We start from the raw sequence: 47,789 nt of genomic DNA, 5'->3' as shown, positions 1-47,789 counted from the left end.
CGCGCTGCGTATCGTGCTTTGCCGTGTCAGTGGATGCGCATTATAGGGAGTTCCGCCGAGAGCGCAAGGGATTATTTGAACTTTTTTACCAAGTGGTGATAATTCAAACTATACGTTCAAAAATAATGCAAAAACCCCTAGGAATTGGCTTTCCTAGGGGTTAATAAGTATCAAATAACTATTGCTGGGCAGTAATTACGCCGTCTACCACACCTAATTTAATAGTCGCACCCGGTAAAAGTTTCCCTGAAAGAATCTGTTGAGCTAGTGGGTTTTCAATCTCTTGCTGTATAGCACGCTTCAATGGACGCGCACCATAGATAGGATCGAAACCAACTTCACCTAACAGTTTTAACGCCTCGTCAGAGATTTCAACCGAGTAACCGCGTTCCTCTAACCGTTTATAAAGACGTTGTAACTGAATATCAGCAATTTGTGTAATGTGCTCATGACTCAGTGGATGGAACACGACGACTTCATCGATACGGTTAATAAACTCAGGACGGAAATGATGACTCACCACTTCCATTACCACATCCTTCATTTCCCCATAGTTCAGATCCCCAAACTTGTCTTGAATTAAATCTGAACCTAAGTTTGACGTCATAATGATCACCGTATTACGAAAATCTACGGTACGACCTTGCCCGTCGGTGAGTCGACCATCATCAAGAACCTGTAGCAGTATATTAAAGACATCAGGGTGAGCTTTCTCGACCTCATCGAGTAAGATGACAGAGTAAGGCCGTCTGCGCACAGCTTCTGTTAAGTACCCACCTTCTTCATAACCAACATATCCCGGAGGTGCACCCACCAATCTTGATACAGAATGTTTTTCCATAAATTCAGACATATCGATGCGGACCATTGCCTCATCACTGTCAAAAAGGAAATCGGCAAGGGATTTACAAAGTTCTGTTTTACCGACTCCAGTAGGTCCTAAAAATAAGAATGACCCAACAGGACGATTAGGGTCGGCTAATCCTGCTCGGCTACGACGTATCGCGTTAGCGACTGCATCGACTGCCTCATCTTGGCCTATTACGCGTTGATGTAATGTCTCTTCCATCCGTAGAAGTTTTTCTCTTTCGCCTTCCATCATGCGAGCGACCGGGATACCGGTCCAACGGGCCAGCACATCGGCGATTTCCACATCAGTGACACGGTTACGCAACATCTTCATTTCTTGGTTTTCAGACTGCGTGGCCTGCGCCAGTTGTTTTTCTAGCTCAGGAATTCGGCCATACTGTAATTCAGACATCTGACCGAGATCACCATTACGTCGCGCTTGTTCTAAACTGATTCGCGCCTGTTCAATTTCTGCTTTGATATGTTGGGTACCGGTAAGTGAGGCTTTTTCTGCCTTCCACTCTTCTTCCAACTCTGCATAACTTTGCTCTTTTTGTGTTAGCTCTGCTTCAAGCATCGCTAAGCGCTTAACGCTCGCTTCATCAGTTTCCTTTTTTAATGCCTGCTGCTCTAACTTCAATTGAATAATCCTACGTTCCAACCGATCTAGAGGTTCAGGTTTAGAATCGATCTGCATGCGGATGCTAGAGGCAGCCTCATCGATTAAATCAATGGCTTTATCCGGTAGCTGACGATCAGCAATATAACGATGTGAAAGTTGTGCGGCCGCTACAATAGCTGGATCAGTGATTTGCACATGGTGATGCAATTCGTAACGTTCTTTCAGTCCACGTAAGATAGCAATAGTGTCTTCAACACTAGGTTCTGCCACCAGCACTTTTTGGAATCGACGCTCAAGTGCCGCATCTTTTTCTATATATTGACGGTATTCGTCCAATGTCGTCGCACCGACACAATGTAACTCACCGCGGGCTAAGGCAGGCTTAAGCATATTCCCGGCATCCATTGCACCATCGGCTTTACCTGCTCCAACCATGGTATGGATTTCGTCGATAAAGAGAATGACATTACCATCCTGTTTCGATAAATCATTGAGAACCGCTTTAAGACGCTCTTCAAATTCACCCCGAAACTTGGCACCGGCCACCAGCGCTCCCATATCTAAGGCTAAGACACGGCGACCTTTAAGGCCTTCTGGGACTTCGCCATTAATAATACGTTGCGCTAAGCCTTCAACGATCGCAGTTTTACCTACCCCCGGTTCACCGATTAACACCGGGTTATTTTTGGTACGACGTTGAAGCACTTGGATAGTACGTCTAATTTCTTCATCACGACCAATAACGGGGTCGAGTTTACCTGACTCAGCACGTTCGGTCAGATCAATGGTATATTTTTTAAGTGCTTGGCGTTGGTCTTCTGCCCCTTGGTCGTTCACACCCTCTCCTCCACGAAGTTGTTCAATCGCTTTTGTTAATTTCTCACTCGTTATACCGGCAGACTTTAATAACTCACTCACCACGCCGCGTGACTCAAACGCCGCTAAGAGAAATAATTCTGACGAAATATAAGTATCGTTACGCTTTTGTGCCAACTTGTCACACAGGTTTAATACTCGGATTAATTCCGCTGAAGGTTGAACGTCACCTTCATTACCTTCAACTTTTGCGAGCCGAGATAAAGACTGCGATAACTGTGCTTGAAGTTGGTTTATCTCTACGCCACAACTCACGAGTAAAGGACGAATCGCCCCCCCTTCTTGCGCCAGTAATGCAGAAAAGAGGTGAGTGGGTTCAATGAATTGATTATCGTTACCCAATGCTAACGATTGCGCATCAGCAAGGGCTTGTTGAAATTTATTAGTAAGACGATCTAGACGCATAATTCCTCCACAAAGGTCAACATGCTAATGACTATAAGATGGAGGTAATTATGAATTTTTCAAGAGAAGGGAAACTAAAATTGCTGATTTTTTAATCTCAGCAAATTCAGCGTACATCGTTAGTCTTCTAGCCAGATAAGCGTTGCCATACGACCTGTCTTACCATCTCGACGATATGAAAAGAAATGCGCGTCTTCTGAAAACGTACAACGCCGGGATTGACTGATAGCAGTCACCCCTGCACGCTGTAAGCGTAACTCAGCTAGTTGGGCTAAATCGGCCAAAAATTTGTTCCCTTGCGGAATGAAACATTGTGCCGCCTGAGCATCAGACTGAATAAATGCCTCTCTCACCTCAGGGCCGACTTCAAAAGCATTAGGACCAATCGCAGGACCTATCCATGCAATAATCTCTTTTGAGTGATCATCAAAGGTAGCAAGCGTATTTTCGAGGACTCCATCACAAAGGCCTCGCCATCCAGCATGCGCCGCAGCAACCTGAGTGCCTTGACGGTTACAAAATAAAACCGGTAAACAATCGGCGGTCATCACGACACAGACTTTGCCAACAGCACGAGTATAGCTTGCGTCAGCATCAACAATTTCACCATTGGCACCATTAACCTCAACGACCCGGTTACTATGTACTTGGTTGAGCCAATAGGGAGGATGAGGCAGATCTGCAATAGTGATCAGTCTGTTACGATTACTATTCACAGCATCACTATCATCCCCGACATGGGTACCTAAATTAAAACTGTGCCAAGGTGCGTCACTGACACCGCCAATACGCGTTGTAGAGACAGCTCGTACAGATTGAGGCACACTCCAATTAGGGATAATTAATGATGAACTCATAGCCAGTCCATTTGATCACGGTGCAAAGCGGTATCCGCTTTCAATGCATCGATTAACTCAACCATATCGTTCGGCAATGGGGCATGCCATTCCATTTGAATTCCCGTAATCGGGTGATAAAGTCTGAGCATTGTGGCATGCAGCGCTTGGCGATCGAAGCCACGCAGCGCTTGAATAAATTCGTCACTTGATCCCTTAGGTGGACGAGGACGACCACCGTAAAGAGGATCACCCACTAACGAGTGGCCAATATGTGCCATATGAACACGAATTTGGTGCGTTCTTCCTGTCTCCAATCTCAACCTAAGGCGTGTATGGGCTCGGAAATGTTCCATGATACGATAGTGCGTCACTGCCGGTTTACCCATTGGATGAACAGCCATATGCGTACGCTTAGTGGAATGTCGGGATATCGCCTCATCAACGGTTCCCCCAGCAGTCATAGTACCAATCGCTACTGCTTCATATTCCCGCGTCACTTCTCTACGTTGCAGGCAGTCAACTAAATGCGTTTGCGCAGGAACGCTCTTAGCAACCACCATTAATCCTGTGGTATCTTTATCGAGGCGGTGTACAATACCGGCACGCGGAACATCAGCAATAGCCGGATAATGGTAAAGTAGTGCGTTGAGGATGGTTTGATCAGGATTTCCCGCACCAGGATGCACGACAAAATCGCGCGGCTTATTGATCACCAAAATATCATCGTCTTCGTAAACGATATCAAGAGGAATATTTTGCGGCTCCCAGCGCGCTTCTTCTTCGATTTCGGCGCTGATAACTATTTTCTCGCCACCCAAGACTTTTTCTTTGGGTTTATCGGCAACTGACCCATTAATGGTCACTCTGCCCTGTAAAATCCATTCTTTTATACGAGAACGTGAATAATCAGGGAACAATTCAGCCAAAGACTGATCTAAGCGTTGTCCCAATTGTTCTAGGGAGATGGTTGCAGCGAGTTCTACTTGTTGTGCCATATAAGGTTCTTCGTTAACGTTGGGTTTTTCCGGCAAAGCCGTTTAAGATAATGTGCTATCTTAGCTGATAAACAATGGAAGCCACATAAAAATGCTTCCAATAAACTTTTGAGGATAATCAATTCGTCATGATGCGTATGAAATATCTTGTGGCTCTCGCCACGCTTAGCTTAGCTCTGGTTGGATGTTCTGGATCTAAAGATGTCGTTCCCGATAATCCTCCTTCGCAGATTTATGCTACAGCTCAGCAAAAACTGCAAGATGGGAACTTTAGAGGCGCCATCAGCCAGTTAGAAGCACTGGACAACCGTTATCCTTTTGGTCCGTATTCGCAACAGGTACAGCTTGATCTGATCTATGCCTATTACAAGAATGACGATATGCCAATGGCACAAGCAACCATTTCACGCTTTATGCGTTTAAATCCTACCCACCCTAACATCGATTACGTAATGTATATGCAAGGGTTAACGGATATGGCACTTGACCAATCTGCGCTACAGCACTTCTTCGGAATTGATCGTTCGGATCGCGATCCATCAAACGCGCGCCAAGCCTTTAAAGATTTTTCACAATTGGTACAAAGCTATCCGAACAGCCAATATACGCCAGATGCACAAAAACGTTTAGTGGCGCTAAAGGATCGTTTATCAACGTATCAATTATCTGTCGTTAAATTCTACACTAAACGTGGGGCTTATGTCGCGGTTGTTAATCGTGCAAAAGAGATGTTGAGCGATTATCCAGATACAGATGCGACCCGCCAAGCACTTCCTTATATGAAAAATGCTTATCGCCAACTCCAACTGAATACAGAAGCGGATAAAGTGGCCAAGCTAATTGCGGCTAATAAGACTCGATAAGCCACAATCATGCGAAAAAGCCAGTCACTCATCCTGACTGGTTTTTTTATAAATAGAGAAAAGGGATACATTTTCGAGATTCGCTCGATGTTATCTATGAGCCCTGCACAACTATGTGCCAAATTCAGCCCACATCGCTTCATTATATCCCCCACGAAATATCATCATCAGTCACTTTATCGAAGTGTTGAAGCTAACTTATCGCAAATCCAGTGATTGGAGGAGCAATATGCCCTTTTCAAATATTCACTTATCGGGCTTCACACAAAGAATGAATAACGTCATAGCAGCGTGAACGATTTTTCCCAGATGACACGGTAGCTCTAGTTCCTACATAATTGTTTCAACAAAGAAAGGTGAAAAACACTGTGCCTTTTCCTTTTAAGAGCGATTCTAAAATGAAAATCATATGACAATAATGTGATGAAGATCACATTATTGTGCGGTGTAGTCGGTATTCTGAAGGCAGGTACCATGGCAATGACGAAGAGAGGTAAAATGATGATCAACATCACCAGCAAGCAAATGGATATTACCCCAGCAATCCGTAGTCATATTGAAGAGCGCTTTGCCAAGTTAGAAAAATGGCAAGCTCAGCTAATTAATCCCCACGTGGTACTCTCGAAAGAGCCAAAAGAATTTGTTGCCGATGCAACGCTCAACACCCCCAACGGTACACTGGTTGCTAGTGCTAAGCATGATGATATGTATGTTGCCGTTAACGAGCTTATTTCAAAATTAGAACGCCAACTAAATAAGGTTCAACATAAAGCTGAAGCTCGACGAGCAATGGGGAGTGTTAAAGATATCATTCCTGCAGAATCCTAATTTCAAGGCGCACCTTAGGGTGCGCTGTTTTTAGGTTGACGATATGCGCTGCAAACGATACTCTCTAGGTTAACTTCATCGAGAAATTTACTTATGTTACTCAATCTGTTCTTCTTTTCATTTTTTTTTAGCTCCCCCACACCGGGAAGCCGTTTCGACTAGAATGAATGCAAAGACGAACAAAAGGCCTCCCTCTGGGAGGCTTTTTTTTTGAAAAAATAAAAAAGAAAAGGATAGGACATGCAACCATATGCTTCGCTTGACAAACTGCGACACGATATCAGTGATATAGATAGCCGCTTGCTTACCCTACTGGCGAAGCGCCGCGAACTGGCTATCGCCGTTGGCAATTACAAGCTAGAAACCCAGCGTCCGGTAAGAGATGTGACTCGTGAAAAACAACTTATCGAAAAACTGATTGAACAGGGTAAGACGCTCTCTCTCGATAGCCACTACATCACTCGTCTTTTTCAATTAGTTATTGAAGATTCAGTGCTTATTCAACAAGCCCTACTCCAAAAAGCACTCAATGACTCTCAACAACACGCTGTACGCGTAGCTTTTTTAGGGCCCAAAGGCTCATATTCACATCTTGCGGCGCGCAGCTATGCTTCCCGTCACTTTGAACAAATGATCGAGGTAGGATGTAGTAAATTCCAAGATATTGTTGATCAAGTAGAAAAGGGGTTAGCGGAATATGCGGTATTACCGCTGGAAAATACGAGCTCAGGCTCAATCAACGATGTTTATGATCTTCTGCAAAATACCGGATTATACATCGTTGGCGAAATGACATTACCCATCAACCACTGCCTACTGGTTTCACAAGAGACTTCCCTTTCCGCCATAACTACTGTTTATAGCCATCCTCAACCTTTCCAACAATGCAGCCATTACCTCAACCACTATCCTCACTGGCAAATTAAGTATACTGAGAGTACTGCGGCAGCAATGGAAATGGTTGCCAGCTTAAATGATCCGGCTATAGCTGCGCTAGGTAGCGAAGCTGGTGGGCAACTCTATCAACTCCAAGCCATTGATCGGCAATTGGCAAATCAATCGCAAAACATCACACGCTTTATTATCTTGGCTCGTAAACCAATACAAGTTTCCAAACAAGTTCCTGCGAAAACAACACTGTTGATGGCTACAGGTCAACAAGCTGGTGCATTAGTCGATGCATTGCTGATTTTAAGGCAGCATGACATTGTGATGACTAAATTAGAGTCTCGACCCATTCATGGCAACCCTTGGGAAGAGATGTTCTACATTGATGTGCAAGCGAATAGCAATGAGCCTGCAATGCAAGCAGCCCTGCAACAATTAACTGAACTTACTCGATACTTAAAAGTATTAGGATGCTATCCGAGTGAAACGGTCGCGGCTGTAATCGCTTAGTAAAAAGCACCACTTGGTAGAGTGGTGCTAATGTTTCTTTGGCTACTTACGGTTATCGTTCGCGGAACGAAGCAGAGAGCGACTTTCTGCCATAAAAGTACCGGCATAGTCACCGAACCACGTTTGTACAGCTGAAAAACTGTTGATAAACGATGCTTTATCTCCACGTTCTAGCTGCTCAAGCGCTTCACCAAATCGTGTATAATATCGTTTAATCAGCGCAATATTATTCGGTGATGACATAATAATATCAGCATACAATTGGGGATCTTGTGCGAATAATCGTCCAACCATTGCTAACTCTAGTCGGTAAATAGGAGAAGATAAGGCTAGTAGCTGTTTAAGATCAACATTCTCTTCTGAGAGATGTAATCCGTAAGCGAAGGTTGCAAAATGTCTAAGTGCCTGAATAAAAGCCATATTATTATCATGCTCATCTGCACTCACAGCCTGTAAGCGAGCTCCCCACACCGCGATTTGTTGTAAAAACCATTGGTATGCTTCAGGATAACGGCCATCACACCATACCACGACCTGTTTCGCTAAACTGCCGCTATCAGGACCGAACATCGGATGTAATCCCAGTACCGGACCGCTATGTACCGCCATCATCGCCTCTAATGGTGCTTTCTTAACTGAACATAAGTCGACCAAAATGCAGTCTTCAGGTAATGGAGGCAGCTGTCGAATAACTTGTTCTGTAAGATGAATAGGTACGCTGATAATGACCATTCCGGCATCGCTGACGAGTGAAGCGGCATCTTGCCACTCCTCTTTATCAAGAATACGGACTTGATAACCAGAAAGTAGTAACATGCGCTCGAATAAGCGCCCCATTTTGCCTTTGCCACCAACAATCACAATAGGCCGCAGAGTTGGATTCAGCGTCTTAAATCCCTTTTCATTCTCACTCGTGTAAGACTCTCGCATAACACGGCGCAGGATATCTTCAATTAAATCTCCAGGTAACCCAGCGGCTTCCGCTTCAACCCGTCGAGAGGCCAGCATTGAGGCTTCACGCTCTGGCACATAAATAGGGAGACCATGCTGGCTCTTTACCTCTCCCACCTCGGCAACGAGTTTCATCCGTTGTGCAAGTAAAGCCAGCAATGCTTTATCTGTTTCGTCGATTTTATCACGCAGTGCATTTAGTTCTGCAACCATTGATCTTTTTACCCTTCCACTGTACTTGACGCCATAATATCATTCATCGCATAAGCAAGTTTCTTTAATAATTGCTCTGTCGTCGGCCAATTGATACAGGCATCTGTCACTGATACACCGTATTGCATATCGCAGCGCGGCAGATCCGAGGATTGGCTACCTTCAAATAAGTGACTTTCTAGCATAATTCCCGTAATTGAGCGATTACCCGCTTGTAGCTGCTCAAGTACACTTTCTGCTACCACAGTTTGGCGGCGATAATCTTTATTCGAGTTACCGTGGCTACAATCGATCATCAACGAAGGGCGAAGGCCAGCTTTGATCATTTCAGACTCACACTGCGCGATATCTTCAGGGTGGTAGTTGGGTAATTTGCCACCGCGTAAGATAACATGACCATCAGCATTACCTTGTGTCTGGAGTAAACATACTTGGCCTTGCTGATTGATTCCCACAAAACGATGAGGCATGGATGCTGCGCGCATCGCATTGATTGCCGTTCCTAAACTGCCATCCGTACCATTTTTAAAACCGACTGGCATAGAAAGGCCGGATGCCATTTCACGGTGGGTTTGAGACTCGGTTGTCCTTGCACCAATTGCTGACCAACTGAATAGATCACCTAAAAATTGAGGTGAATTAGGATCTAGCGCTTCGGTCGCAAGGGGAATGCCCATGGATACTAAATCAACGAGCAATTGACGTGCGACTTTTAATCCCTGTTCAATATCGAAAGAGCCATCCATATGCGGATCATTAATTAATCCTTTCCAACCTACTGTCGTGCGCGGTTTTTCAAAATAGACACGCATAACTAAATAGAGCGAGTCACTCACTTCTTCCGCTAAGGCTTTATAGCGAGCCGCGTACTCTAAAGCCGCTTGCGGATCATGAATAGAGCAAGGGCCACAAACTACCAATAAACGAGGGTCTTTACCCGCAATAATATTAGCAATCGTTTGACGGGATGCTTTAATTTGCTGTTGTTGGGAGACCGTTAATGGAAACATCTTTTTGAGTTCGGCAGGTGTGATCATTACCGTTTCATCCGTGATATGAATATCGTTTAAGGCATCTTTTTGCATGACATTACCTAGATTAAAATTAGGGGGTCGTGACGACCAATAGCCATACAATAACACAAAGAGTAAACAATACAATCCATTCCAGAATATACCGTAAATTTTAATTTACATAATAGTGAATTACTCTCTTAATAACCTTAATCTGTAAATTAATAATTACAAAAAAAGGGAATGACAATTAAAAACCCGAGATCATCTCGGGTAATTATTAATGATTAAGAATCAGCGAGGTTATGACGCCGGTTGCAACAGCAATTAAGACATAATTACCATCAATATTTGCCCAACGATGCCCAGGAGGAGGAGCTCCTAGTCCACATCCATGCCAATCATTAACCCAATAACGGTCTTGATAATAGCGCTGCGGGTAACGTCCACCAGGCCTGAAATGATGGCCACCATAGACGAAGTCAGGTTGCCCTTGATAATGATGAGGGGGTGGGCGACGATCGAAACCTCGATCATCGCCCCGCCACTGATGATGCTCTTGCCAGTGAGGGCCTGGAGGGCCTGGAAAACCGGGTCCACCAGGTTGGTCATGATAATCATGGGCGTAAACCATGCTCATCGGAGTAAGGGCCAATACAATCAATGCAAACACTTGAGATTTTTTACACATAGCTTCTCATACCCACTAAAAAGAGAAAGGAATTATGCGTAAAACGTTATCGGTAACCATCAAGATTAATCTTGATTGATCGTAATACCGCTTTGCCAGCCGTATTATCAGACCCTTCCTTAATCGCGTAAGGTATTTTGTCCCCAACAAATCCACTTATAGGTGGTTAACGCTTCGAGTCCCATTGGACCTCTAGCGTGCAACTTTTGGGTACTGACCGCCACTTCAGCACCTAACCCAAATTGCCCACCATCGGTGAAACGTGTACTGGCATTGACATAGACGGCAGCAGAATCAACCTGATCGACAAATACTTGGGCATGGTGATAATTTTCAGTCAAAATACCATCAGAATGCTGGGTGCCGTATTCACGAATATGTTCAACCGCTTCAACGAGACTCTCTACAGCTTTGACGTTAAGGTCGAGGGATAGCCATTCATCACGATAAGCAGCGTCAGTGACTGGTGCGTACTCCCTCCCTGAGAAAGCTGGATGAGATAATAGCGCCGAGTCAACATGCAGAGTGATCCCCTCTTGCTCCATACGTGCGATAAAATCAGGTAAAAAGGCCGTAAGCTGTGCTTGGTGAATTAAAAGTGTTTCGAGTGAATTACAAGCACTCGGACGCTGTTTTTTTGCATTCACCACGACATTAATCGCCTGTTCTGTGTTCATCATCTCATCAATATAAAGATGACAAACGCCAATCCCCCCCGTAATAACCGGAATGGTGGACTGTTCACGACAAAGTTTATGTAATCCCGCACCACCCCGAGGAATTAGCATATCCACATACTTATCGAGTTTTAATAATTGACTCACCCACTGACGGTCTGGATCCTCTATTGCTTGCACTGCCTCAATTGGCAATCCTTGCTGTACCAATGCTTGCTGAATCACACTAACGGTTTGTGCATTGGTACGGAAAGTTTCTTTTCCACCCCGCAGAATCGCCGCATTGCCGGTTTTTAAGCACAATGTTGCCACATCAATAGTCACATTAGGGCGGGCTTCATAAATAATCGCGACAACCCCTAATGGTACACGACGGCGTTCTATCTTCAGTCCGCTATCCAGCTGACCGCCGTCAACGACTTGACCAATAGGATCACTCAGTTGGCAGACTTTACGTACATCGTTCGCAATATCAGCCAAACGCTCAACGGTAAGTGTCAGGCGATCGATTAAGGCAGCGGACAGTTGCTGTTCAAGAGCATCAGCGACATCTAACTGATTTGCCTGTAAAATATCAGCCGCTTTTTCATCCAATTTATCGGCAATAGCCATCAACAACTGATTTTTTTGCTGTGCCGTCAATGAGGCGAGTTGGTAAGCAGCCGCTTTCGCTTTCTGCCCCATAAGTTCTAGATTCATTTTGAATTATCCTACGATCATATCATCACGATGTACGGCAACAGCACCATACTCATAGCCTAAAATTTCACTGATTGTTTGGCTATGCTTCCCGGCAATCATCCGTAACGCATCACTGTTGTAACGTGAAACGCCGTGGGCAATATCATTACCTTGATCGTCACGGATGGCAATGACTTCTCCGCGAGAGAAATTACCAATCACCTCGGTAATGCCCTTTGGTAGTAATGAGCTTCCTCGCTCAAGTAATGCAGTCAATGCCCCGGCATCAATGATCGCGGATCCTGCTGGCGGTGCGCCAAAAATCCAATGTTTCCGACTTTCAAGGCGATGCTCTTGAGCATGAAATAATGTGCCCATTTTCTCACCTTCCAACAGTTTATTAATAACAATTGGTTGATCGCCGGGTGCGATAATCACATCGATACCGGCACGACACGCGACTTCTGCAGCCTGTAGTTTTGTCGCCATTCCTCCCGTACCTAATCCCGATACACTGCCGCCGGCCATCATTTTTAAAGCATCATCAATCTGGTAGACGTCGCTAATGAGCGTAGCATTTGGGTCATGGCGAGGATCTGCGGTAAAGAGCCCTTGTTGATCAGTCAAAAGTAAGAGTTTGTCAGCATCGGAGAGAATAGCAGCTAATGCCGAGAGGTTATCGTTATCGCCCACTTTAATTTCTGCCGTAGCCACGGCATCATTTTCATTGATCACAGGAACAATACGTTGCTCCAATAGCGCATGCAACATATCACGAGCATTAAGGAAACGTTCTCTATCTTCCATATCAGCACGGGTGATCAGCATTTGCCCAATGTGGATACCATAAATAGCAAATAGCTGTTCCCACAACTGGATCAATCGACATTGACCCACTGCAGCAAGTAATTGCTTGGACGCAATGGTGGGGGGCAGTTCAGGGTAATTAAGATGCTCACGGCCTGCAGCGATAGCACCCGAAGTCACGACAACAATACGGTGGCCTGCGGCCATCGCTTGAGCGCATTGGCGCACTATCTCAACCATTCTTGCACGATTCAATTGACGAGAACCGCCAGTAAGGACACTGGTTCCTAATTTGACCACTAAGGTCTGACTGCCACGCATATTACTTGCCACCTAGAAATTTAAATAAGTTTACTGTTGTATCAGGACAGCTAGAGCTTGCCAATAGCTATCCTTGTCCATCACACAACTTAATAAATAAAGTGGCAAACTTCGCTGATTAAAACGTCAAAGAGGGTTCAAAATCACTCGCAGGAATAAGAGGTGCATTTAACTCGTTCATTAATGCTTCAAGCCTTGGGAAGAACTTTTGTAAACTGGCTTCCGCTTCATGTCTGTCCGCATCGCGCTTGATTTCTACAGGTACCCATTGGCCGGACTTATCGTAAAGACCAAAATCGAAGCGATAATCAAAGTGTGTTTCTTGAGCATCCAAAACGAGCCACCAGCCCCAAAACTCTCTTTTTTCAGGTGCAGGTTTGATATTGGTACAAACGGCCAAGCAATCAAAGAAAAATCGTTGACCGTGGCATTGATCCTCACGTAAGTAAGGCCCTAACTCATTAAACTTTACGATATAACGGCCTCTGAAGTGGCCTCCTGGCAATACCATCTGACTACACCCCTATCACCGAAATTGGTTATGGACTTCATTTTTAGCAGACTTATCATTGAAATGAAAATGATAAAAAAAACAGCACCAATAAGTGGTGCTGCTGTTTTTTTCAAATCAATTCTTAACTAATGGTGGAATAAAGGTAATTCCCATATCCCAAGGTTGTTCAATCCACGTGTCTTGCGGGATGTCGACGACGTAATCATCGACTAATGGACGGCCTGCAGGCTTAGCAAAAATAGTGACGAAGCGCGCTTTGTGGTACATATCACGGACAACTTTCGCTGTACCCCCTGTATCCACGAGATCATCGATAACAATAAACCCTTCGCCATCACCTTCAGCGCGCTTCAAAATTTTCATTTCACGTTGATGATCATGGTCATAACTTGAGATACATACAGTGTCAACATGGCGGATACCCAGTTCACGCGCCAGTAATGCAGCCGGTACTAAACCGCCACGGCTCACTGCAATGATGCCTTTCCACTGTTCAACTGGCAGTAATTTCTCAGCCAACTGGCGGGCGTGGATTTGCAACATATCCCAAGTAACTACGTATTTTTGACTCATAATAATCAGGCTCCGACCAATCAGATTGGTCTGGTGAATGGACAAACGAAAAAAGTTTGCGCGTGATTATAAGGATAAGATTAGATAAAAACTAGGGCTGACGCGGAGTTTGACTTTTTTTAGGGTTAAATCACTGCTGGATAGCGAACAATGGTATGCTTTCACGACCACTGAACGCCGCTAAACGGCAGAAAATAGTACTTCGCCTTTTACTGTCATAGGAGACTCATTGTGTCTGAACTGTCTCAATTATCCCCACAACCTTTATGGGATTTCTTTGCGAAAATCTGTTCTATTCCACACCCTTCTTACCATGAAGAGGCCTTAGCGACCTTTATTGTTAACTGGGCTTCATCACAACAGCTATGGTGCGAACGAGATACAACCGGAAATATTTTGATCCGTAAACCCGCCACACCGGGTATGGAAAATCGTAAACCCGTTGCATTACAAGCTCACCTAGACATGGTTCCACAAAAGAATAATGCGACTGAGCATGATTTTGCGCGTGATCCGATTCAACCTTGGGTAGATGGTGAATGGCTTAAAGCACGGGGAACCACACTGGGAGCCGATAACGGTATCGGTATGGCCTCGGCCCTTGCAGTGTTGGCCGATGAGAGCGTCGAACATGGTCCACTCGAAGTTTTACTGACCATGACGGAAGAAGCCGGTATGGAAGGTGCTTTCGGGTTACAACCTAACTGGCTACAGGCTGAAATTCTTATCAATACCGATTCGGAAGAAGAAGGCGAAGTCTACATGGGCTGCGCGGGCGGAATTGATTTCTTATCAGAATTACCCATTCAGCGCGAAGCTATACCGGCAAACGCTCATACCTACGAAATCAGTATAAAAGGATTACGAGGCGGACACTCTGGCGCCGATATTCATCTAGGTTTAGGTAATGCAACAAAATTACTGGCCCGTTTCTTCGCAGAATATGGCACGCAGCTTGAACTGAGTCTACTTGATTTTAAAGGTGGCAACTTACGTAATGCTATTCCACGTGAAGCCAGCGCGATAGTCGCCGTTTCTCACGAAAAAGAAGCCTTACTGCAACAAGTGCTGGGCGATTATTTGTCTATTTTACAAAATGAGGTCGCACCGAAAGATAAACAAGTGACCTTAGAGGCAAAACCTGCTGCGTATTCAGGCCTAGCGCTAACAGCAGATAGTCGCGACCGTTTTATAAACCTTCTTAACGTAACGCCTAACGGTGTTATACGTAATTCTGATGTGGCACAAGGGGTCGTTGAAACCTCATTAAACATCGGTATCGTGGTGCTCGAAGATGAACAGGCAAAGATTTTTTGCTTGATTCGTTCATTGATTGATAGCGGTAAAGCGTACGTAGTTTCAATGCTTCATTCACTTGGGGCACTAGCGGGAGCCAAAACCGAAGCCTCTGGTAGCTACCCTGGATGGCAACCCGATGCCAACTCCGCAATTATGGGGTTGACGAGAGAAATCTATCTTAAATTATTTGGAAAAAAACCCTCTATTCAGGTAATTCATGCTGGTCTTGAATGCGGACTATTCCGCAAACCTTATCCCCATTTAGATATGGTATCTATTGGACCCACCATTACCGGCCCTCACTCACCCGATGAACAAGTTCATATTGGTAGCGTAGCGCTCTATTGGCAGTTATTAACGGCATTGTTAAAAGCCATTCCGACAAAATAAGGCCAAAAGCTAGGCGCCTTAGCGCCTAGCTTCACTGCAAGATATACCGAGGTAATCTATGATCTCTCGCCGTGCTCTGTCGTTTGCCTTAATTAGCTTTTTGCCATTATCAAGCCAAGCACTTCCTAATACTCACTTACTCTGGCCTGCAACAAGTGATAACGTTCGTCCAGGACCGGTAGCCTTATACAATAGACATGGTTCAGTGATAGGCGTTAATGCCCCCTTTTTAACTCTCTATACACCAGAACACTTTAATGGCAAGACAGTATTGATTGCCGCAGGAGGCGGATACAGAAGAATAGAGCAAAATAAGGAAGCGATCCCTACTGCGCATTTACTGGCTCAGCATGGCTTTCGCGTTTACGTTCTCACCTATCGTCTCCCAAATGAACACTGGCCTGAAGGTAAAAATGTCGCAATCGATGACGTTCATCAAGCCTTAAAAATTATTATGCCAACGAATCCCCATCTTTCGGTACTCGGCTACTCCGCGGGAGCTCATTTATTAGCTTTAGCCATCAATCGTACACTTATCGCCTCACCTATAACTGAAAACAAGCCTCGGCTTGAGGGAATGGCATTGATTTATCCGATCGTGACGGTAGAGGCGCCTTACAACCATAGTGCAACGCATCGAGTACTCGTTGGCCCTCTAGCTAATCTGCAAGAAGAAAAAAAATGGTCAGTACAGCATTATATTAATGACTGTTCACCGCCACTTTTCGTCATTGAAAGTGATGATGATCCGATTGCTCCACCGATTAATGGCCAGCTTCTGCTTACTGCTGCTAAACAGCATCATGTACCAATAACCTTGATTCGGTATAAAACAGGCGGGCATGGTTTTGGTTTAGGGCGAGTAGGTACTGCCGAATCGGCATGGCCGAAGCATTATTTATCCTGGCTCAACCAACTCTCGGCTCATAGAGCCAAAGGAAGTTGACGTTCAGCATGCGGGTCGACTAAGTGAATATGTAATCCAATTAACCTCACTGAGCGTCCACGGCGACGCTGTTCCCAAAGCTGCAGAGCCGTGTCGATAAAATCTTGTTTAGTTAATTCAGACCACATATGTTCCTGTGTCGTCTGTTGAAAATCAGAAAACTTAAATTTCACACCCTGGCGTGCAATACGCCGATCAGAACGGACTTGTTGCAGCCGACGTTCTAGTTCCTGATAGAGTTTTTCTATCACCACCAGACACTGCGACCAGTGAACTATGTCTTGTTCTAAGGTGGTTTCGACGCCGATAGATTTACGTTGCCGATCGCCATCGACCTCCCGGCTATCGATACCCTGACTTCGTTCCCATAAGCTACGACCAAACTTACCAAATTTTTTTAATAAAAAACTTAATTCTATTTTTTGAACATCCGCACAGGTGTACAAACCAAGATCGGCTAATTTTCGCGAGGAGACTTCACCGACACCTGGGATGTTAGTAAGAGGTAATGTCTGTAAAAAAGAATCAACCCGATGTGGCGGGATAACATATATTCCATCAGGCTTATTGATTTCCGAGGCTATCTTGGCTAGAAACTTGATCGGAGCAACCCCGGCCGAGGCCGTTAGGCCTGTTTCATCGAAAATCGTACGACGAATCTCTTCAGCAATCAGTGTGGCTGACCCCTTGCATCGTTGGCATTCCGTGACATCAAGGTAAGCCTCATCAAGAGAGAGTGGTTCAACTTTTAGCGTATAACGTTTAAATATAAGCTGGATCTGCGCCGAGACCTGCTTATAGGCATCAAATCGACCTGGCAGTAAAATGAGCTGCGGACATAGTTTAAGCGCAGTCGCGGTAGGCATTGCACTTTTGACACCATAGCGACGCGCGGGATAATTGGCTGTACTAATAACGCCCCGCCGCTCTCGACTTCCGCCAATCGCAATCGGTATATCTCGTAAAGCAGGATTGTCTCGCATCTCAACTGCTGCATAAAAACAATCCATATCAACATGAATAATTTTTCGCATCGATACTCTCCTGAACCAATATCCATGCACTGTATAAATAACCAGTTCAGAATGCAAGTTTCAGATTTTCTTGCTATCAATGACGAAAAATATATCGAGTCGAATGTTAACAATATTTTCTCATTTTTTTTAGCAAAAAAAAGCCCTATGAAGGCTTGATTAAACCGAGAACAGTGATAATGTTGCGCGGGTAAACCGATCTACTGCAAGCGCCGTCTAACTGCCTTGCAGACCGTCCTCATGATTGTCATCAAGGTACACCTAGCATGCGTATTTTCGCACTTGTTTTTGCGATATTGTTTTCCTGTAGCGCGTTTTCAGAAAATGTTGTTCCACTCTCGAATGCTCTACAAGCTCCAGTTAGTAACCAGCTAAAAACCGAGCTTCTCGGCTCGCCGGTATTTATTCAAATATTTAAGTCAGAGCGAGTACTCGAACTTTACGCAAAAGTAGGCAATCAATTCCGCTTACTCGACCGTTTTTCTATTTGTAAATTTTCAGGTGGCCTTGGCCCTAAGCGTACGGAAGGGGATTTTAAAAGCCCAGAAGGCTTCTACACCATCGGTGCTTCGCAGCTACATCCAGATAGCCACTATTATCGAGCGATTAACCTCGGTTTTCCTAATCAATATGACCGAGACAATGGCTATCATGGAAACTACCTGATGATTCATGGTGACTGTGTTTCTATTGGTTGTTATGCGATGACTAATAGCGGCATAGCGCAGATTTTCAACTATGTCACCGCCGCCTTCCATAACGGACAATCCCAAATTGAGGTGAACATCTATCCGTTCCGAATGACGGATGACAACATGCGTCTTTATGCGGGGTCACAGTACATCAATTTCTGGAAACAACTCAAACCGGGCTATGATTATTTCGAGAAATACAAACTTCCCCCAACGGTAATAGTGACGAATAATCAATATATCGTTAATGGTCAAAGCAATGGAACGGTTGCCCCAAAAGATAATCTTTTCCGAGCAACGTCACCAAGCGCATCAAAAACGTTTCTGGCCTTCACCCAAACAGAATAGCTTCCACTCACCTGGCATAATTTTATGCCAGGTTTCATTACCGGTCAGCGGCTGTGTTGCCACGACAGTCACCACATCATTTGCCGTTGTCTGCTGAAGAAAATCGACTTCAACGTCTTGATCAATTAAAGTCGCCTTGCCAAAAGGTGCACGACGCGTAATCCAGTGCAGATGTGTAGAACAATAAGCCATCAAATAACGGCCATCTGAGAGAAGCATATTAAAGACGCCAAGCGCTCTGAGCTCATCAGCAAGCTCAGCGATATACCGGAAAACAGGTGTCCAATTTTTAGGAGTATTTGGGAAGCGCTGAGAGAGATTGTGTAAAATCCAACAGAAAGCTCGTTCGCTATCGGTTTCCCCCACAGGACGATACTGCCCGGTATTGAGCGATCGATATCCCTTAAGCTGTCCATTATGAGCATAGGTCCAATGACGTCCCCAAAGCTCACGGGTAAAAGGGTGCGTGTTCTCGAGTGCGACTTTACCGCGATTGGCTTGGCGAATATGAGCAATAACCGAATGAGATTTGATAGGATATTCTTGAACCAAACGGGCAATAGGCGATTCAAAGCTCGGCAAAGGATCTTTGAACGTACGACACCCTTTTCCCTCATAAAAAGTGATCCCCCAACCATCTTTATGGGGGCCAGTCCCGCCACCACGCTGGACTAATCCTGAAAAACTAAAACAAATATCAGTAGGGACATTTGCGCTCATCCCAAGCAGCTCACACATGCAGATAACCTCGATAACAGAGTATCAGTCACTTAACGCCGATACCTATCAATCAATAACATGCTCTGCGTCATGCTGCAACTGGGTAAAGCGCTCTTCAGAAATAACAAAAACAGCTATTCTGAAATCCGCTGCATCTCTTTCTCAATTAACAAAATCAAGATGTGAATAATTTTAATATGAATTTCTTGAATACGATCCGCATAGCCAAAATGCGGCACACGAATTTCAACATCAGCAGTACCTGCCATTTTGCCCCCGTCCTTACCCGTTAAGGTAATTACTTTCATTCCCTTGAGGCGAGCAGCACTGACCGCACGAATAATATTTGCGGAGTTGCCTGAAGTAGAAATACCGAGTAGCACATCACCTGATTGGCCGACTGCTTCAATAAACCTTGAAAAAACATACTCATAACCAAAATCATTGCTGACACAAGATAAATGACTCACATCTGAGATAGCAATAGCCGGATAACCAGGCCGATCTTCGCGATAGCGTCCAGTGAGCTCTTCTGCAAAATGCATCGCATCACAATGAGAACCGCCATTACCACAAGACAATACCTTTCCACCCTGTTTAAAACTTGTAGCGAGTAGCACAGCGGCTTGCTGGATTGCATGAAGGTTGGCGTCTTGGCTGAGGAATTGTTCGAGGGTTTTGGCTGCCTCATTCAACTCATCTCGGATAAGATCTTGGTACATATTAAATCCCTTGTGGAATACGCAAAAATACAGGTGCCAAGTGTAGCCCATTCGTTTTTCAGTGCAATATGACAGCAAAGATTAAGTCATGTTTCTTTGTGCCAGCGCTCCCAAATTCACTAAAAGATAAATGAAAAAAATATATTTAGACATCCAAACGTCTACATTGCCAAATACTTAAGCCATGTTTATAGTGGTGAACATATGTTCTTAAGATGGTATAGAGGCGACGAATGACTGAATCTACACTGGTTTTAGAGAGTAAGCTCCCAACGTTAGGAACCACTATTTTTACTACGATGAGCGCCCTCGCCCAGAAAGTGGGTGCGATTAATCTTTCACAAGGCTTTCCCGATTTTAGTGGCCCGGAATATCTGCAGCAACGCTTAGCTTACCATGTTCAGCAAGGGGCTAACCAATATGCACCAATGTCAGGCATTCCCGCGCTTCGCGAAGCAATTAGTAAAAAAATTAACCGTTGCTACAATAGCCATGTCGATCCTGAAACTGAAATTACCGTGACGGCAGGAGCAACCGAAGCCTTATTTTCTGTGATTACCGCGCTGGTTAGAGCAGGTGACGAAGTCATCTGCTTTGAGCCAAGCTATGACAGCTACGCCCCAGCTGTTGAGCTCGCGGGTGGAACAATGAAGCATGTACGCCTAACACCTCCTGACTTCTCGCCCAACTGGTCAGAATTCTCAGCACTCATCACCGATAAAACCCGCTTAGTGATCCTCAATACGCCACACAACCCTACGGCTAGCGTTTGGCAGAAAAAAGACTTTGAGGCTTTATGGCAAGCCATTGCCGATAAACCAATATTGGTGCTCAGTGATGAAGTTTATGAACATATCTGCTTTGAGCAAGCTGGGCATTATAGCCTCTTACAACATCCTGAACTGCGTGCTAGAGGTATTGCCGTTTCCTCTTTCGGGAAAACCTATCACATGACGGGATGGAAAGTGGGGTATTGTGTTGCCCCTCCGGCATTGACCACAGAAATTCGGAAAATTCACCAGTATCTCACTTTTTCCGTGCACACCCCCTCTCAACTTGCTATTGCTGATATGCTGAATCAGGTTCCAGAACACGATCAGGAACTCCCCAGTTTCTATCAGCAACGCCGCGATTTTTTTATCAACGCGCTACAATCGAGCCGCTTTACCCTCCTCCCCTGTCAAGGTACCTATTTTCTCCTGCTCGACTACTCGGCAATCTCAACAATGAATGATGTTGATTTTTGTATTTATTTAACAGAAAAGATAGGTGTGGCCGCAATTCCCCTCTCCGTATTCTGCAAAGAAACCTTCCCGCATCACCTGATTCGAGTTTGTTTTGCTAAGGAGGAAGCCACCTTACGGGCGGCAGCGGAGAAATTATGTCAACTCTAAGCGTCAGTGTATTACAGCAGCCAATTATCTGGATGGATGGCGAAGCGAATCTTCGCCATTTTGCTGAAAAGATTGCTCAAGCACCCACTAGTGATCTTATTGTCTTACCCGAAATGTTTACAACGGGCTTTGCCATGCAAGCCGCTACTAACTCTCTTAGCGAAAGGCGGGTGATCGATTGGTTGCTAGAGCAAGCGACCCTCCACCAAGCCGCTGTGTGTGGCAGTGCCGCAATAGCGCTGGAGAACGCGGCGGTAAATCGTTTTTACTTCGTTACCCCCGAAGGAGACATTCACTACTACGATAAGCGTCACCTATTTCGGATGGCTAATGAACATCATTACTACCAGTCCGGTGACAGCAGACAAATTATTACTTGGCGGGAATGGCGTATTTTGCCACAAATCTGCTATGACCTACGTTTCCCGGTATTTTCGCGCAATAGTGGCAATGACTATGACCTTATCCTTTACGTTGCGAGTTGGCCTGCTGCCAGGGCTCATCACTGGCAGGCCTTGTTATTAGCAAGGGCAATTGAAAACCAAAGTTGGGTCATTGGCTGCAACCGAGTGGGTAGTGACGATAATGGATTAAGCTACCGGGGTGATAGCCAAATTATTTCACCGCAAGGCGAGGTAATTGTGAACGGTGCAGCCGAACAAGCCGTTATTCTGTCTGCAAAAATAGACCTACAATGCGTTACAGCGTACCGCCATGCGTTTCCCGCATGGCAAGATGCTGATAGCTTTACGTTAACTTCCCCGATAGGTTGACCAAGAGTTCGGGGTAATTAAATAAGGCAGGTGAAAATGCTCGCCGGTATGAGTAATCACAAAATCAATCTGTGCCGTTAAATATAATGATGGGCGATTACTCTGTGCAAAATACTCACCAATCTCCGCTGTCAGCCGATAGTGACCAGGCACAATCGGCTCTGGAGTCAGGGTTTTTAACCGACCATCGTTATCTGTTTTCCCCGTTGCTGTTTGTTGCCATCCATCGTTTATTAGTTGCTCAAGGGTAATGGTTACGTTACTCGCAGGCTTGCCTAATGCGGTATCCAGGATGTGGGTCGTGATCGTGCTCATTGAATGGCCTCTTGTAAACGTAATAGCGTAATTTCACGTAGCTGCTGTAAGGTCACAACAAGCTCCTCTGCATCGCTCAGGTGTAACCGCTGCTCTAATGCGGTAAGAATATCATGGGGTGAACGCCCTTTGGCTCTTATCAAAAATACACGCTGAAAACGCTGCTCATACTGTTGGTTACCCCGTCGAATAGCCTCTTTGCTCTGCTGATCCGCATCTTGGACAGCGGCCTGCTCCTGTCGTGATGCCTGAGCTTCAGAGGTCTCACCGACCGGTTTTTCGCCGATACGAGGGTGCGCTTTTAGTGCAGAGTTCAATGCCTCTTCATCCCACCCATCGGTTAAGCTCAGTGCTATTGACTGTAATTCTTCAATATCACGAAAAGGTCGACGGGCAACGAGTTGTTGTTGCCATGCTTCTATCGCAACACAATGGGCAATCGCCTGTAGTGCGCTAGTTTCATCACTGTCATTAAACTGCTTGAGAGAGAGCATAAGATTTTATTTCCGTGTCGGGTGCTGCGGTTAACTGTACTGCTTGCGTGAACGCTTGAATCCCCGCAGCAACATCACTCGCTGTTACCGCTTCTGCAGGATGATGGCTAATCCCTTTTTCACAACGCACGAAAATCATCCCAACTGGCCATTTCGCCGCTATCGCAATAGCATCATGACCTGCTCCGCTCGATAGCTGAGGAGCACTACCTTGTACCGCGGTAACCGCCTGAGTACATGCATCACGTAGTCGCTTATCACACGCTGTAGCTGGAATATGATAAAACTCCTCTGCGTTAAAGGTGATCCCTCGCTCAGCCGCGATCTGCTCTGCTTTTGCCAATAATTGTGCTAAAAGATCACGCAATGGCCCATCTTCAGGTCCGCGAATATCCAAACTTAGTGCTACGCTACCAGGGATCACATTAACTGCGCCGGGAGAACAACTGATTTGCCCAACCGTCGCCACCAATCCCCCACCAGCGGCTGCAGTCTCTTTTTCAATAGCGACCATCCAGTGTGCAGCGGCAGCCAAAGCATCTTGTCGTTGAGACATTGGTACTGTACCAGCATGACCCGCAAGGCCGATAAACTGACAATTTAAGCGATGCGCACCATTAATAGCCGTAACGACGCCTAACGGTAAGTCGGCCGCTTCTAGGCATGGCCCTTGTTCGATATGGAGTTCTAAATAAGCTGCAATTGATTCCGGCGATCGCGCCGCTTGATGCACCATTAACGGGTTTAAGCTTTGCGCAATCATTGCATCACGCACGCTGATTGAGCGATGATCCGTTTTTTCTAGCCAATCATCCGGCCACTGCCCGGTAATCCCTTTGCTTCCAAGCAGAGTAATACCAAAGCGTGTGCCTTCTTCATCTGCAAAACCAACGATTTCTATCGCATTCGCCAGTCGATGATGATGTTGATGCAGCCAACTGACGACTTCAATCGCGGTTAAAACACCCAGTGGGCCGTCATAACGGCCCGCATTACGCACCGAATCAAGATGCGATCCTAACAAAATCGCAGGGGCCCCTTCTGTCGCCGCTTCATAACGGCCACAAATGTTTCCCACCTCATCCTGCCATACCGACATTCCAGCCTCTTCCATCCATTGCTGAACTTGACGATTGGCTTGAAAATGCTGCTCTGAAAGGTAAACCCTAGTCAGTTCCCCCTCAGTCTCACTGAAGCTGGCAAGATGATCACAACGCTGCATGACTCGTTGCGCAGCGCTTGCCGCCATTGCGTGTGGAATAAGATTATGCATGAGTACCTGCCGCTTGATAATGATCCCAGGCCGCTTGCAATCCCGCACCTTGGACTGTGGTAAAGCCGACATGGTTTAGCACCGCTTCTAAAGCACTGAGAGTCTGCATAACACAGCTTTTACGCGCGTTATAACCCATAGTACCAATACGCCAGACCTTACCGTGTAATGGACCAAATGAAGTCCCAATTTCAATACCAAAATCATGGAGCATTAGGTGGCGTATTTCATCACCCACTACGCCTTGGGGAATATAGACGCCCAGAACGTTGTTCATCTTGTTTTTGATATCCCCGAATAACTCGAGCCCCATCGCTTGCACGCCTTTTAGCATGGCATCACCATGGAGTTTATGACGAGCAATTCCCGCCTCTAAGCCTTCTTCTAGGATCAGCCGTGCCGCTTCATACGCACCATATAAAGCACTGGTTGCCTCAGTATGGTGATTGAGTCGCTCCGGCCCCCAATAATCGAGGATCATCCCGAGATCGAAATAATTCGAGTAGATCATTTCCTCATCACCTTGCTGATGTTGAGCTGTACGGATCCCCTCTTCAATACATTTACGTTTGCGGATCACGTCAACAATCCGATCGCTTAATGTGATAGGCGAAGTACCAGAAGGACCACATAAACATTTTTGCATTCCGGCAGAAACTGCATCAATCCCCCATGCATCTGTGTCTAATCTATTCCCAGCTAAAGATGCTGTAGCATCGGTATAAAGCAACACACCATGACGATGACAAATTTCACCCAACTGTGCCAGCGGCTGCAACATAGTGGTAGAGGTATCCCCTTGCACCGTGAGTAATAAACGTGGTTTTACTTTCTTAATGGCATCTTCAATCTGATCGGCAGAAAACACTTCTCCCCAAGGGACTTCAATAGTATGAACTTCAGCACGGCAGCGGCGAGCAACTTCACAAAGTAAATGACCAAAGCGTCCAAAAACCGGTACCAGAACTTTATCTCCGGGACGAATAGTCGACACTAAAATGGATTCAATACCCGCACGAGAAGTCCCATCAATCAGTAATGTCCAAGTATTCTGGGTGTTAAAGACACCGCGGTATAACGCCATGACTTGATTCATATAGTCAGTCATCGCCGGATCATATTGTCCAACCAATTGGCTCGACATAGCACGTAACACACGAGGATCGGCATTAATTGGACCTGGGCCCATCAGTAAACGCGGAGGTGGATTAATTTGAGAGAAAGTAGAAATATCCATTGTCGAGTCCTTGGTGATTGAAACTAAAAATTCTTATATTTAGACACTGCAACTATTGTGCCAGACGGTATCCCGCTAAATTAACGCTCGGCGCTGACATCAGAAAATTGTCTCTTCTTTAAATACGCACCAAGATAATGCGATGCACCGTAATGACGCCCCATTATCGCTGCTCAAGTTCTTCAAGATGTAAATAGCTCTCCGCAATCTTATGTATCCGCTGGCGTCCTGACTCGAGCGTTGAGTGAAGTAATGAATTGGCAATTAAGGTGACAAAACTCATTGCTGCACTGTAGCAATCAAACGCCGATACACTCTCCAAGGGGGTGGAAAATTGCCAAGTAGCGAGACCTTGAATACTCAATGCTTGTGGCTCTGACAGGGTAATAACGGGAACCGCTTGTCGTTGAAGTTGTTGTAACAGTTTCTTGATCACCGCTGGTCGCCGACGAAAGGCAATAACAATCACAATATCCTCAGCCCCATAATCCACTAATTCTTCAGAAAGGGTTTGGCCGGGAGTAGGAAATAAACTGACCCGTGAACGCACTTGAATTAACTGCGAACGCAGGTGTAAGGCCACCGGATAAGCGTTACGATAACCAATAATGCCGATTTGCCGTGCCTGACTCATAGCCGTAATCGCCGCCGAAAAATCATCAGCCCCCAGTTGGGTTGTCCAAGCCAGTAGATTTGCCATCTCCTGCTTATAGTGTCGTGCAAGTAGGGTATCCCCATGTACGATATCTCGTGGTTCAGTTAAGGGCATCCCACTTTGACGGAGCAAGCGTAACTCTTCATACATATCCTTATACTTTTCGTAACCAAGCCGTTTAAACAATCGACTGACCGTGGCTTTAGAGACACCGCTGACCCTTGCTAACTCAGCACTGTTATAACTGATCAAATCATCAAAATGGTCGACAACAAAATCGGCTACACGCTTCTCTTGTGGGGTCAAACTCTCATAATGGCTAGCTAATCGCTGGTTTAAAGGGGTCATGTCTACTCCTGTAACAAACATTTCACTGTATTAAGCAGGATTTAGACCACTCTGAAATTTTTTTTTCATCTCGGTACAAAATTTGCTTAGCCAATCACTTTGCATCACGCGGATAGGCAATAATGAGACACAGCAATGTAGCTCCAAATGGAATGGTGGTCACACCACATCACTTAGCGAGTCATAGCGCCTTAGCAATTTTACGCCAGGGAGGTAATGCGATTGAGGCGATGGTCGCTGCCGCGGCCACAATTGCGGTCGTTTATCCTCATATGAATGGGTTAGGAGGAGATGGATTTTGGCTAATTGTTCCCCCAGAAGGCGAACCCATTGCCATTGATGCCAGTGGCGCGGCAGGTTCATTAGCCACATTAGAACGTTATCAAGCGATGGCAACTATTCCCTTTCGGGGTCCACAAGCAGCATTAACCGTTGCGGGAACCGTCAGTGGCTGGCAACGTGCTTTAGAATATGCAAACGAGCACTTCTCCCATTCTCTTCCGCTCTCCACGCTTTTGGCCGATGCCATTCAATACGCCGAATCAGGTATTCCCGTTACCGCTTCGCAAGCGGCGGCAACGAAAAATAAGGCCAGTGAACTGGTAGATCTCCCCGGGTTTAGCGATATATATCTTCCTGATCATCAAGTCCCTTCCGCCGGGGACTGTTTACGTCAGCCCGACCTAGCTATAAGCTTACGCGCTTTAGTGAAAGACGGATTAGAGAGTTTTTACCGTGGGCCTTTGGGTGAAAAAATCACGGCAGGAATGGAAACATTAGGGATGCCGATTACCGGCTCAGATCTTGCTGAGCATCATGCCCAATTTAAAACACCTCTTAGCATCAAACACTCTTGCGGATCGATCTATAATCTTGCCCCTCCAACTCAAGGGGTAGTCTCACTGGCTATGCTCGGTATTCTTGATCGCTTGGACATTTCAGCCTGCGACGAAATACAAACCATTCACCGTATTGTTGAAGCAACAAAATTAGCTTTTTCACTACGAGACCAATATGTAACGGACCCTCGGGACGTTTCAATCGATCTTCAGCAACTACTGAGCGCACCTTATCTCGACCAACTGAGCCAACAGCTTAATACCGAACAAGCTGCACCGTGGGGAGAGCCATTATTGCCGGGCGATACCGTATGGATGGGCGTCACGGATAAAGCCGGTTACTCTGTCTCTTTTATTCAAAGTATTTACCATGAATTTGGAAGTGGTGTCGTTATTCCCGAGACAGGCATTATATGGCAAAACCGAGGTGCCGCTTTTAGCCTGCAACCAGGACATCCACGGTGCTTAGCCCCTAAAAAATACCCATTCCATACCCTCAACCCTGCTGCCGCAAAACTGCATGATGGCCGAACATTGGTCTATGGTTCAATGGGAGGAGATGGGCAGCCACAAACACAAGCCACGCTTTTCACTCGCTATGTTCAACAGCACTTCTCCTTACAAGAGGCGATTAGTGCTCCTCGCTGGTTACTCGGTAGAACATGGGGAAATGCCTCCGATTCATTGAAACTCGAAGCGCGTTTTAGCGAAGAAACCTATCAAGGATTACGTGCGTTGGGACACCTTACAGAAAGATTAGATGCGTGGAGTGAAGCAACCGGACACGCGGGCGCTATTGTGCGCCATCCTAATGGCTTTGTTGAGGGGGCCAGTGATCCTCGCAGCAACGGTAGTGCTGCCGGTTATTAAGGAAAAACGATGAACAAAACTATTGATTGGCCAAGTTATATTGAACAAATGAGTTTATTACTCAATCTGGAACTCGATGAAGCAAGGCGTACTGAATTAGCCTTACAATTGGATCGTATCGCAGAAATTGCAGCGCCTTTGATGGCCTACCCACTTGATGAACGTCAGGAGATCGGCGGGGTATGGAAACTATGAATTATGCTTCATTAACCCTAAGCGCCCTCCATCAACAGTGGGTTACAAAACGGGTAAGCGCGGTAGAAATTACCGACTATTATCTCGCTGCTATTGATGCTAAGAATCCAGCACTCAATGCTTGGACAACTATTACCGCTTCAAGAGCACGAAATTGTGCTGAAAAATTAGATAAACAGCGCAATGCTGGAGACTCTTTTGGTCCACTTGCTGCTATCCCTTACGCTGTAAAAAATCTGTTTGATGTCAAAGACGAGATAACCTTAGCAGGGGCTGAACTCTTTAGTCAGCGCCCAGCGGCATCTGAAGATGCTTGGGCGATACAACAACTGGATAAATCCGGTGCCATCCTAACCGGTATGTTAAATATGGATGCTTACGCTTATGGCTTTACCACAGAAAATAGCCACTATGGCGCCTGTCATAATCCGCTAGATACCACCCGTATCGCTGGCGGTTCATCGGGGGGGTCCGCTGCAGCCGTAGCAGCAGGATTAACCCATTTCTCACTGGGCACCGATACCAACGGTTCTATCCGTGTTCCCTCCTCCCTATGCGGGGTATTTGGATTAAAACCAACCTTTGGCCGTCTTTCACGTCGGGGGAGCCACCCCTTTGTTGCTAGTCTTGATCATATTGGACCTTTAGCACGTCACGTCGAAGATCTGGCGCTAGTGTATGACCAACTACAAGGACACGACGCCTATGATCGTTTTCAGTCTAACCACCCGGTCAACAGAGTCTCAGAACAGTTAGGTAAGCATAAAAAACCCATACGCGTAGCAGTGCTCGGGGGGTACTTCTCTCAGTGGGCAGATGACCAAGCCCGAGCCGTCACGAAACAGGTTGCCAACGCATTAGGCGCCGATCACGAAGTGGAATTAGTCGATGCTGAACTGGCAAGATCCGCCGCCTTCCTTCTTACCGCAAGCGAGGGAGGTAGTCACTACCTTAATGCGTTACGCGAAATGCCAGAGCGTTTTGAAGCTAATTCGCGCGAACGCTTATTAGCCGGGTGCATGTTACCGGCTAGTTGGTCTATCCAAGCACAACGCTTTCGCGAACATTTTACCCGCCAAGTACTATCACTGTTTGAAGGTGTCGATCTCCTCATTGCCCCGGCGACTCCTTGTGCGGCAACCCCGATCGGACAAGCCTCAATAGAGATCCAAGGAAAAATAGTGCCAACTAAAGCCAGTATGGGGATGCTTGCGCAACCCATCTCTTTTGTCGGATTGCCCGTATGTACCGCCCCAGTGAGAACGAAAGAGGGATTATCAATCGGTGTACAGCTTATTGCCGCACCTTACCAAGAAGCGGTGGCTCTAGAAGCCGCTTGGCAATTAGAACAAGCCGGAATCACGCTACACCATACATTTTAGGACGTGAGTTATGCAAGAAGAAAGTATTAACCAGCCAGCAGTTGTCGCCGAAGTTGAACTGCAATTTGCACGCTATGAGCGCGCATTAACGACTAATGATACCGAAGTGCTTGATGAGTTATTTTTTCATAGCCCCTATACCGTGCGCCTAGGCGCGGGAGAGAACCTTTATGGTATTGAAGAGATCCAAGCGTTTCGGGCAAGTCGTCCCGCTGTCAATTTAGACCGCTGTTTACGAAATACGGTTATTACCACCTACGGTGAAACAATAGCCGTCTGTAGTACCGAGTTTACGCGCGAGACTACTGATAAGGTGGGCCGCCAACAACAGACATGGATTAAGTTTCCGCAGGGATGGCGTATCGTTGCTGCCCACGTGAGTTTGATGAGTTAAAACAGGGGGGGATGTCCCCCCCTACGACTTAAGGTGCTGGGTGATGCGCGACCCAATGCTCAGCGATTTGTTGGCGCGTACAAATCCAAACATCTTCATATTGCTGAATATGGTCTAAAAAGCGTTGCAAAGCACGGAATTTTCCGGGGCGGCCTAACAATCGACAATGCATACCGATTGATAGCATTTTTGGGGAGGTCGCCCCCTCTTCATAAAGAACATCGAAACTATCACGTAGATAAGTATAAAACTGTTCAGCGGTATTGAAACCTTGCGGGGTCGCAAAGCGCATATCGTTACATTCCAATGTGTAAGGTATCACCAGATGAGAATGTTGTTCTCCATCTTGCGTCGTGACTGGCATCCAGAAAGGTAAATCATCGCCATAGTAATCACTATCATAAAGATAATCACCACGCTCAACTAATAAACGCCGTGTATTCGGACTGTCTCGACCGGTATACCAGCCCACTGGCTTTTTACCCAGTAATTCAGTTAAGACGGCAGTCGCTTTTTCCATATGTTCCGCTTCTTGCTCGGTTGACATCCCTTGATAGTGGATCCATCGCCAACCATGACTGACAACATCATAATCAGCGTCACGAATAGCGTTGACTATTTCTGGATGGCGAGCTAAGGCCATTGCTACACCAAAGATCGTCAGAGGAAGTCCACGTCGTTGAAATTCTTGATGAATACGCCAAAACCCTGCGCGAGAACCATACTCATAAAGGGAATCCATCGACATATGGCGCTCAGGATAACTGGCCGCACCAATAATATCTGACAGAAATTGTTCAGACCCCGCATCACCATGTTCAACGTGATTCTCTCCGCCCTCCTCATAGTTAAGAACAAATTGTACGGCAACTCGCGCGTTATTTGGCCAGACCACTGTCGGTGGATTTCCCGCGTAGCCAATCAGATCTCGAGAATATTCTTCACTAAGAAGACCTTTGATAATCTCACTACCCTTCATCTACAATACTCCATGAATCAAAAACACTATCGTGAAACGATTGTTGCAAAGCGTATGCCAACTCCCTGATTATTTCGCTTAAGTAACAATATTACTTCCAGCAGCCGACCTAAGGCCTAACTATGACTATTAAATTACGCCCCCTTGAACGTGAAGATCTTCGTTTCGTCCATCAGTTAGACAATAATGCCACCGTAATGCGTTATTGGTTTGAAGAGCCTTATGAGGCCTTTGTCGAGCTCTCTGACCTCTACGATAAACATATTCACGACCAGAGCGAGCGCCGTTTTGTGGTCGAACACGAAGGGGAAAAAGTCGGCTTAGTTGAGCTGGTGGAAATCAATCATATTCACCGACGCGCCGAATTTCAGATAATTATTGCTCCTGAACATCAAGGAAAAGGATTAGCGAACAAAGCGACTCGAGCCGCTATGGATTATGGTTTTTCTGTATTAAATTTATATAAACTCTACCTAATTGTGGATAAAGAGAATAAGAAAGCTATTCATATTTATTCAAAATTAGGCTTTGAAACCGAAGGGATTTTAAAACAAGAGTTCTTTATCAATGGTACCTACCGCGATACCTTACGGATGTGTATTTTTCAACCACAATATCTGGCGAAATTTCATGGCGGCAATGACCATCATTCATTATTACCGCCTACTGCACAGTAGCCATTAAGCTCGACAAGAAACTTAAAATACTTAACCAAATAAACTACTTAAGTATCGTTCTAATGCTACGCGAGAACTAAAGCCATGAGGAATTCCATAGTGCTCTTGGCTATCGCCTGCGAGGTAGACCGGGAATTTTTTATAATGGTCGCTGATTTTTAAATCAGAAGTTGGGTCAGCGAAATGTTGACTCCGCTCTTTTAGCGTAGGATGAATCACCAATGCCGTTCTTCCCAATCGTGCCTCACGGTTAACGTAGACATAGTGGTCGGCGCGGCGATAACCGTAGGTCTTGGCGGTCACGACGTCGACTTCAAATCCTGCTTTTTCGAGTACCTTCGCGACTTCATCAGGTCGTAAATACATAAATAAAAACTCCTTAATATTTTATCAGCGAACTCTACCCCAACGTCATTAGCATGTAGTTCAGATCATTCGGAATTTTCCCTAAGATTATACAAAATTGAAAAGCTGTCTATAATTATTAACACAAATTCAAATCTTGGAGAGTATGATGGCTAAGAAATTACAACAATATGATTTACCAGAAGATAATGCCGACGTTCAAGAGCTGGCTGACTCGTTAGAAGCATTATTAAACTCGTATGGTGATGAGGCTCAAGAGGGAATTGACGAGGCGCGTAGTAACGCCGAGCGCCTATTAAAGAAAACGCGAGCAAGTTTTGAAGAAGGTAAAAAATCTCTCAAAGAAAATTTATGTGACTCAGGTTGCCAAGCGACCCAATGGGTACAAGATAACCCTGCTTCTGCCCTCGGGATCACCGCTGCAGTAGGTTTTGTTTTTGGACTGCTCCTGTCACGTCGCTAAGTCTGGCTAAATCCGTCACTGACTTCCTTCACCAGCGTTTATACGCTGGTTTTTTTATCTCGATTTCTCCGTCCAATTCCACATCAAAGTAGTTTCTATAGTAATAATTAGCATTAAATATATAAATATTATTAATCTATTGAAACAATTTACCTAACCGCTTGTCCTCGTTAAGAAAATTCCTATTTCAATGCATAGATATGCAAAATTAATTGCATAAAAAGGTTGTTAATCAGTTTGAGTATGGTAGCTTTAAATATCAAAAAATATCGGAATGAAACTAAATCGATGATTACATAGATAATATTGGGAATTTACTGTAAACATGACAATAAAACTTCAAGTCAAAAATTTGCATAAAATTTTTGGTAATAACCCTGAACGAGCTTACAAGCTGCTCGAACAAGGGGATGATAAAGAAACCATTCTCGATAAAACGGGGTTATCCGTTGGGGTCAATAATGTTGACCTGACCATTCACGAAGGTGAGATTTTCGTGATCATGGGACTTTCCGGATCGGGCAAATCCACCTTAGTCAGACTGTTAAACCGCTTAATCACTCCAAGCCGTGGGCAAGTTTTGATCGACGGTGAGGATATCGCGCAAGTTTCAGAAAAAAAATTACGCGAAATTCGACGAACTAAAATCAGTATGGTCTTCCAATCCTTTGCTCTGATGCCACATATGTCAGTTATTGATAACACCGCTTTTGGTATGACATTAGCGGGTGTGGACAAAACACAGCGACTGAGTAAAGCATTAGAAGCCCTTCGCCAAGTGGGTCTAGAAAAATATGCCCAAGCCTTTCCTGATCAACTCTCTGGAGGGATGCGGCAACGAGTAGGCCTTGCGAGAGCTTTAGCAAATGATCCTGATATTCTGCTGATGGACGAAGCCTTCTCGGCTCTTGACCCGTTAATCCGTACCGAAATGCAGGATGAATTGGTCAAGTTACAATCTCAACAACAGCGTACCATTGTCTTTATCTCACATGATCTTGATGAAGCAATGCGTATCGGTGACCGTATCGCGATTATGCAAAATGGCAAAGTCGTACAAGTCGGCACACCTGATGAAATCCTCAATCAACCGGCTAATGCTTATGTGGAGACCTTTTTCCGAGGTGTCGATATTAGTCAGGTCTTTAGTGCAAAAGATATTGCCAGACCCGCTACGGGATCAATTATCCACCGCGTCGCAGGATTAGGCCCTAAATCTGCACTGAAATTATTGACTGATCATGATCGCGATTATGGCTACGTACTGAATAAACAACACTTTGACGGGATTGTCACCGCAGAGAGTTTACAACGTGCAGTCAACGATAATTTACCCCTTGAACACGCATATTTATCTCATCTTGCTCCTTTGCAGGCACAAACGTCATTAAGTGATCTTTTTACTCCGGTCGCTGATGCACCCTGCGCGCTACCCGTCGTGGACGAGGGGCAAAAGTTTTTAGGTATTATTTCAAAAAGCACACTATTAAAAGCACTCAATCGGGAGGCCGGTAACTCATGAGCACAACAAGCAACGATCCTTGGAGCACGAGTTCAGACGCCACCGCCAGCGCCGATCCTTGGGGAGGTACAAGCGGGAGTTCGACGAGTCCCTCGACCACCACACCAGCACATGACGATTGGCTAAATAGCGTGCCGGTTGAGCATCATGCTTTCTCTTTCAGCGATCCTTTTCACAACACGCTTATTCCCTTGGACCATTGGGTAACGGTAGCCATCAACGGATTGGTTAACCATTGTCGCCCGATATTCCAAGGCATACGTGTGCCAATTGATTACATTCTTAGCCACTTCCAACAACTACTCACTCATATCCCTGCTCCGGCAGCAATTATCCTTTTTGCTCTCATTGCTTGGCAGCTGACTTCGGCACGGATGGGAATTGGTACGCTGTTGGCGCTTATCTTTATCGGATGCATTGGCGTCTGGAACGATGCGATGATTACACTTGCATTAGTGCTCACTTCTTTGTTCTTCTGCCTATTCATTGGATTACCTCTTGGTATTGTTTTAGCGCGTAGTGATCGGGCAGCAAAAATCGTACGGCCATTACTCGATGCCATGCAAACTACCCCAGCCTTTGTTTATTTAGTACCAATTGTCATGCTATTCGGGATTGGGAATGTGCCTGGTGTTGTCGTCACCATTATTTTTGCTGTCCCTCCTATCATTCGTTTGACAATATTAGGAATAAAACACGTCCCCGAAGATCTGATCGAAGCGAGTCAATCGTTTGGTGCCAGTCCCCGGCAAATGCTTTTCAAAGTGCAACTACCAATTGCGATGCCCTCTATTATGGCTGGAATTAACCAAACGCTTATGCTGGCGCTGTCTATGGTCGTGATTGCCTCGATGATTGCTGTGGGGGGGCTAGGACAGATGGTATTACGCGGTATTGGTCGTCTCGATATGGGGCAAGCTTCTATCGGCGGTGTTGGTATTGTTATCCTGGCAATTATTTTAGATCGTCTCACCCAATCCTTTGGTATCGATAAACGTGATAAGCGTAGTAATCGCTGGTATCAAACGGGGCCTATAGGCCTGCTCACCGCTCCATTTCGTAAATCCACTCACCACTGAGAACTGACTATGCGTAAATTTATACTCACTTCCGCCGCCATAACTCTGTTTGCCAGCATCGGCGCACAAGCAACTGATCTCCCCGGTCAAGGAAAGGTCGTCAAACCTATTCAAAGTACACTGACTGAAGAAACCTTTCAGACGCTAATCGTTAGTCGGGCACTAGAGAAATTGGGGTATACCGTTGCCGCACCAGAAGAAGTGGATTACAACGTTGGCTACACTTCAATTGCAAAAGGCGATGCCACATTTATGGCCGTAAACTGGCAACCTTTGCAAGAAAATATGTTCGATGCCGCGGGGGGAGATAAGGCTTTTTATCGTGAAGGCCATTATGTCACCGGTGCTGCACAAGGTTATTTGATCGATAAGAAAACTGCAGACCAGTACCACATCACTAATATTGAACAGTTAAAGGATCCTAAGATTGCTAAACTGTTCGACAGTAATGGTGATGGTCGTGCCGACCTTACCGGATGTACTCCTGGCTGGGGCTGTGACACGGTCATTTCTTACCAAATGAAGGCCTATCATCTCGACCAAACCGTTGCCAATAACCAAGGTAACTATGCAGCAATGATGGCTGATACAATCACTCGCTTTCAGCAAGGTAAACCGGTTCTCTATTACACATGGACACCTTTCTGGGTCAGTGATGTACTCAAACCCGGAAAAGATGTCGTGTGGTTAGAGGTTCCCTTCTCCGCCGACCCACAAAAAACAGATACCGCATTGCCGAATGGTAAAAATTACGGTTTTCCTGTGAACAGTATTAATATTATTGCGAACAAACAGTGGGCGGAAAAGAACCCGGCTGCGGCCAAACTCTTCGCTGAAATGAAACTTCCTTTAGCGGACATTAATGCTGAAAATGCGGCGATGCGCGCTGGGCAAAGTTCTGAAGATGATATTAATCGCCATGTTGATGGATGGATCAAAAACCACCAAGCATTATTTAACCAATGGATTGCTGACGCTTTACGCTAAATCAACCCATCTCTCTAAGGGCCAATTATGGCCCTTTTTTTTTACCATTTTTGGCGTAAACGTTCGCGCTCACAGCCTTCATAATATCCCACTCTATAACCTGATCAGATAATTAGCATAATAGTAGTTATCTAAGTTATTTTATCACTGGTAATTAGTTTCGATCTATGACAACGTTACCGGTTGAGCAATCAGCCATCCTTCTGCACTTCGCAGCAGTGGTGTGTCCGTATAGATGTGAATATGAGGTGTAACTTGGATAGTTCTTTTGAACCCATTGAAAAAATGTTAGCCAATTTGTCGCTGCGCCATGACAATTATCCGGTAAGCGTAGTGCTATTGACCCGTTTACATATGCATATCCAGACTAAACTCCTTGAAAACCGGAATAAAATGCTCAAAGAGCGCGGGTTGAATGACACTATTTTCAGTGCACTGCTCACCTTAGATGCATGCGAGAATCAAAGTATTCAGCCTTCCGAACTGAGTTCTGCGCTGGGCTCTTCTCGGACAAATGCGACACGAGTCGCCGATGAACTTCAAAAACGGGGCTGGGTAGAACGCCGAGAGAGTGAGAATGATCGTCGTTGCCTTCATTTACATCTCACCGATGCTGGATACGAATTTCTTTGTGAAATATTGCCTCCTCAATACGAGAATTTTCAAGAAATATGGGGTGTTCTTTCACAGGAAGAACAACAACAATTAGAGTCTATTTATCGTAAACTACTGAATCATCTAGATACTTTTCCCCATTCTTCAACGCCAGATGACCAATAGAATCTCTCGTGCAGATACTCTAATTAAATAAATAAAACTATTGATTGATACACTTCAGCTCAGGTTGAAGTGTTTTTTTTATCCGCTATTTATTGCAGGTTTATCGTTATGAATGCTACTGAGACATCGTCAACCCAACCCTCTTCACCGTCAAAAAAACGTAAACCTTTGCTGATGCTATTGCTGATTGCGAGCGTTGTTGTTGCAATAGCTTATGGACTCTATTGGTTTTTCGTTTTAAGCCACCAGCAAGAAACCGATGATGCCTATGTTGCCGGTAATCAAATCCAAATTTCGCCACAAGTATCAGGAAGCGTAACAAAGGTTTGGTTCGACAATACAGATCTGGTACATAAAGGTGATATTCTTGTTTCGCTAGACAAAACAGATGCCATTCAAGCCTTGAACAAGGCAGAAACAGCACTTGCAAGCAGTGTGCGCCAAGTCCGACAATTAATGATCAATAGCCACCAATACCAAGCCAATATTGCCTTGAAACGTACGGCATTTGCACAAGCTGAAGCCGACCTTCAGCGTCGTGAACCCCTGGCTCAGCGTCAATTGATTGGTAGAGAAGAGTTGCAGCACGCCAAAGATGCGGCAGACAGTGCGAGGGCTTCACTTGAAGTTGCTATCCAACAATTTAATGCCAACCAAGCAATGATATTGGATACTCCCTTGGATCAACAACCTCTCATCCAGCAAAGTGCAGCAGCAGTACGGGATGCCTGGCTAGCATTACAACGTACCGACATCCGCAGTCCACTTGATGGTTATATTTCTCGGCGAAGTGTCCAAGTCGGTTCACAAATTACGCCAAGTAGTGCACTGATGGCGGTCGTACCAAGTCAAGACTTGTGGATTGATGCTAATTTTAAAGAAACACAACTCTCAGCGGTCAGAATTGGTCAGCCCGCAGTAATAACGACTGATATTTATGGGGATAATATTACCTATCATGGTCATGTGGTCGGTCTGGATATGGGAACGGGGAGTGCCTTTTCTTTGCTTCCGGCACAAAATGCCAGCGGTAACTGGATTAAAGTAGTTCAACGTTTACCTGTAAGGATTTCGATTGATCCGCACGATCTAAAAAAATATCCCTTACGTATTGGACTTTCGACGCAAGTAACAATCAATATTAGTGATACGTCCGGTCACGTTTTAGCTAACGTGATGCGCGAACATCCTGCCTACGAAAGTGACGCCTTAACTTTACAGTTACAGCAAGCGGATCACATTATTCAGCAAATCATTACCGCTAATGCAGGGTAATCGTCATGGCATATAATGAAAGGCAGCCCTTAGCTCGAGGGCAACTAATATTAATGACGATTGCGCTCTCACTGGCCACCTTTATGCAGGTGCTAGATTCGACAATTGCCAATGTCGCCATACCCACGATTGCCGGAGACTTAGGCGCATCGAACACACAGGGAACATGGGTTATTACCTCGTTTGGTGTGGCCAATGCGATTTCAATTCCCTTAACCGGGTGGCTGGCGCGACGTTTTGGCGAAGTAAAGCTATTCATTGCCTCTACTGCCGCATTTGCGCTCGCCTCTTGGGCATGCGGGATGTCGACCAATCTCACTATGCTCATTTTTTTTCGCGTGATACAAGGGATAGTCGCTGGCCCGCTTATTCCTCTTTCCCAAAGTCTATTGCTCAATAACTACCCTCCCGCAAAACGCAGTATGGCAATGTCACTCTGGGCAATGACGGTTATTGTCGCACCGATTTGTGGCCCTATACTGGGAGGGTGGATTAGTGATAACTATCATTGGGGATGGATTTTCTTTATCAACGTTCCTATCGGCGTAGTCGTTGTGTTATTAGCCATTAAGACCCTAGGGCAACGCGATACTCCGACTCGTAAACAACCGATAGATGTCGTCGGACTAGTTATGCTCACCCTCGGTATCGGCTGTTTGCAAGTCATGCTCGATAGAGGCAAAGAGCTAGACTGGTTCAGCTCAACAGAAATCATTACGCTAACGGTTGTCGCGATAGTGGCTTTACTGATCCTGATCATTTGGGAGTTAACAGATGAACATCCGATCATTGATCTTTCACTGTTTAAATCGCGAAACTTTACCATCGGCTGTGGTTCAATTAGCTTAGCTTACATGCTCTACTTCGGAACTATCGTCTTGTTACCACAGTTATTGCAGGAAGTGTTCGGTTATACAGCCACTTGGGCAGGACTGGCCTCTGCGCCAGTGGGGATACTTCCGGTTATCTTATCCCCGATTATCGGTCGTTTTGCTCCGCGCATCGATATGCGTTACTTAGTCACATTCAGCTTTATTATGTATGCCATCTGTTTTTATTGGCGAGCTTATACATTTGAGCCGGGTATGAGCTTTGCTGATGCCGCTTGGCCTCAGTTTATTCAGGGGTTCGCCGTTGCATGCTTTTTTATGCCATTAACGACCATTACCTTATCTGGCCTTCCGGCAGAACGAATTGCCGCTGCATCGGGGTTATCTAATTTTATACGTACATTAGGAGGGTCGATCGGTACTTCAATTACGACCACCCTTTGGACGGATCGAGAAGCGATACACCATAATCAATTAACAGAATCAATTAATGTTTATAATCCTAACGCGCAACAAAGCTATCACCAACTCGAATCCTTAGGGCTAAGCCACCAGCAAGCATCCAGCTATATTGCACAGCAAATCACTAATCAGGGATTAATTATCTCTGCTAACGAAATTTTTTGGGCCGCAGGAGGCATTTTTGTCGTGCTTTTAGTCGTAATCTGGTTCGCAAAACCGCCTTTCCATTCCGGTGGCAGTGGCGGAGGTGCCCACTAAAAACGAGATTTTCTGCGAATGTAGGTGATTTAAGGTAACGGGTATTAGCGAATAATTTTTTCACCCTATCCCGTCTACCGGATCGTAACACCCACACACGTATTCTTGTATTGTGTAGTAGAAACCCCATTAAAAAAGGGCTCACGATAACGTGAACCCTTTTTACCCCTATAACAAGCTAACGTCCCGATTCAGCGTGAGCTTGTGGGGGCTTATTAGGCTTTCTGTTGGCGCCACCATTCACCTAACAAGATTCCAGCAGCCACTGATACATTCAGACTTTCAATGTTTCCAGTACCACCAATCGATACACTGACATCACCTTGGCGTAACGTTTCTTCATGTAAACCTTCCCCTTCTTGGCCTAACACAATAACTGTTTTAGCAGGAAAAGCCATGTTTGCCAGAGGCTGCCCTTCGTGGCTTGACGTAGTGACAATGGAATACCCCGCACGACGGAAAGCATCAAGGCCTTGGTGGAAAGATGGAGCGGTAACCGCACGTACGTGTTCAGCGCCACCTTCTGCAGTTCTTACTGCTGCACCGGATTCAAGTAAATTGGCATCATTAACCAAAATAGCTTTTGCACCAAAGTGGGCACAACTACGCATAATCGCCCCAAGATTATGTGGATTACCCACATTTTCTAACGCCATTACGCAATCTTTATCTTCAGCCTGAGCCAGCCACGCGGCAACATCCAGACCAGTTTGCTTTTTGATGATAAAGCAAACACCGCCATGATGCTCAGTACCTGCAGCTTTCACTAGCTCAGCATCGTCAACAACATGATAGGCTTTGCGGTTTGCCGCTAACCAACGCAAGGTTTCACGAAAACGAGGGGTAACGCTTTGAACAAACCACGCACGGACAATGGCTTCGGGTCGACTTAGAAATAATGCTTGGCATGCATTTTCGCCATAAACACGGGTCTCTTCTTGACGCTGACGGCGAAGTTGCTCAGGATCGATATAACTTTTTGCCGTCAATCCTTCATCAGTCGTCACTTCGGGTAAAGATTCATTTTTTTCTGAGGGACGTTTAGAAACTGTACGCCACGGAGAATCATTACGGTGTGACGCACTATCATCGCGACGGGCAGAAAACCCCCCACGGCGCGAAGAAGAGTCACCACGGTGAGACGATGCATCATCACGACGCGAAGAGGAAGATGAACGACGATCTGTCGGTGCCTTGCGATCCGGGGTACGACCTCCTTTCCCAGTGCGCGGATTACCACTATTACGCGAGGAAGTTGCCTCTTCACCGCGAACATACATTACTTTTACTTTGCTACTTTTACTTTTATTTTCGTCGTTCATCACATTCTCCTGTTACTGAGCGCGCAGATTACCTGATGTCCGCCCGCTTAGCTATCTTCTTTACTGGTGAATTAACAATCACCGTCTCATAAATCGATAGATTGCGTAGCATCCCCCATAGAACTCAATTAAACTATTTTTTTTATCCAGTATCGACTCTTTATGACCCATCATAATGCCGTATTACAACTCCGGGCACAGCGCTTAGCAAAAGCGACTCGTCCCTTTCTTGCCCGCGGCAATCGCGTTAGCCGTTGTCAGAACTGTCTGCTCCCTGCCGCTAATTGCCTTTGTGCCACGATACAACCTCAAATAGCAAGAAGCCGCTTCTGCCTAATGATGTATGATACCGAGCCACTAAAACCGAGTAATACCGGAAGATTGATTGCAGACATTCTCCCAGATACCCTCGCTTACCAATGGTCGAGAACTGAATTTGACAGCAAGGATGCTCTGCTCACTCTCACAAATGAGTATCAACCTTTAGTGGTCTTTCCTGCCAGTTATGCAGAACCGCATAGAGAGGTTTTACATCAACCGCCTCTCACAGGAAAACCGCCTTTATTTATTATGTTAGATGGAACTTGGAGCGAAGCTCGCAAAATGTTTCGTAAAAGCCCGTGGCTCAACGCATTTCCAGTCATCTCTGTCGATGTTGCTAAGCCAAGCCAATATACCCTACGAGAAGCACATAGTGCTGAGCACCACTGTACCGCAGAGATTGCTGCCGCATTACTTGCTCAGGCTGGGGACACGTTGGCAGCAGAGAGCTTATACCAACATTTCTCCCTCTTCCGGGAACGATACCTAGCGGGTAAGCCTCATCATCCTATCCACGCCCGAAAAAATAACGATTGTTAAGGTCACCGCTAGCGGAGGAGCTATGAGCCAAGCCGGATTAGAAGCTTTACTAAAGCCAACGTCGATTGCTGTGATCGGCGCATCACAGAAAGTCGGCCGAGCTGGCCATCTCATGATGAAAAATTTATTAGCGGGAGGATTCTCTGGGGCAATATTACCCGTTAATCCTCGCTATTCGGCCGTATGTGGTGTAATGGCTTATGCGAATATAGATACCCTACCTCTAATTCCCGATTTAGCAATTCTCTGTACTCACGCTCGACGTTTAGCTCAGATAATCGACGAATTAGGAAAGAAAGGATGCCGGAGTTGCATTATTCTCTCCGCTTCAAAAGAGCATTTTACAGCACTATTAACACAGGCTTCCCGCTGGAACATGCGACTTTTAGGGCCAAATAGTCTGGGGCTCATTGCGCCGTATCAAGGACTCAATGCCAGTTTTTCTCCCGTCCCTGTCGCACGAGGTAATGTCGCGTTTATTGCACAGTCAACAGCGGTTGCAAATACCATTCTCGATTGGGCGCAACAACGAAATGTTGGGTTTTCCTGGTTCATCGCTCTTGGTGAAGGCGTAGACATTGATAGTGACGATCTGCTCGATTTTTTAGCACGCGATACAAAAACGCATGCTATTTTAATCGCACTTGAACATCTTCACGATGCCCGACGGTTTGTTTCTGCATCACGCAGTGCCTCACGTAACAAACCGATTGTGATGTTTAAAAGTGGGCGAAGCCGTGCTGCCCGACGATTAGTGGGTAACGAAGAGACCTTCGACGGTACTTGGGATGCAGCCATTCAGCGTGCTGGGATGTTACGCGTTTATGACTCACACGAATTATTTTCTGCCGTAGAGTCTTTGAGCCATATGCGTCATTTTAATGGCGAGTCGCTATTTATTGTAAGCAATGGCGTTGCACCGGCAGCATTGGCACTCGATGTTCTTGAAGAACGTCAAGGTAAGCTTCTCACACTCTCCGCCGAAACCCTCCAACGTCTCCAAGCCTGTTTACCTGAAAATATCCCGATAACTAATCCTCTTGACTTAAAAGATGATGCCACCACCCAGCTTTATCTAGACGTCATTGCTATATTGCTTGATAGCGCGGAAACCGAAGCCATTATGGTGATACATGCCCCTAGCGCCGTTTCCTCAGCAACCGACTGTGCAGAAAAATTATCCGCGCTGTATAACCAACATCCTCGAGCAAAATATAAAACACTATTAACAAACTGGTGCGGTGAGTTCTCATCACAAGGTGCACGTACTATTTTTTCGCAAGCCAAAATCCCGACTTGGCGAACACCCGAAGGCACAGTTACTGCCTTTATGCACCGAGTCGCCTATTATCGCAATCAAAAACAACTCAGGGAAACCCCCGCGAGACTGGCGATACAACCCCTAGGCCGAATGGAAGTCCGTAAATATTTACAACAACAACTCAATGGTAATAAAACGCTTCTACAAGGTAATGAATTAATTAGCCTCTTACACGACTATGGCTTTCCACATGCGGATAATTCAAGAAAAGATCGCTTCGAGCCGAATAGTCAACGAGTACGGATAGTGGTTCAACATGATCCTCTATTTGGCCCAATCATTCTATTAGGTGAACAGGGTGAAATGTGGCATGAAGATAGACAAGCTGTGACGGCGTTGTTCCCCCTTAATATGGCATTAGCTAACCACCTAGTTACGCAGGGAATACTTCAAAATAAAATCTTTCGGCGATGGGAAGTTCGCCCAGAACATCTCTATCAGTTATGTCAAACACTGGTGCAACTTTCAGATTTAATTATTGATTGTCCAGAAATCAATCACTGCCAAATTGAGCTGTATGTCGATAAACAACACCCATTATCGTTAATCGATGCACAACTCACCCTCAAGTCATTTGAGGGGGATAGTGAAGATCGACTCGCGATTCGTCCCTACCCTCAAAAATTTGAGCAGTGGGTTGAGTTGAACGACGGTAGACGGGCGCTATTTCGACCGATTCTTCCGGAAGATGAACCACAACTTCTAGCATTCATTGGTAAAGTCACAAAAGAGGATCTCTATTATCGTTATTTTAGTGAAATCAATGAATTTACCCATGACGATCTCGCCACTATGACGCAAATTGACTATGACCGTGAAATGGCTTTTGTTGCTGTCATTCAAGAAAAAGGAATCGATACGATCATTGGAGTAACTCGCGCTATCTCAGATAGTGATAACATCGATGCGGAATTTTCAATATTAGTGCGTTCAGACTTGAAGCGATTGGGGCTAGGAAAAAAATTGCTCGAAAAGATGATAACTTACACTCGAGATCATGGTTTACAACAACTAAATGGTATTACTATGCCCAACAATACTGGGATGATTGCCCTCGCTAAAAAACTTGGTTTCAGTTGTAAAAATAATGTGGAAGACGGCATTGTTAGCTTACGGTTACCGTTAGATCCACACAGAAATAGCCATTGTTAAGCTTTTTGATGGTATAGTTACGGGTTAAGATTCCCTTGTTTTATCATGTTTTCGATCCTTAATAGAAGAAGCGTAATGCGATGTTGTCAAAAATTAAAATGAATTCTCACCAGCGATACCTTGCAGAACTCCCAAAACTGCCGCAATCAATCACTGATTTTTCATTTTTGTATTCCGCAGCGGAGTTTCATCATACGCTTTTAGACAAAATAGCACAGGCACAATATAGAATTTGCCTTGTTGCTCTCTATCTTGAAAATGATGAAGCTGGGCAATCAATAATGAACGCGCTTTATCAAGCCAAGCAACATAATCCGCAATTGGACATCAGTATTTGTGTTGATTGGCATAGGGCGCAACGTGGCCGTATTGGTGCTGCGCGCGGAGAAACGAATGCAGATTGGTATTGCCAGTTAGCCGAACAAGCTGGGGAATTAGCGATTCCCGTTTTTGGCATTCCAGTAAATACTCGCGAGGCATTAGGTGTACTGCATCTCAAAGGATTCATTTTTGATGATACGGTACTTTATAGCGGTGCCAGTATCAATAATGTGTATCTTCAACAAGATCAGCGCTATCGATATGACCGTTATCAGGTTTTAAAAAATCCTACTCTCGCAGGGATCATGTTTGACTGGATCAATAGTAATCTGAAGCAATCTGATGCAGTTCACCGTCTTGATCTTAAGGATCGCCCAACAAGCCTTGAGATCAAAAGCGAAACAAAAATTTTCCGCCAAGAACTAAGAACGTTTAACTACGAATTTGATGATTTAGCAAACGAAGAGCAACTTTCAGTCACTCCTCTTGCCGGTCTAGGAAAACGTAGTCTTCTTAACCAAACCATTTTTCATTTAATGCCCGCAACTGAAAAAAAATTGGTGATTTGTACCCCGTACTTTAATCTCCCTGCGATTTTGGTACGACATATCATTCGCCTTTTACGACAAGGTAAAGAGGTCGAAATTATCGTGGGAGATAAGACAGCGAATGACTTTTATATTCCTCCTGAAGAACCCTTTAAAATTATCGGTGCATTACCTTATCTTTATGAAATAAACTTACGCCGTTTTGCCAGCCGACTACAATATTATTTAGATAATGACCGGCTGACGATCCGCTTATGGCAAGACGGTACGAATAGCTATCACCTCAAAGGTATTTGGGTAGATGAAGAGTGGATGTTACTCACTGGGAATAACCTGAATCCTAGGGCATGGCGCTTAGATCTTGAGAATGCGATTTTAGTTCATGACCCACAACATCAGTTGGCTGAACAGAAACGTAAAGAACTGACACTGATCCGCGAGCATACGACAATATTGAAGCAATTTCACGATTTAGAAAGTATCGCTGAGTATCCAAACAGGATTAAAAAGCTGATTCGCCGTCTACGCCGTATCAGGATTGATAAGCTAATAAGTCGTATTCTGTAATAGATACCTGCCAGTCACCTGGCAGGTACTCCCTATTTATCTATAATCTCTCTACCTTTTCCTTATTTGGTAACGTTAAGCTAATTAGTAGTACAACGACGCCCATTGCCGCGACATACCAAAAAAAACTCGATTCATGACCGCTCTGCTTAAGTGAGAGTGCAACGAACTCTGCTGAGCCACCGAATATAGCGTTACCAATTGCGTAAGGTAGACCAACTCCTAACGCTCTGAGCTGTGGTGGAAATAGCTCGGCTTTCAATAGCCCACTGATCGCTGTATAAAAGCTACAAATCACTAGAGCCAGGAAAATGAGCAAAAAAACAACGCCCAAATTATGACTTACAGGAAGATAGCTCATAATAGGAACGGTGAACAATAGTAGACACACTGCGAAAATGATGACAGAAGCCTTACGACCTATTTTATCTGATAGAGCCCCTGCCAGAGGCTGTAAAACCATAAAGGCAAGTAGAGCACCAGTCATCAGCATACTGCTTGTTTTGGCATCCAATCCAATTGTATTGATCAAGTACTTTTGCATATAGGTCGTAAATGTGTAAAAACTTAATGACCCACCTGCCGTAATACCAATCACTTTAATAAAAGGACGCCAATGAAATCGTAGTAGATAGGATAAACTACCTGCATGTTTATCTATTCGTTGTTGTTCATCACTCGTTTCATGCAGGGATTTTCTTAACCATAACGCAATAATAGACAGCCCAGCACCAATCAGAAAAGGAATTCGCCATCCCCAACGGTGTAAGTTTTCATCACTAATGATATGTTGTAGGATAACAACCGTTAGTACGGCCATAAGCTGCCCACCAATTAAGGTGACATATTGAAATGAGGAGTAAAATCCTTTTTTACCTTCTGTCGCTATTTCGCTCATATAAGTCGCACTTGCGCCGTATTCCCCACCAACAGAAAGTCCTTGTAACATTCTGACGAGCAAAAGTAATATCGGAGCAACTAAACCAATACGATCATATCCTGGCAAACAAGCAATCACTAGCGATCCAAAGCACATCATATAGACGGAAATAAGCATCGATTTTTTTCGACCAAAACGATCACCAATAAACCCAAATAACCATCCACCAATTGGTCTCATCAAAAAACCTGCGGCAAATACACCCGCGGTTTGTAATAGCTGTGTTGTGCTATCGCTATGAGGAAAAAATGTATGGGCAAAATAGATGGAAAAAAATGAGTAGACGTAAAAGTCGAACCATTCAACTAAATTTCCTGAAGAGGCTCCTACAATAGCTCTAATTCTTTGTAGTTCGTTTAGTCCTGTAACGGGGGACGTTACATTCAATTTATTCATAGCGGGAGTCCCTACTTATTCGATTTATTATTTAATGATTAAACAGAATAAGAGGTTGATACATAATGTAAAATTATGTTTTCTAATGATGTGAATAGTATTAGTCAAATTTTTACTACTGTGATTTCCGAATGCAAAAAGGCCATCCGTGAGGATGGCCTTTTTGTCTGTTTGGATGCCTGGCAGTTCCCTACTCTCGCATGGGGAGACCCCACACTACCATCGGCGCTACGGCGTTTCACTTCTG

At 45.2% G+C, this 47,789-nt stretch carries 45 protein-coding genes and 1 other annotated feature; of the genes, 23 read left to right on the top strand and 22 right to left on the bottom strand.

Features of this window, described 5'->3' with window-relative positions:
* Positions 1–178: 178 nt before the first annotated feature.
* The 3 genes from clpB to rluD all read right to left on the bottom strand — a co-directional run bounded on the left by clpB (position 179) and on the right by rluD (position 4,586).
* Complete coding sequence (gene clpB, locus HGT73_RS13710; RefSeq protein WP_214215824.1) at positions 179–2,752, bottom strand: ATP-dependent chaperone ClpB; 2,574 nt, start codon at positions 2,750–2,752, stop codon at positions 179–181.
* Positions 2,753–2,871: 119 nt separating this feature from the next.
* On the bottom strand, positions 2,872–3,609 hold the full coding sequence (gene yfiH, locus HGT73_RS13705; RefSeq protein ID WP_214215823.1) for a purine nucleoside phosphorylase YfiH: 738 nt from the start codon (positions 3,607–3,609) through the stop codon (positions 2,872–2,874).
* Complete coding sequence (rluD, locus tag HGT73_RS13700; RefSeq protein WP_214215822.1) at positions 3,606–4,586, bottom strand: 23S rRNA pseudouridine(1911/1915/1917) synthase RluD; 981 nt, start codon at positions 4,584–4,586, stop codon at positions 3,606–3,608. The genes yfiH and rluD overlap by 4 nt, the downstream gene beginning before the upstream one ends.
* Before the next feature lie 128 nt (positions 4,587–4,714).
* On the opposite strand from rluD, the gene bamD reads away from it, so the two are divergent.
* From bamD to pheA, 3 genes are all read left to right on the top strand, one after another.
* The gene (gene bamD, locus HGT73_RS13695; protein WP_214215821.1) at positions 4,715–5,449 is read left to right on the top strand and encodes an outer membrane protein assembly factor BamD; all 735 of its coding nucleotides are present in this window, start codon (positions 4,715–4,717) and stop codon (positions 5,447–5,449) included.
* A gap of 498 nt (positions 5,450–5,947) precedes the next feature.
* Positions 5,948–6,277, top strand: coding sequence for a ribosome-associated translation inhibitor RaiA (raiA, locus tag HGT73_RS13690; protein ID WP_214215828.1), 330 nt, complete (start codon positions 5,948–5,950; stop codon positions 6,275–6,277).
* A 92-nt stretch (positions 6,278–6,369) separates the two neighbouring features.
* Positions 6,370–6,489, top strand: a sequence feature (Phe leader region).
* A gap of 28 nt (positions 6,490–6,517) precedes the next feature.
* The gene (gene pheA / locus HGT73_RS13685; protein WP_214215820.1) at positions 6,518–7,675 is read left to right on the top strand and encodes a bifunctional chorismate mutase/prephenate dehydratase; all 1,158 of its coding nucleotides are present in this window, start codon (positions 6,518–6,520) and stop codon (positions 7,673–7,675) included.
* Positions 7,676–7,717: 42 nt separating this feature from the next.
* Here pheA and tyrA read toward each other — a convergent pair whose 3' ends face one another.
* From tyrA to gpt, 7 genes are all read right to left on the bottom strand, one after another.
* Positions 7,718–8,839, bottom strand: a complete 1,122-nt coding sequence (tyrA, locus tag HGT73_RS13680) for a bifunctional chorismate mutase/prephenate dehydrogenase (protein WP_214215819.1) — start codon at positions 8,837–8,839, stop codon at positions 7,718–7,720.
* 8 nt (positions 8,840–8,847) lie between these two features.
* Complete coding sequence (locus tag HGT73_RS13675) at positions 8,848–9,924, bottom strand: 3-deoxy-7-phosphoheptulonate synthase (protein ID WP_214215818.1); 1,077 nt, start codon at positions 9,922–9,924, stop codon at positions 8,848–8,850.
* Positions 9,925–10,132: 208 nt separating this feature from the next.
* Positions 10,133–10,543: an RcnB family protein gene (locus HGT73_RS13670; protein ID WP_241609472.1), complete on the bottom strand. Its 411-nt coding sequence runs from the start codon at positions 10,541–10,543 to the stop codon at positions 10,133–10,135.
* 119 nt (positions 10,544–10,662) lie between these two features.
* A complete protein-coding gene (proA, locus tag HGT73_RS13665) occupies positions 10,663–11,919 on the bottom strand; it encodes a glutamate-5-semialdehyde dehydrogenase (RefSeq protein WP_214215817.1) in 1,257 nt (418 codons plus the stop codon).
* 6 nt (positions 11,920–11,925) lie between these two features.
* Positions 11,926–13,029 (bottom strand): glutamate 5-kinase, encoded by a 1,104-nt coding sequence (gene proB / locus HGT73_RS13660; protein ID WP_214215816.1) that lies wholly within the window; start codon positions 13,027–13,029, stop codon positions 11,926–11,928.
* Between the two features lie 118 nt (positions 13,030–13,147).
* Complete coding sequence (gene crl, locus HGT73_RS13655) at positions 13,148–13,540, bottom strand: sigma factor-binding protein Crl (RefSeq protein WP_214215815.1); 393 nt, start codon at positions 13,538–13,540, stop codon at positions 13,148–13,150.
* A 117-nt stretch (positions 13,541–13,657) separates the two neighbouring features.
* A complete protein-coding gene (gene gpt / locus HGT73_RS13650) occupies positions 13,658–14,116 on the bottom strand; it encodes a xanthine phosphoribosyltransferase (protein ID WP_214215814.1) in 459 nt (152 codons plus the stop codon).
* A gap of 231 nt (positions 14,117–14,347) precedes the next feature.
* Here gpt and pepD point away from each other — a divergent pair, with 231 nt between their 5' ends.
* Both pepD and HGT73_RS13640 read left to right on the top strand, forming a co-directional pair.
* Positions 14,348–15,805: a beta-Ala-His dipeptidase gene (gene pepD / locus HGT73_RS13645; RefSeq protein ID WP_214215813.1), complete on the top strand. Its 1,458-nt coding sequence runs from the start codon at positions 14,348–14,350 to the stop codon at positions 15,803–15,805.
* Positions 15,806–15,863: 58 nt separating this feature from the next.
* A complete protein-coding gene (locus HGT73_RS13640; RefSeq protein ID WP_214215812.1) occupies positions 15,864–16,751 on the top strand; it encodes an alpha/beta hydrolase in 888 nt (295 codons plus the stop codon).
* Here HGT73_RS13640 and dinB read toward each other — a convergent pair.
* Positions 16,730–17,785 carry a DNA polymerase IV gene (gene dinB, locus HGT73_RS13635; protein ID WP_214215811.1) on the bottom strand — a complete coding sequence of 352 codons (1,056 nt, stop codon included), beginning with the start codon at positions 17,783–17,785 and terminating at the stop codon, positions 16,730–16,732. The two genes, HGT73_RS13640 and dinB, sit on opposite strands and share 22 nt — an antisense overlap.
* 266 nt (positions 17,786–18,051) lie before the next feature.
* On the opposite strand from dinB, the gene dpaA reads away from it, so the two are divergent.
* Entirely contained in the window at positions 18,052–18,825 is a 774-nt protein-coding gene (gene dpaA / locus HGT73_RS13630; RefSeq protein WP_214215810.1) for a peptidoglycan meso-diaminopimelic acid protein amidase, read from the top strand.
* Here the strand turns inward: dpaA and HGT73_RS13625 are convergent.
* Entirely contained in the window at positions 18,790–19,563 is a 774-nt protein-coding gene (locus tag HGT73_RS13625) for a class II glutamine amidotransferase (protein WP_214215809.1), read from the bottom strand. The two genes, dpaA and HGT73_RS13625, sit on opposite strands and share 36 nt — an antisense overlap.
* Before the next feature lie 116 nt (positions 19,564–19,679).
* Positions 19,680–20,267, bottom strand: a complete 588-nt coding sequence (gene lpcA / locus HGT73_RS13620) for a D-sedoheptulose 7-phosphate isomerase (protein WP_214215808.1) — start codon at positions 20,265–20,267, stop codon at positions 19,680–19,682.
* Between the two features lie 233 nt (positions 20,268–20,500).
* On the opposite strand from lpcA, the gene HGT73_RS13615 reads away from it, so the two are divergent.
* Together HGT73_RS13615 and HGT73_RS13610 are read left to right on the top strand one after the other, a co-directional pair.
* Positions 20,501–21,661, top strand: a complete 1,161-nt coding sequence (locus tag HGT73_RS13615) for a pyridoxal phosphate-dependent aminotransferase (protein ID WP_214215807.1) — start codon at positions 20,501–20,503, stop codon at positions 21,659–21,661.
* Positions 21,649–22,434: an amidohydrolase gene (locus HGT73_RS13610; RefSeq protein WP_214215806.1), complete on the top strand. Its 786-nt coding sequence runs from the start codon at positions 21,649–21,651 to the stop codon at positions 22,432–22,434. The genes HGT73_RS13615 and HGT73_RS13610 overlap by 13 nt, the downstream gene beginning before the upstream one ends.
* Here the strand turns inward: HGT73_RS13610 and uraH are convergent.
* From uraH to HGT73_RS13585, 5 genes are all read right to left on the bottom strand, one after another.
* Positions 22,414–22,749, bottom strand: a complete 336-nt coding sequence (uraH, locus tag HGT73_RS13605; protein ID WP_214215805.1) for a hydroxyisourate hydrolase — start codon at positions 22,747–22,749, stop codon at positions 22,414–22,416. The genes HGT73_RS13610 and uraH overlap by 21 nt on opposite strands.
* Positions 22,746–23,243, bottom strand: a complete 498-nt coding sequence (gene uraD, locus HGT73_RS13600; protein ID WP_214215804.1) for a 2-oxo-4-hydroxy-4-carboxy-5-ureidoimidazoline decarboxylase — start codon at positions 23,241–23,243, stop codon at positions 22,746–22,748. Before uraD ends, uraH begins: the two co-directional genes overlap by 4 nt.
* On the bottom strand, positions 23,221–24,516 hold the full coding sequence (gene hpxK, locus HGT73_RS13595; RefSeq protein ID WP_214215803.1) for an allantoate amidohydrolase: 1,296 nt from the start codon (positions 24,514–24,516) through the stop codon (positions 23,221–23,223). The genes uraD and hpxK overlap by 23 nt, the downstream gene beginning before the upstream one ends.
* Positions 24,509–25,753 carry a pyridoxal-phosphate-dependent aminotransferase family protein gene (locus HGT73_RS13590; protein ID WP_214215802.1) on the bottom strand — a complete coding sequence of 415 codons (1,245 nt, stop codon included), beginning with the start codon at positions 25,751–25,753 and terminating at the stop codon, positions 24,509–24,511. Before HGT73_RS13590 ends, hpxK begins: the two co-directional genes overlap by 8 nt.
* Positions 25,754–25,916: 163 nt before the next feature.
* Entirely contained in the window at positions 25,917–26,756 is an 840-nt protein-coding gene (locus HGT73_RS13585) for a MurR/RpiR family transcriptional regulator (protein ID WP_214215801.1), read from the bottom strand.
* A 122-nt stretch (positions 26,757–26,878) separates the two neighbouring features.
* On the opposite strand from HGT73_RS13585, the gene HGT73_RS13580 reads away from it, so the two are divergent.
* From HGT73_RS13580 to hpxZ, 4 genes are read left to right on the top strand one after another with little or no spacing between them, the layout of a single operon-like run.
* Positions 26,879–28,465, top strand: a complete 1,587-nt coding sequence (locus tag HGT73_RS13580; protein WP_214215800.1) for a gamma-glutamyltransferase family protein — start codon at positions 26,879–26,881, stop codon at positions 28,463–28,465.
* A gap of 9 nt (positions 28,466–28,474) precedes the next feature.
* A complete protein-coding gene (gene hpxX / locus HGT73_RS13575; RefSeq protein ID WP_214215799.1) occupies positions 28,475–28,660 on the top strand; it encodes an oxalurate catabolism protein HpxX in 186 nt (61 codons plus the stop codon).
* Positions 28,657–30,042 (top strand): AtzE family amidohydrolase, encoded by a 1,386-nt coding sequence (locus HGT73_RS13570; RefSeq protein WP_214215826.1) that lies wholly within the window; start codon positions 28,657–28,659, stop codon positions 30,040–30,042. The genes hpxX and HGT73_RS13570 overlap by 4 nt, the downstream gene beginning before the upstream one ends.
* Before the next feature lie 10 nt (positions 30,043–30,052).
* Entirely contained in the window at positions 30,053–30,436 is a 384-nt protein-coding gene (gene hpxZ, locus HGT73_RS13565) for an oxalurate catabolism protein HpxZ (RefSeq protein ID WP_214215798.1), read from the top strand.
* 28 nt (positions 30,437–30,464) lie between these two features.
* Here the strand turns inward: hpxZ and puuE are convergent, their stop codons facing one another.
* Positions 30,465–31,415 carry an allantoinase PuuE gene (gene puuE / locus HGT73_RS13560; protein WP_214215797.1) on the bottom strand — a complete coding sequence of 317 codons (951 nt, stop codon included), beginning with the start codon at positions 31,413–31,415 and terminating at the stop codon, positions 30,465–30,467.
* Between the two features lie 122 nt (positions 31,416–31,537).
* Between puuE and speG the strand changes: the two genes are divergently transcribed.
* Positions 31,538–32,092, top strand: a complete 555-nt coding sequence (gene speG, locus HGT73_RS13555) for a spermidine N1-acetyltransferase (protein ID WP_214215796.1) — start codon at positions 31,538–31,540, stop codon at positions 32,090–32,092.
* Positions 32,093–32,122: 30 nt separating this feature from the next.
* Here the strand turns inward: speG and HGT73_RS13550 are convergent, their stop codons facing one another.
* Positions 32,123–32,458 (bottom strand): DUF2002 family protein, encoded by a 336-nt coding sequence (locus HGT73_RS13550; RefSeq protein ID WP_214215795.1) that lies wholly within the window; start codon positions 32,456–32,458, stop codon positions 32,123–32,125.
* 145 nt (positions 32,459–32,603) lie between these two features.
* Between HGT73_RS13550 and HGT73_RS13545 the strand changes: the two genes are divergently transcribed.
* The 7 genes from HGT73_RS13545 to emrB all read left to right on the top strand — a co-directional run bounded on the left by HGT73_RS13545 (position 32,604) and on the right by emrB (position 40,114).
* Positions 32,604–32,921 carry a DUF883 family protein gene (locus HGT73_RS13545; protein ID WP_244968578.1) on the top strand — a complete coding sequence of 106 codons (318 nt, stop codon included), beginning with the start codon at positions 32,604–32,606 and terminating at the stop codon, positions 32,919–32,921.
* A gap of 325 nt (positions 32,922–33,246) precedes the next feature.
* The gene (proV, locus tag HGT73_RS13540; protein ID WP_214215794.1) at positions 33,247–34,443 is read left to right on the top strand and encodes a glycine betaine/L-proline ABC transporter ATP-binding protein ProV; all 1,197 of its coding nucleotides are present in this window, start codon (positions 33,247–33,249) and stop codon (positions 34,441–34,443) included.
* On the top strand, positions 34,440–35,522 hold the full coding sequence (proW, locus tag HGT73_RS13535; RefSeq protein ID WP_214215793.1) for a glycine betaine/L-proline ABC transporter permease ProW: 1,083 nt from the start codon (positions 34,440–34,442) through the stop codon (positions 35,520–35,522). Before proV ends, proW begins: the two co-directional genes overlap by 4 nt.
* A 9-nt stretch (positions 35,523–35,531) precedes the next feature.
* Positions 35,532–36,509, top strand: coding sequence for a glycine betaine/L-proline ABC transporter substrate-binding protein ProX (gene proX / locus HGT73_RS13530; protein ID WP_214215792.1), 978 nt, complete (start codon positions 35,532–35,534; stop codon positions 36,507–36,509).
* A 255-nt stretch (positions 36,510–36,764) separates the two neighbouring features.
* Positions 36,765–37,289, top strand: coding sequence for a transcriptional repressor MprA (gene mprA, locus HGT73_RS13525; protein WP_214215791.1), 525 nt, complete (start codon positions 36,765–36,767; stop codon positions 37,287–37,289).
* Positions 37,290–37,397: 108 nt separating this feature from the next.
* Positions 37,398–38,564: a multidrug efflux MFS transporter periplasmic adaptor subunit EmrA gene (gene emrA, locus HGT73_RS13520; RefSeq protein ID WP_214215790.1), complete on the top strand. Its 1,167-nt coding sequence runs from the start codon at positions 37,398–37,400 to the stop codon at positions 38,562–38,564.
* 5 nt (positions 38,565–38,569) lie between these two features.
* Positions 38,570–40,114, top strand: a complete 1,545-nt coding sequence (gene emrB / locus HGT73_RS13515; RefSeq protein ID WP_214215789.1) for a multidrug efflux MFS transporter permease subunit EmrB — start codon at positions 38,570–38,572, stop codon at positions 40,112–40,114.
* Between the two features lie 215 nt (positions 40,115–40,329).
* On the opposite strand, the gene HGT73_RS13510 is transcribed toward emrB, so the two are convergent.
* The gene (locus HGT73_RS13510; protein WP_214215788.1) at positions 40,330–41,436 is read right to left on the bottom strand and encodes a tRNA/rRNA methyltransferase; all 1,107 of its coding nucleotides are present in this window, start codon (positions 41,434–41,436) and stop codon (positions 40,330–40,332) included.
* Between the two features lie 162 nt (positions 41,437–41,598).
* On the opposite strand from HGT73_RS13510, the gene HGT73_RS13505 reads away from it, so the two are divergent.
* The 3 genes from HGT73_RS13505 to pssA all read left to right on the top strand — a co-directional run bounded on the left by HGT73_RS13505 (position 41,599) and on the right by pssA (position 46,206).
* Positions 41,599–42,297: a tRNA-uridine aminocarboxypropyltransferase gene (locus HGT73_RS13505; protein ID WP_214215787.1), complete on the top strand. Its 699-nt coding sequence runs from the start codon at positions 41,599–41,601 to the stop codon at positions 42,295–42,297.
* 22 nt (positions 42,298–42,319) lie between these two features.
* Complete coding sequence (locus HGT73_RS13500) at positions 42,320–44,770, top strand: bifunctional acetate--CoA ligase family protein/GNAT family N-acetyltransferase (RefSeq protein WP_214215786.1); 2,451 nt, start codon at positions 42,320–42,322, stop codon at positions 44,768–44,770.
* An 80-nt stretch (positions 44,771–44,850) separates the two neighbouring features.
* Positions 44,851–46,206 (top strand): CDP-diacylglycerol--serine O-phosphatidyltransferase, encoded by a 1,356-nt coding sequence (pssA, locus tag HGT73_RS13495; protein ID WP_214215785.1) that lies wholly within the window; start codon positions 44,851–44,853, stop codon positions 46,204–46,206.
* A 40-nt stretch (positions 46,207–46,246) separates the two neighbouring features.
* Here pssA and HGT73_RS13490 read toward each other — a convergent pair whose 3' ends face one another.
* Positions 46,247–47,542 carry an MFS family transporter gene (locus tag HGT73_RS13490; protein WP_214215784.1) on the bottom strand — a complete coding sequence of 432 codons (1,296 nt, stop codon included), beginning with the start codon at positions 47,540–47,542 and terminating at the stop codon, positions 46,247–46,249.
* Between the last annotated feature and the right edge of the window lie 247 nt (positions 47,543–47,789).

Source organism: Rosenbergiella australiborealis (genome assembly GCF_018494035.1).
Taxonomy (GTDB): Bacteria; Pseudomonadota; Gammaproteobacteria; order Enterobacterales; family Enterobacteriaceae; genus Rosenbergiella; species Rosenbergiella australiborealis.
The sequence above is the reverse complement of the archived record's forward strand: the minus strand, read 5'-3'. Positions and strand labels throughout refer to the sequence as shown.

Excerpts from the sequence above, each read along its gene's own strand:
- bamD (WP_214215821.1), top strand. The coding sequence starts at position 4,715 with ATGATGCGTATGAAATATCTTGTGGCTCTCGCCACGCTTAGCTTAGCT.
- emrB (WP_214215789.1), top strand. The coding sequence starts at position 38,570 with ATGGCATATAATGAAAGGCAGCCCTTAGCTCGAGGGCAACTAATATTA.
- HGT73_RS13500 (WP_214215786.1), top strand. The coding sequence starts at position 42,320 with ATGAGCCAAGCCGGATTAGAAGCTTTACTAAAGCCAACGTCGATTGCT.
- speG (WP_214215796.1), top strand. The coding sequence starts at position 31,538 with ATGACTATTAAATTACGCCCCCTTGAACGTGAAGATCTTCGTTTCGTC.
- HGT73_RS13625 (WP_214215809.1), bottom strand. The coding sequence starts at position 19,563 with ATGTGTGAGCTGCTTGGGATGAGCGCAAATGTCCCTACTGATATTTGT.
- raiA (WP_214215828.1), top strand. The coding sequence starts at position 5,948 with ATGATGATCAACATCACCAGCAAGCAAATGGATATTACCCCAGCAATC.
- HGT73_RS13610 (WP_214215806.1), top strand. The coding sequence starts at position 21,649 with ATGTCAACTCTAAGCGTCAGTGTATTACAGCAGCCAATTATCTGGATG.
- HGT73_RS13490 (WP_214215784.1), bottom strand. The coding sequence starts at position 47,542 with ATGAATAAATTGAATGTAACGTCCCCCGTTACAGGACTAAACGAACTA.
- proX (WP_214215792.1), top strand. The coding sequence starts at position 35,532 with ATGCGTAAATTTATACTCACTTCCGCCGCCATAACTCTGTTTGCCAGC.
- clpB (WP_214215824.1), bottom strand. The coding sequence starts at position 2,752 with ATGCGTCTAGATCGTCTTACTAATAAATTTCAACAAGCCCTTGCTGAT.
- HGT73_RS13585 (WP_214215801.1), bottom strand. The coding sequence starts at position 26,756 with ATGACCCCTTTAAACCAGCGATTAGCTAGCCATTATGAGAGTTTGACC.
- puuE (WP_214215797.1), bottom strand. The coding sequence starts at position 31,415 with ATGAAGGGTAGTGAGATTATCAAAGGTCTTCTTAGTGAAGAATATTCT.
- HGT73_RS13550 (WP_214215795.1), bottom strand. The coding sequence starts at position 32,458 with ATGTATTTACGACCTGATGAAGTCGCGAAGGTACTCGAAAAAGCAGGA.
- tyrA (WP_214215819.1), bottom strand. The coding sequence starts at position 8,839 with ATGGTTGCAGAACTAAATGCACTGCGTGATAAAATCGACGAAACAGAT.
- dinB (WP_214215811.1), bottom strand. The coding sequence starts at position 17,785 with ATGCGAAAAATTATTCATGTTGATATGGATTGTTTTTATGCAGCAGTT.
- hpxK (WP_214215803.1), bottom strand. The coding sequence starts at position 24,516 with ATGCATAATCTTATTCCACACGCAATGGCGGCAAGCGCTGCGCAACGA.
- lpcA (WP_214215808.1), bottom strand. The coding sequence starts at position 20,267 with ATGTACCAAGATCTTATCCGAGATGAGTTGAATGAGGCAGCCAAAACC.
- HGT73_RS13640 (WP_214215812.1), top strand. The coding sequence starts at position 15,864 with ATGATCTCTCGCCGTGCTCTGTCGTTTGCCTTAATTAGCTTTTTGCCA.
- pheA (WP_214215820.1), top strand. The coding sequence starts at position 6,518 with ATGCAACCATATGCTTCGCTTGACAAACTGCGACACGATATCAGTGAT.
- dpaA (WP_214215810.1), top strand. The coding sequence starts at position 18,052 with ATGCGTATTTTCGCACTTGTTTTTGCGATATTGTTTTCCTGTAGCGCG.
- uraH (WP_214215805.1), bottom strand. The coding sequence starts at position 22,749 with ATGAGCACGATCACGACCCACATCCTGGATACCGCATTAGGCAAGCCT.
- uraD (WP_214215804.1), bottom strand. The coding sequence starts at position 23,243 with ATGCTCTCTCTCAAGCAGTTTAATGACAGTGATGAAACTAGCGCACTA.
- proW (WP_214215793.1), top strand. The coding sequence starts at position 34,440 with ATGAGCACAACAAGCAACGATCCTTGGAGCACGAGTTCAGACGCCACC.
- HGT73_RS13675 (WP_214215818.1), bottom strand. The coding sequence starts at position 9,924 with ATGCAAAAAGATGCCTTAAACGATATTCATATCACGGATGAAACGGTA.
- hpxZ (WP_214215798.1), top strand. The coding sequence starts at position 30,053 with ATGCAAGAAGAAAGTATTAACCAGCCAGCAGTTGTCGCCGAAGTTGAA.
- HGT73_RS13670 (WP_241609472.1), bottom strand. The coding sequence starts at position 10,543 with ATGTGTAAAAAATCTCAAGTGTTTGCATTGATTGTATTGGCCCTTACT.
- HGT73_RS13590 (WP_214215802.1), bottom strand. The coding sequence starts at position 25,753 with ATGGATATTTCTACTTTCTCTCAAATTAATCCACCTCCGCGTTTACTG.
- crl (WP_214215815.1), bottom strand. The coding sequence starts at position 13,540 with ATGGTATTGCCAGGAGGCCACTTCAGAGGCCGTTATATCGTAAAGTTT.
- HGT73_RS13545 (WP_244968578.1), top strand. The coding sequence starts at position 32,604 with ATGATGGCTAAGAAATTACAACAATATGATTTACCAGAAGATAATGCC.
- HGT73_RS13505 (WP_214215787.1), top strand. The coding sequence starts at position 41,599 with ATGACCCATCATAATGCCGTATTACAACTCCGGGCACAGCGCTTAGCA.
- HGT73_RS13615 (WP_214215807.1), top strand. The coding sequence starts at position 20,501 with ATGACTGAATCTACACTGGTTTTAGAGAGTAAGCTCCCAACGTTAGGA.
- proB (WP_214215816.1), bottom strand. The coding sequence starts at position 13,029 with ATGCGTGGCAGTCAGACCTTAGTGGTCAAATTAGGAACCAGTGTCCTT.
- rluD (WP_214215822.1), bottom strand. The coding sequence starts at position 4,586 with ATGGCACAACAAGTAGAACTCGCTGCAACCATCTCCCTAGAACAATTG.
- HGT73_RS13510 (WP_214215788.1), bottom strand. The coding sequence starts at position 41,436 with ATGAACGACGAAAATAAAAGTAAAAGTAGCAAAGTAAAAGTAATGTAT.
- proA (WP_214215817.1), bottom strand. The coding sequence starts at position 11,919 with ATGAATCTAGAACTTATGGGGCAGAAAGCGAAAGCGGCTGCTTACCAA.
- HGT73_RS13570 (WP_214215826.1), top strand. The coding sequence starts at position 28,657 with ATGAATTATGCTTCATTAACCCTAAGCGCCCTCCATCAACAGTGGGTT.
- hpxX (WP_214215799.1), top strand. The coding sequence starts at position 28,475 with ATGAACAAAACTATTGATTGGCCAAGTTATATTGAACAAATGAGTTTA.
- gpt (WP_214215814.1), bottom strand. The coding sequence starts at position 14,116 with ATGAGTCAAAAATACGTAGTTACTTGGGATATGTTGCAAATCCACGCC.
- pssA (WP_214215785.1), top strand. The coding sequence starts at position 44,851 with ATGTTGTCAAAAATTAAAATGAATTCTCACCAGCGATACCTTGCAGAA.
- emrA (WP_214215790.1), top strand. The coding sequence starts at position 37,398 with ATGAATGCTACTGAGACATCGTCAACCCAACCCTCTTCACCGTCAAAA.
- proV (WP_214215794.1), top strand. The coding sequence starts at position 33,247 with ATGACAATAAAACTTCAAGTCAAAAATTTGCATAAAATTTTTGGTAAT.
- yfiH (WP_214215823.1), bottom strand. The coding sequence starts at position 3,609 with ATGAGTTCATCATTAATTATCCCTAATTGGAGTGTGCCTCAATCTGTA.
- HGT73_RS13580 (WP_214215800.1), top strand. The coding sequence starts at position 26,879 with ATGAGACACAGCAATGTAGCTCCAAATGGAATGGTGGTCACACCACAT.